The sequence below is a fragment of the Tenacibaculum sp. TB-56 genome, assembly GCF_059716275.2.
Map to the genome: position 1 here is coordinate 1,785,172 of NZ_CM201367.1, position 57,671 is coordinate 1,842,842.

Annotated in this window: 51 protein-coding genes, 3 tRNA genes and 2 pseudogenes (2 of these 56 only partly in view); 15 read left to right on the forward strand and 41 right to left on the reverse strand. The window is 32.4% G+C overall.

The genetic code is table 11. From position 1 onward, the window contains the following. From AC3VI6_RS08630 to AC3VI6_RS08685, 12 genes and pseudogenes are all read right to left on the reverse strand, one after another. Window positions 1-475, reverse strand: partial view of a polysaccharide biosynthesis/export family protein gene (locus AC3VI6_RS08630; RefSeq protein ID WP_497705882.1) — the 5' portion only. Its footprint begins 293 nt before the window's first position; the window shows 475 of its 768 coding nt (coding positions 1-475); it begins with the start codon at window positions 473-475; its stop codon lies off the left edge, out of view. A gap of 28 nt (window positions 476-503) precedes the next feature. Further along, window positions 504-2,408 (reverse strand): polysaccharide biosynthesis protein, encoded by a 1,905-nt coding sequence (locus AC3VI6_RS08635; RefSeq protein WP_497705883.1) that lies wholly within the window; start codon window positions 2,406-2,408, stop codon window positions 504-506. A gap of 59 nt (window positions 2,409-2,467) precedes the next feature. After that, window positions 2,468-2,983, reverse strand: coding sequence for a DUF2892 domain-containing protein (locus AC3VI6_RS08640; RefSeq protein WP_497705884.1), 516 nt, complete (start codon window positions 2,981-2,983; stop codon window positions 2,468-2,470). Window positions 2,984-3,044: 61 nt separating this feature from the next. Then, a complete protein-coding gene (locus AC3VI6_RS08645; protein ID WP_497705885.1) occupies window positions 3,045-6,191 on the reverse strand; it encodes a cytochrome c biogenesis protein in 3,147 nt (1,048 codons plus the stop codon). A gap of 105 nt (window positions 6,192-6,296) precedes the next feature. Next, a complete protein-coding gene (asd, locus tag AC3VI6_RS08650; protein WP_497705886.1) occupies window positions 6,297-7,175 on the reverse strand; it encodes an archaetidylserine decarboxylase in 879 nt (292 codons plus the stop codon). 5 nt (window positions 7,176-7,180) lie between these two features. Then, window positions 7,181-9,244: pseudogene (gene scpA, locus AC3VI6_RS08655) on the reverse strand (methylmalonyl-CoA mutase). Continuing rightward, window positions 9,237-10,583: a methylmalonyl-CoA mutase subunit beta gene (locus AC3VI6_RS08660; protein ID WP_497705887.1), complete on the reverse strand. Its 1,347-nt coding sequence runs from the start codon at window positions 10,581-10,583 to the stop codon at window positions 9,237-9,239. The pseudogene scpA and the gene AC3VI6_RS08660 overlap by 8 nt, the downstream one beginning before the upstream one ends. Beyond that, on the reverse strand, window positions 10,576-10,899 hold the full coding sequence (locus AC3VI6_RS08665; protein ID WP_408034882.1) for an FtsB family cell division protein: 324 nt from the start codon (window positions 10,897-10,899) through the stop codon (window positions 10,576-10,578). The genes AC3VI6_RS08660 and AC3VI6_RS08665 overlap by 8 nt, the downstream gene beginning before the upstream one ends. Before the next feature lies 1 nt (window position 10,900). Then, window positions 10,901-11,506 (reverse strand): uridine kinase, encoded by a 606-nt coding sequence (gene udk, locus AC3VI6_RS08670; RefSeq protein WP_274635074.1) that lies wholly within the window; start codon window positions 11,504-11,506, stop codon window positions 10,901-10,903. A 98-nt stretch (window positions 11,507-11,604) separates the two neighbouring features. Beyond that, window positions 11,605-11,678: transfer RNA gene (locus AC3VI6_RS08675), tRNA-Thr, on the reverse strand. A 196-nt stretch (window positions 11,679-11,874) separates the two neighbouring features. Then, window positions 11,875-13,230, reverse strand: coding sequence for a DUF4374 domain-containing protein (locus tag AC3VI6_RS08680; RefSeq protein ID WP_497705888.1), 1,356 nt, complete (start codon window positions 13,228-13,230; stop codon window positions 11,875-11,877). A 12-nt stretch (window positions 13,231-13,242) separates the two neighbouring features. After that, window positions 13,243-15,699: a TonB-dependent receptor gene (locus tag AC3VI6_RS08685; RefSeq protein WP_497705889.1), complete on the reverse strand. Its 2,457-nt coding sequence runs from the start codon at window positions 15,697-15,699 to the stop codon at window positions 13,243-13,245. A gap of 104 nt (window positions 15,700-15,803) precedes the next feature. Here AC3VI6_RS08685 and AC3VI6_RS08690 point away from each other — a divergent pair, with 104 nt between their 5' ends. Then, a complete protein-coding gene (locus AC3VI6_RS08690; RefSeq protein ID WP_497705890.1) occupies window positions 15,804-16,775 on the forward strand; it encodes a helix-turn-helix domain-containing protein in 972 nt (323 codons plus the stop codon). Window positions 16,776-16,811: 36 nt separating this feature from the next. Here the strand turns inward: AC3VI6_RS08690 and AC3VI6_RS08695 are convergent. Together AC3VI6_RS08695 and AC3VI6_RS08700 are read right to left on the reverse strand one after the other, a co-directional pair. Further along, a tRNA-Pro gene (locus AC3VI6_RS08695) sits at window positions 16,812-16,886 on the reverse strand. 147 nt (window positions 16,887-17,033) lie between these two features. Next, a complete protein-coding gene (locus tag AC3VI6_RS08700) occupies window positions 17,034-17,264 on the reverse strand; it encodes a hypothetical protein (protein ID WP_028892791.1) in 231 nt (76 codons plus the stop codon). 364 nt (window positions 17,265-17,628) lie between these two features. Between AC3VI6_RS08700 and AC3VI6_RS08705 the strand changes: the two genes are divergently transcribed. Then, complete coding sequence (locus AC3VI6_RS08705; protein WP_497705891.1) at window positions 17,629-18,237, forward strand: DUF1684 domain-containing protein; 609 nt, start codon at window positions 17,629-17,631, stop codon at window positions 18,235-18,237. A 29-nt stretch (window positions 18,238-18,266) separates the two neighbouring features. Here the strand turns inward: AC3VI6_RS08705 and AC3VI6_RS08710 are convergent, their stop codons facing one another. The 4 genes from AC3VI6_RS08710 to AC3VI6_RS08725 form a co-directional block, all read right to left on the reverse strand. Then, window positions 18,267-18,971, reverse strand: a complete 705-nt coding sequence (locus tag AC3VI6_RS08710; RefSeq protein ID WP_497705892.1) for a crotonase/enoyl-CoA hydratase family protein — start codon at window positions 18,969-18,971, stop codon at window positions 18,267-18,269. A 67-nt stretch (window positions 18,972-19,038) separates the two neighbouring features. Next, window positions 19,039-19,422 (reverse strand): fluoride efflux transporter CrcB, encoded by a 384-nt coding sequence (gene crcB / locus AC3VI6_RS08715; protein ID WP_497705893.1) that lies wholly within the window; start codon window positions 19,420-19,422, stop codon window positions 19,039-19,041. Between the two features lie 141 nt (window positions 19,423-19,563). Beyond that, window positions 19,564-20,535: a DoxX family protein gene (locus AC3VI6_RS08720; RefSeq protein ID WP_497705894.1), complete on the reverse strand. Its 972-nt coding sequence runs from the start codon at window positions 20,533-20,535 to the stop codon at window positions 19,564-19,566. A gap of 18 nt (window positions 20,536-20,553) precedes the next feature. Continuing rightward, entirely contained in the window at window positions 20,554-21,099 is a 546-nt protein-coding gene (locus AC3VI6_RS08725) for a DUF1599 domain-containing protein (RefSeq protein ID WP_274634548.1), read from the reverse strand. A gap of 80 nt (window positions 21,100-21,179) precedes the next feature. Between AC3VI6_RS08725 and folP the strand changes: the two genes are divergently transcribed. Together folP and cdaA are read left to right on the forward strand one after the other, a co-directional pair. Continuing rightward, window positions 21,180-21,998, forward strand: a complete 819-nt coding sequence (gene folP, locus AC3VI6_RS08730; protein WP_497705895.1) for a dihydropteroate synthase — start codon at window positions 21,180-21,182, stop codon at window positions 21,996-21,998. A gap of 60 nt (window positions 21,999-22,058) precedes the next feature. Beyond that, complete coding sequence (gene cdaA / locus AC3VI6_RS08735) at window positions 22,059-22,841, forward strand: diadenylate cyclase CdaA (protein WP_497705896.1); 783 nt, start codon at window positions 22,059-22,061, stop codon at window positions 22,839-22,841. Between the two features lie 55 nt (window positions 22,842-22,896). Here cdaA and AC3VI6_RS08740 read toward each other — a convergent pair whose 3' ends face one another. From AC3VI6_RS08740 to truA, 3 genes are all read right to left on the reverse strand, one after another. Continuing rightward, window positions 22,897-23,340: a hypothetical protein gene (locus AC3VI6_RS08740; protein WP_299000143.1), complete on the reverse strand. Its 444-nt coding sequence runs from the start codon at window positions 23,338-23,340 to the stop codon at window positions 22,897-22,899. A gap of 69 nt (window positions 23,341-23,409) precedes the next feature. Then, on the reverse strand, window positions 23,410-25,125 hold the full coding sequence (locus AC3VI6_RS08745; protein ID WP_497705897.1) for an ABC transporter ATP-binding protein: 1,716 nt from the start codon (window positions 25,123-25,125) through the stop codon (window positions 23,410-23,412). 50 nt (window positions 25,126-25,175) lie between these two features. Continuing rightward, a complete protein-coding gene (truA, locus tag AC3VI6_RS08750) occupies window positions 25,176-25,910 on the reverse strand; it encodes a tRNA pseudouridine(38-40) synthase TruA (RefSeq protein WP_497705898.1) in 735 nt (244 codons plus the stop codon). A gap of 285 nt (window positions 25,911-26,195) precedes the next feature. Here truA and AC3VI6_RS08755 point away from each other — a divergent pair, with 285 nt between their 5' ends. After that, complete coding sequence (locus AC3VI6_RS08755; protein WP_497705899.1) at window positions 26,196-26,693, forward strand: metallophosphoesterase family protein; 498 nt, start codon at window positions 26,196-26,198, stop codon at window positions 26,691-26,693. Here AC3VI6_RS08755 and AC3VI6_RS08760 read toward each other — a convergent pair. The 4 genes from AC3VI6_RS08760 to AC3VI6_RS08775 form a co-directional block, all read right to left on the reverse strand. Beyond that, on the reverse strand, window positions 26,676-28,598 hold the full coding sequence (locus AC3VI6_RS08760) for a sensor histidine kinase (RefSeq protein WP_497705900.1): 1,923 nt from the start codon (window positions 28,596-28,598) through the stop codon (window positions 26,676-26,678). The genes AC3VI6_RS08755 and AC3VI6_RS08760 overlap by 18 nt on opposite strands. A 16-nt stretch (window positions 28,599-28,614) precedes the next feature. Continuing rightward, on the reverse strand, window positions 28,615-29,289 hold the full coding sequence (locus AC3VI6_RS08765; RefSeq protein ID WP_497705901.1) for a hypothetical protein: 675 nt from the start codon (window positions 29,287-29,289) through the stop codon (window positions 28,615-28,617). Window positions 29,290-29,549: 260 nt separating this feature from the next. Beyond that, window positions 29,550-30,203, reverse strand: a complete 654-nt coding sequence (locus tag AC3VI6_RS08770; protein ID WP_497705902.1) for a response regulator — start codon at window positions 30,201-30,203, stop codon at window positions 29,550-29,552. 219 nt (window positions 30,204-30,422) lie between these two features. Continuing rightward, window positions 30,423-30,857, reverse strand: coding sequence for a DUF4293 domain-containing protein (locus tag AC3VI6_RS08775; RefSeq protein ID WP_497705903.1), 435 nt, complete (start codon window positions 30,855-30,857; stop codon window positions 30,423-30,425). Window positions 30,858-31,055: 198 nt separating this feature from the next. Between AC3VI6_RS08775 and rho the strand changes: the two genes are divergently transcribed. After that, window positions 31,056-32,666: a transcription termination factor Rho gene (gene rho / locus AC3VI6_RS08780; protein ID WP_497705904.1), complete on the forward strand. Its 1,611-nt coding sequence runs from the start codon at window positions 31,056-31,058 to the stop codon at window positions 32,664-32,666. Window positions 32,667-32,711: 45 nt separating this feature from the next. Here the strand turns inward: rho and AC3VI6_RS08785 are convergent, their stop codons facing one another. From AC3VI6_RS08785 to AC3VI6_RS08795, 3 genes are read right to left on the reverse strand one after another with little or no spacing between them, the layout of a single operon-like run. Next, on the reverse strand, window positions 32,712-33,260 hold the full coding sequence (locus AC3VI6_RS08785; protein WP_497705905.1) for a 5-formyltetrahydrofolate cyclo-ligase: 549 nt from the start codon (window positions 33,258-33,260) through the stop codon (window positions 32,712-32,714). Between the two features lie 5 nt (window positions 33,261-33,265). Continuing rightward, the gene (locus AC3VI6_RS08790) at window positions 33,266-33,631 is read right to left on the reverse strand and encodes an MmcQ/YjbR family DNA-binding protein (RefSeq protein ID WP_497705906.1); all 366 of its coding nucleotides are present in this window, start codon (window positions 33,629-33,631) and stop codon (window positions 33,266-33,268) included. After that, entirely contained in the window at window positions 33,631-34,242 is a 612-nt protein-coding gene (locus AC3VI6_RS08795) for a DUF4230 domain-containing protein (RefSeq protein ID WP_497705907.1), read from the reverse strand. Before AC3VI6_RS08795 ends, AC3VI6_RS08790 begins: the two co-directional genes overlap by 1 nt. Window positions 34,243-34,394: 152 nt before the next feature. On the opposite strand from AC3VI6_RS08795, the gene AC3VI6_RS08800 reads away from it, so the two are divergent. The 6 genes from AC3VI6_RS08800 (at window position 34,395) to AC3VI6_RS08825 (ending at window position 39,455) form a co-directional block, all read left to right on the forward strand. Beyond that, entirely contained in the window at window positions 34,395-35,492 is a 1,098-nt protein-coding gene (locus AC3VI6_RS08800) for a sensor histidine kinase (RefSeq protein ID WP_497705908.1), read from the forward strand. A gap of 5 nt (window positions 35,493-35,497) precedes the next feature. Then, window positions 35,498-36,823, forward strand: a complete 1,326-nt coding sequence (locus AC3VI6_RS08805) for a sigma-54-dependent transcriptional regulator (protein WP_435254376.1) — start codon at window positions 35,498-35,500, stop codon at window positions 36,821-36,823. 187 nt (window positions 36,824-37,010) lie between these two features. Beyond that, on the forward strand, window positions 37,011-37,181 hold the full coding sequence (locus AC3VI6_RS08810; protein ID WP_299000184.1) for a hypothetical protein: 171 nt from the start codon (window positions 37,011-37,013) through the stop codon (window positions 37,179-37,181). A gap of 141 nt (window positions 37,182-37,322) precedes the next feature. Further along, window positions 37,323-38,624: a Glu/Leu/Phe/Val family dehydrogenase gene (locus AC3VI6_RS08815; protein WP_497706583.1), complete on the forward strand. Its 1,302-nt coding sequence runs from the start codon at window positions 37,323-37,325 to the stop codon at window positions 38,622-38,624. A gap of 12 nt (window positions 38,625-38,636) precedes the next feature. Beyond that, window positions 38,637-39,059, forward strand: coding sequence for a GreA/GreB family elongation factor (locus AC3VI6_RS08820; protein WP_274634531.1), 423 nt, complete (start codon window positions 38,637-38,639; stop codon window positions 39,057-39,059). A 15-nt stretch (window positions 39,060-39,074) separates the two neighbouring features. Beyond that, window positions 39,075-39,455, forward strand: a complete 381-nt coding sequence (locus AC3VI6_RS08825; RefSeq protein ID WP_435254377.1) for a hypothetical protein — start codon at window positions 39,075-39,077, stop codon at window positions 39,453-39,455. Window positions 39,456-39,772: 317 nt separating this feature from the next. Here the strand turns inward: AC3VI6_RS08825 and AC3VI6_RS08830 are convergent. Continuing rightward, window positions 39,773-39,847 (reverse strand) — tRNA-Pro (locus AC3VI6_RS08830). 164 nt (window positions 39,848-40,011) lie between these two features. On the opposite strand from AC3VI6_RS08830, the pseudogene trxB reads away from it, so the two are divergent. Then, a pseudogene (gene trxB, locus AC3VI6_RS08835) lies at window positions 40,012-40,951 on the forward strand (thioredoxin-disulfide reductase). A gap of 174 nt (window positions 40,952-41,125) precedes the next feature. On the opposite strand, the gene AC3VI6_RS08840 reads toward trxB, so the two are convergent. The 3 genes from AC3VI6_RS08840 to AC3VI6_RS08850 form a co-directional block, all read right to left on the reverse strand. Next, window positions 41,126-41,347, reverse strand: a complete 222-nt coding sequence (locus AC3VI6_RS08840) for a heavy-metal-associated domain-containing protein (RefSeq protein ID WP_497705909.1) — start codon at window positions 41,345-41,347, stop codon at window positions 41,126-41,128. A gap of 119 nt (window positions 41,348-41,466) precedes the next feature. Then, on the reverse strand, window positions 41,467-43,884 hold the full coding sequence (locus AC3VI6_RS08845) for a heavy metal translocating P-type ATPase (protein ID WP_497705910.1): 2,418 nt from the start codon (window positions 43,882-43,884) through the stop codon (window positions 41,467-41,469). A gap of 86 nt (window positions 43,885-43,970) precedes the next feature. Then, window positions 43,971-44,534: a helix-turn-helix domain-containing protein gene (locus AC3VI6_RS08850; RefSeq protein WP_497705911.1), complete on the reverse strand. Its 564-nt coding sequence runs from the start codon at window positions 44,532-44,534 to the stop codon at window positions 43,971-43,973. A 275-nt stretch (window positions 44,535-44,809) separates the two neighbouring features. Between AC3VI6_RS08850 and AC3VI6_RS08855 the strand changes: the two genes are divergently transcribed. Beyond that, window positions 44,810-45,802 (forward strand): IS110 family RNA-guided transposase, encoded by a 993-nt coding sequence (locus tag AC3VI6_RS08855; RefSeq protein WP_497705409.1) that lies wholly within the window; start codon window positions 44,810-44,812, stop codon window positions 45,800-45,802. 163 nt (window positions 45,803-45,965) lie between these two features. On the opposite strand, the gene AC3VI6_RS08860 is transcribed toward AC3VI6_RS08855, so the two are convergent. Next, window positions 45,966-46,724 carry a hypothetical protein gene (locus AC3VI6_RS08860; RefSeq protein ID WP_497705912.1) on the reverse strand — a complete coding sequence of 253 codons (759 nt, stop codon included), beginning with the start codon at window positions 46,722-46,724 and terminating at the stop codon, window positions 45,966-45,968. 423 nt (window positions 46,725-47,147) lie between these two features. Here AC3VI6_RS08860 and AC3VI6_RS08865 point away from each other — a divergent pair, with 423 nt between their 5' ends. Beyond that, window positions 47,148-48,113, forward strand: a complete 966-nt coding sequence (locus tag AC3VI6_RS08865) for an IS110 family RNA-guided transposase (protein WP_497705913.1) — start codon at window positions 47,148-47,150, stop codon at window positions 48,111-48,113. 1,115 nt (window positions 48,114-49,228) lie between these two features. Here AC3VI6_RS08865 and AC3VI6_RS08870 read toward each other — a convergent pair. From AC3VI6_RS08870 to AC3VI6_RS08905, 8 genes are all read right to left on the reverse strand, one after another. Then, entirely contained in the window at window positions 49,229-49,870 is a 642-nt protein-coding gene (locus tag AC3VI6_RS08870) for a DUF6266 family protein (protein ID WP_253680652.1), read from the reverse strand. Window positions 49,871-49,958: 88 nt separating this feature from the next. Then, window positions 49,959-50,432 (reverse strand): DUF6943 family protein, encoded by a 474-nt coding sequence (locus tag AC3VI6_RS08875; protein WP_223077119.1) that lies wholly within the window; start codon window positions 50,430-50,432, stop codon window positions 49,959-49,961. A 231-nt stretch (window positions 50,433-50,663) separates the two neighbouring features. Then, complete coding sequence (locus tag AC3VI6_RS08880; protein WP_223077120.1) at window positions 50,664-50,960, reverse strand: helix-turn-helix domain-containing protein; 297 nt, start codon at window positions 50,958-50,960, stop codon at window positions 50,664-50,666. A 767-nt stretch (window positions 50,961-51,727) separates the two neighbouring features. Continuing rightward, window positions 51,728-53,674 carry a heavy metal translocating P-type ATPase gene (locus AC3VI6_RS08885; protein WP_497705914.1) on the reverse strand — a complete coding sequence of 649 codons (1,947 nt, stop codon included), beginning with the start codon at window positions 53,672-53,674 and terminating at the stop codon, window positions 51,728-51,730. Then, window positions 53,671-54,033, reverse strand: coding sequence for a DUF3703 domain-containing protein (locus AC3VI6_RS08890; protein WP_497705915.1), 363 nt, complete (start codon window positions 54,031-54,033; stop codon window positions 53,671-53,673). Before AC3VI6_RS08890 ends, AC3VI6_RS08885 begins: the two co-directional genes overlap by 4 nt. Window positions 54,034-54,089: 56 nt before the next feature. Continuing rightward, on the reverse strand, window positions 54,090-54,503 hold the full coding sequence (locus AC3VI6_RS08895) for a Fur family transcriptional regulator (protein WP_497705916.1): 414 nt from the start codon (window positions 54,501-54,503) through the stop codon (window positions 54,090-54,092). 2 nt (window positions 54,504-54,505) lie between these two features. Further along, entirely contained in the window at window positions 54,506-55,711 is a 1,206-nt protein-coding gene (locus AC3VI6_RS08900; RefSeq protein WP_318933323.1) for an efflux RND transporter periplasmic adaptor subunit, read from the reverse strand. A 4-nt stretch (window positions 55,712-55,715) separates the two neighbouring features. After that, window positions 55,716-57,671, reverse strand: the 3' end of a protein-coding gene (locus tag AC3VI6_RS08905) for a CusA/CzcA family heavy metal efflux RND transporter (RefSeq protein WP_497705917.1). The gene runs 2,379 nt beyond the window's last position; the window shows 1,956 of its 4,335 coding nt (coding positions 2,380-4,335); the start codon falls outside the window, past its right edge — the gene reads right to left on this strand; it ends in the stop codon at window positions 55,716-55,718.

Genomic DNA, 57,671 nt, shown 5'->3' on the forward strand with positions numbered 1-57,671 from the left:
TTGGTATGGTAAATCTCCCTGGCATTTTAACATCACCTAATACGGTAATTGAAAAGTTAGTGATTTTAATATTTATGGTAGGGTTTTTAACGTAATCAGGTGACAACTTGTTTTTTAACAATTCGATAGCTTCTGTTCTAGATAATCCAGCTAATTTCAATCTTCCTAGTACAGGGAAGTCTATGAATCCCTCATTATCAATAAGGTATGTTTGTTGTTGTGGTGTTCCAACAGCTCTGTCTGTAGTTGTAGCAAAGGTAACAGCAGGTAAATTAAAAGGTTTTACAGCTTCTAAATCTAAAGCAGAAATAGTGATTTGAAGCAAATCATCAGCTTTGAAAACAGTTTTATAAGTTGTGTTTGTTTTCGATTGATCAACTTGATCTTTTTGAAAATAAACTATCTCTTTTCTTGAAGCACAAGAAGTTATAGTTACTACAATAAAAGCTAAAACAATTTTTTTAATTCTTTGCATTGATTAAAATTTTTGCGAAAGTACTAATTTAATTTTTGGTATCGATGTCTAATTTTTCGTATATAGAATTGTTAGATATATATTCAGGAACTATTTCCTTAATCAACTGTACTGTATTATGATTGTTATGTGACTTATTTGATTGGCACAAGTCAGTAATTTTCTCAGCAATAGTAGCATGATCTATTTCTTGGTTTTTAGCAATCATAATTTTTTCATGATAGGTAGGAGTGGTGTTTTCACCATCAGCCAAGAGTTCTTCATACAGTTTTTCACCAGGACGAAGACCAGTTATTTTTATATCAATATCATCAGGGAATTGTAAGCCTGATAAATGAATCATTCTTTTAGCGATATCATATATTTTTACAGATTTACCCATGTCGAAAATGTAAATCTCTCCACCATTACCCATAGTTCCAGCTTCTAAAACCAATCGACACGCTTCAGGAATCGTCATAAAATATCGGGTAATGTCTTTATGAGTAACCGTTAAAGGTTCGCCATTTTCAATTTGACGTTTAAAAAGTGGAATTACAGATCCATTAGATCCTAAAACATTACCAAAACGAGTAGTTGTAAATTTTGTTGTATGATTTTTAGAATTGCTAAGACAGCTTATATACATTTCAGCGACGCGTTTTGTAGCTCCCATTACATTGGTCGGATTCACAGCTTTATCTGTTGATACCATTACAAAACGATCAATATTATGTTTTATTGATAAGTCAGCAATGTTTTTCGTTCCTCCAATATTAATTTTTACAGCTTCATACGGACTCATTTCCATTAAAGGGACATGTTTGTAGGCTGCCGCATGAAAGACTTTTTGAGGTTTGAATTCTTCAAAAACTTCATTCATTCTTATTTCATCTCTAACATCGGCTACAATACAAGTGAAGTTTTTACAACCTTTTTGAATAAGTTCTTGTTGAAGATCGTATAAAGGAGATTCAGCATGATCTACTAAAATCAAATGTTTGTGATTATAAACACTTAATTGGCGTGAAATTTCTGAACCTATTGATCCAGCAGCACCTGTGACTAAAATAATTTTATCGTTTACTTCTCTTTTAACAATTGGATTGTCGATAGAGATTGGTTTTCTATCTAATAAATCTTCAATTTTAACTTGTTTAATCTGATTGGCTTTCAAGTCGCCATCAATCCATTTAGATAAAGGAGGGACAATTTTTACCTGAACACCTAGTTCTAGTAATTTATCAGTTAAGTATAAAAGTTTTTCAGATTTTATATTTTGAATAGAAATAATAATTTCATCAATCTGCTTGTCTTGTATGAAGTTTTTATTGATTACTTTCTTGCTGTATATTTTTATTCTATCTAGCTTTTTGCCAATTTTCTTCGGATCATCATCAATAAAACCAATAACTTCATACTTATTCTTAGTGTCTCTGTTTAAAGCCCCATAAGTAATTAGTCCAGAGTCTCCAGCGCCATAAATCAAAACATTGGTGATTGATTTTAATTCTGTAGAAACAATTTCATAAAAAGCTTTAAAAATGAATCGGCTAATTACTAGTACAAGTACAGAAATCAAATAATGAATAATAAGTATTGATTTCGGAATCGTAAAATTTGGAACTACTTTTAAAAGGTTATTAATTAATACAAGGCTTGTAGTAATAATAAAAAGTAAGGTTACACCAATAAAAACATTAAAGGCATCTCTTGTTCCTGTATGACGGACAATTCCTTTGTAAGAACCAACAGTAAGAAAACTGATAAGAGCAATAAAAGCAATGAAAGGAATTTGATAGAATAGTTTTTCTACTTCAAAGTTTAAACTCGCATTAAAGCGAACTGTGTAGGCTAAAACAAAAGAGATACAAACTAAAAAGATATCTATAATTAAAACAACCCACCGAGAAGCATATCTGTCAAAAGCTTTTAAAAATAGACTCTTAATCATTGTGTATTTTTGTTAACAAATAAAGATACAAAATATAAAATGAGCAAGTAATTGAAGAATTAAATTTTCTTCATCTGTTGTTTCATCATTTGCATTTGCTCTTTAAGCATCCCGTGTTTATCTAATTTCTTGGCTTCTGCCATTAAATTTGTAGCTTCTCTTTTTCTACGTTTAGTCATTGCTATTCCTGCTAATTGTAATTTAGCCATGGCCAAATCATGGTCCATAGCTAAGCCTAACTTAACAGCCTTTTTTAAATATTTTTCGGCTTGTGTAATGTTAGTTTGAGATAGCATAATACCATGTAGGTAATTGTAATACCCTTCTTGTTTTTTGGTTAAAGCAGCAGAAGGGTTTTTAATGTATCCTAACCATTTTTGAGCTCCAGCAAAGTTTTGTTTACGTAGTTGTAAAAAAGCTAAAAGAATAAATTCGTTTTTAAAATAAAATAAAATAAATAATCCAGCAAGTAAAAGTATTGATATTCCATTCATGATGTGTCCTTGTGTAAACTCATACACAGACCATATAGTTACTAAAGCAGCTAGAACTAATTTTATATTTTTATTGAACATAATTGTCTTTTCTTTTTATCGGTTTGCAAAAATACATTTTTTTAACAGAAAAACTGTCAACTTATTTCCTGTAATACTTTTTGTTCTTTACCCAAGCAGCGATTCCTAAAAGAGCTACAAAAGCTACAGAATAATATACAGAGGTAGGAGTTATTACTTTGTCTCCACTTGCATAAGAGTGTAGTCCTGATAAGTAGAAGTTTACCCCAAAATAAGTCATCATAATAGCTGCAAAAGCGATAATAGACCATAGGTTGAAAGTAAATCTTCCTCTTAATCCAGGAATTAATCGCATGTGCAATACAAAAGCATATACCATAATTGAAATTAACGCCCATGTTTCTTTAGGATCCCAACCCCAGTAGCGTCCCCAACTTTCATTAGCCCACATACCACCTAAAAAGTTTCCAATAGTAAGCATAACCAAACCTACTGTTAAAGCCATTTCATTAATTACTGTTAACTCTTTTATATGTAAGTCCATTTTCTTTTTATTCTTTTCATTGGTGAAAATGATTAAGAATAAAGAGAAGATTCCTAAAATCATTCCCATGGCAAACGGACCGTAACTTGCAACGATTACAGATACATGTACATATAACCACCATGAGTTTAGTACAGGTTGTAAATTGGCAATTTCAGGATCTAACCAGTTTTGGTGAGCAAACATTAATATTACTGAAACTAAAAATGTCGTGGCAGCAATGGTTAATGAAGATTTTTTTCCTAGGATTAATCCAAATAACATGGTAGCTAGTCCAACAAAAATGATAGATTCATAAGCGTTACTCCACGGAGCATTACCACTAATGAGCCAACGTGCTGTTAATCCTAATACATGGAAAACAAAAAGGAAGATAACAATACCTATTAATACTTTTACAACCTTGTTAACCCATGGTTTGTTGTTAAAAATTTGTAAGAAAACAAATACAATTAAAAGTAAACTTACATATCCGTAGTACTTCGAAAGTTTTACGAAGATGTTTAGTTTATTATAAGCAATTTCTAAATCAATTTTATCTTTTGCAGGAATAACGTCCGCACCAAATTTTCGTTGAAATTTCTTAATTCCGTCTAAAACTTTGTTGGTTTCAGTATAGTCTCCAGATTTTTTTGAAGCTTGTAATAATTGTAAGTACACAGGCAACGACTGACGTACAAATACAGAGTCTGTTCCTTTAAAATTGGCTTGTAATGTTTCTGGTTGCGAAACCCATTTGTTGTTTTCATCGTTAGGAATAGGGTAAATACGTAACATTCCTCCTCCTAAGGCTTGCGATAATAACCAAACTCTACGTTCAATTTTTATGATGTCTTTCTCAAATTTATTTTGAATTTTTTTCTTCTCAGCTTCAACAACAAGCTTGCTTATTTTAGAAGAACCATCAGGATTGTAAAAATCAATAAAACGTGCATATTCAGCATCTTTGTCAACTCCTAAAAGTTCTCTAACTTGTGTGTTTCCTTCTTCCAAATAAACAAAAGGAACATTTAACCAAAGCATCGGACTTTCAGTAATTGAAAGTAAAATTTGGCTAGGATCCATGTCTTTAAATTTATCAACATGGGCTACTTTTCTAACCAATTCCGAAGCAAAAGTATGTGCAGGTTTCATACGTCCGCCAGCATCTTGAATTACTAAAGAGCTGAATAAATCGGCATGTTCATTATTTACTTTGTTAGCAATTAAAATAGAATCAATTTGCGCTTCAGTAATTTGATTAGGCTGGTGTTGTTTGTGTTGACTAAAGCCAGCTAAAGAAATGAATAAAGCAATTACTGATAATTTTGCTTTTTTATTACGGATTTTAACTAACGATTGTTTTAAATCGTGAAAACGAGTTCCTTTTACAAATAATGCAGCAGTCATACCAAAGAATAATAAGAAATAACCGATATAGGTAATCCAAGTTCCCCAAAAATCGTGGTTTACAGATAGGTGAGTTTGTTCGTGTTCCCCTTCAATTTTATAACTAGATTGGAAGAATTTATATCCTTTATAATCTAAAATATGGTTCATGTAAATTCTATAATCAAAAGTTTCTTCTGGAGCAATTACTGTAACTTCACTAGCATAAGCAGCAGCACTTTCTGATCCAGGATATTTTTCTAGTTGAAAATCATTTAGTTTTACACTGAAAGGAGTTTCTAATAATTTAGCACCATACCAAGCTCTGAAGTTTAAATCACCTACAGAAAATTCTTGTTGATTAGCAACGTTAAATTTACCTCCGTAAAATTCTACACGTTGAGTTTCTCCATTAGTAGTAATGTCAAAAACTACGGTATCGTATTTTTGATCATCTTTTTCTCCTCTTACGGTTTTAATTTCTCCTTTTTCAGGTGATTTCGGAACAACAAATTGTAGCCCGTTTACATTATGAAGTGTTAAGAATTGAAAGTGTTGTGCACTATCTTTAACTATTAAACCTTTTTTTTGGTCTGCCATTCGAAGCCAATCTCCATCATTTTTTGAAGTCATTTTTAAACTTCCATCTTCATAAAAGAAATTAATAGAGGCTGCATTTCTATCTTCCGCTTCAAAACCAACTAAGATATTATGAATATTTTCTATAGTTCCTTTTTTAACGTAGTGTTCATGCCTGCTTCCGTCAGAACTTTCAACTAAAAATAAGTGTTCTGTTCCGTTTTCATCAGGTACCATTTTGGTTTCAGACCATGGGATATAATCCACTAAATTAAAAGAAACCTCGTGGTTTTTCCCGCCTTTTTGAGGTTGGAAATTTTCTGTAAAACTAGCAGAATTACTTCCCCAAGCAGAAAGTAATAATTTATTAGCGGTCGTTTTTTGAAACTCGCTATTATCAATAATCACATTTAAATACGTATATTCTGAATAGAATTGATTTGTGGTTTCTCCTTCATCAATAACCATTAACCCTTCATAACTAATATATCTTGTAATACCTGCACCAATTAAAATTAAAAGGAAAGACACGTGAAATAATAATACTGACCATTTTTCTTTCTTATATAATCGGTATCTGAAAATGTTTCCAAAAAAGTTGATTACAAAAAACACCATTATTAGCTCAAACCACCAAGTATTATAGATTAATGCTTTTGAGGTTTGTGTTCCGTAGTCGTTTTCAATAAAAGTGGCAACTCCCATGGCAATGGCAAAAGCAAAAAATAAAACAGCCATTAAACGGGTAGAGTAGAGGGTATCTAAGATTTTTTTCATCAGTAAATCTGCTAAGTATAAAACGACGCAAATTTACGGATTAAAGAGTTAATCACCCTAAGAAATCAATCATTTTTGAAATGTAAAATGTTAAAGTTATGTGGGTTAATTTCCTATTTGTTCTCCCATCTTAACAAAGGTTTCCATTTTGTTTTTAGTATTTGTTAAAATATCTTCATCAATAGTAATTTTAGTACTGTCAACTAGTAAAACTATTGAAGAACCACCAAAAGCAAAGTAGCCCATTTCGTCTCCTTTTTTCACTTCGGAATTAGGAGTGAAAGTTTCAATAATGCTACCTACCATGGTTGCGCCTACAGGAGCGATGATAATATCTCCTTTGTCTTTAGTAGACAGAGTACAATATTCTCTCTTGTTCTCGCAAAAAACTTTGGTGAAGTTTGAAGCTAAAGCATAGGGAGATACTGAGAAATAATTGCCTTTAATTTTTGTCATTTCTGAAGGAACTCCGTCATATGGAAAATGATATCTATGATAATCATTTGGGGCTAATCTAAGTATGATTAAAGAATCGTCTTTATGTTTTGTGGCTAGTTCTTTGTTTCCTAAAAATTCTTCTAAAGTGAATTTTCTTCCTTTAACAAAGAACTCATGAATGTCTGAAATGTTTTTAAACGCTAACATTTTTCCGTCACCAGGAGAAACAAAACCTTCTTCAATAGGGCGAGCACTAGGTTTTAATTTTCTATAGAAAAAATCATTAAAAGAAATATAGTCTTCAGAAGATCTTTCGGCTTCGCTCATGTCAATTTGAAGCTCTCTAACAAAGCTGTTTATTTTGTTAATAGAGTTAGGTTTGTTCATGAGTTTACCATACCATGATGATAAAAATTTACGTTTAACCAATGGTAACAAAGCCATTTTGCCAAATGGGTTGTTGTATAATAATTTTAAATAGCCTTCACCAGGAGGGGTTTCGGTAATGATTTTACCTGATTTTCTATCAATGAATCTTATTTGCATAGCGATTACTCTTCAGTACTATCAATCAAAATAGTTAACATGTCTATAGCGGCTTGTGCTATTTTTGTTCCAGGGCCAAAAACACCTACAGCGCCAGCATCGAACAAATATTGGTAATCTTGTGCGGGAATAACTCCACCAACAATAACCATGATATCTTCACGTCCATATTTTTTAAGTTCAGCAATTACTTGAGGGACTAATGTTTTATGTCCAGCAGCTAACGATGAAATTCCTAAAATATGGACATCATTTTCTATAGCTTGTTTGGTGGCTTCCTGTGGTGTTTGGAATAAAGGTCCTATATCTACATCAAAACCTAAATCAGCATAACCTGTTGCTACTACTTTTGCACCTCGGTCGTGACCGTCTTGTCCTAATTTTGCAATCATAATACGCGGACGACGTCCTTCTAATTCAGCAAATTTATCGGCTAACTCGGTTGCTTTTTTAAATAATTCGTCATCTTTTATTTCTTTACTATACACGCCTGAAATTGTTTTATGTACTGCTTTATGACGACCGAAAATAGTTTCAAGAGCGTCAGAAATTTCACCTAAAGTGGCTCTGTTTCTTGCAGCTTTTACTGCTAAATCTAATAAATTTCCGTCACCTGATTTAGCACACTCGGTTAAGTCGTTTAGAGCTTTGTCTACTTCAGTCTGATTTCTTTTAGATTTTAAGTCGTTTAATCGGTTGATTTGTGATTGACGAACAGCTTCGTTATCTACTTCTAAAATATGTAAAGGATCTTCTTCTGCTAGTTGATACTTGTTAACGCCAACAATTACATCCTGACCGCTATCAATTTTTGCTTGTTTTTTGGCAGCAGCTTCTTCAATTCGCATTTTCGGAATTCCTTTTTCAATAGCTTTGGTCATTCCGCCTAATTCTTCAACTTCCTGAATTAATTTCCAAGCTTTGTTGGCAATTTCTTCGGTGAGTTTCTCTACATGATAACTACCTGCCCAAGGATCAACAGTTTTGGTAATATGTGTTTCTTCTTGTAAATAAATTTGTGTGTTACGAGCAATACGTGCCGAAAAGTCAGTAGGCAAAGCGATTGCTTCGTCTAAAGCATTAGTATGTAAACTCTGAGTTCCTCCAAAGGCAGCAGCCATTGCCTCGATGGTAGTTCTGGCTACATTATTAAAAGGATCTTGCTCTGTTAAACTCCATCCGCTAGTTTGACAGTGAGTTCTTAATGCTAGTGATTTTGAGTTTTTAGGATTGAATTGTTTTACCATTTTTGCCCATAACATTCTTCCTGCTCGCATTTTAGCGATTTCCATAAAATGGTTCATTCCAATAGCCCAGAAAAAAGATAAACGAGGAGCGAAAGTATCAATGTCCATTCCTGCTTCCAATCCTTTCTTAATGTATTCCAGTCCGTCAGCTAACGTGTAAGCTAATTCAATTTCGGCAGTAGCACCAGCTTCTTGCATGTGGTATCCTGAAATTGAAATAGAATTGAATTTTGGCATATTTTCAGAAGTGTATTCGAAAATATCTGCAATAATTTTCATTGAAGGCGTAGGTGGGTAAATATAGGTGTTACGCACCATAAACTCCTTTAAAATATCGTTTTGAATTGTTCCTGATAATAACTCAGGAGTGACACCTTGTTCTTCTGCAGCTACAATATAGAAAGCTAAAATAGGTAAAACAGCTCCGTTCATAGTCATAGAAACCGACATCTTATCTAATGGAATTTGATCAAATAAGACTTTCATATCTTCAATTGAATCAATAGCAACACCTGCTTTTCCAACATCACCTTGAACGCGTTCATGATCAGAATCGTACCCTCGGTGTGTAGCTAAATCGAAAGCAACTGATAATCCTTTTTGACCAGCAGCTAAATTTCTTCGGTAAAAAGCATTACTTTCTTCAGCGGTAGAAAAACCTGCATACTGACGAATGGTTCAGGGTCTACGAACATACATGGTAGAGTAAGGACCGCGTAAGTTAGGAGCAATACCTGCAACAAAATCTTCGTGTTTAAAAGAGTTGTTTTCTTGTTCTTGATTTTTAGGTAGTTGTATGTTTGATATGTCTTTTCTACTCATCTTGTAAACGTTCTTGTTCTAGCTTTTCAGCTAGTCGTTTTTGAATAATTGGCTGAATCAAAGTTTTTTCTTTTCGTGCTTCTAAGAATGGAGAAACCTCTAAATCTTGTTTCATTTTATCATTCTCATTCTGAATTTTGTTAGTGCCTAATAAGACTAATTTTCCAGAGTTGAATAATTCTTGCTCTTTATCAGCAGATTCTTTGATTTTTCTTTGAATAACGCCTTCTTTCAATTGTTTTAAAAAGCCACCACCTTGTTCTATTTGTTTAAAAATTTCTAGTGCTTTTTGTGCTAGTTGTTGCGTGATGGTTTCAATATAATAAGCTCCATCAGCAATATTTTGGGCTTCCGCTAATTCGCTTTCTTGTTGGAGAATCAATAATTGATTTCTTGAAATGCGTTCACCAAACTCATTCGGTTGGTGGAATATTTTATCATATGAGCTATTTGAAACAGTATTTGCGCCTCCTAAAATGGCACTCATGCATTCAGAAGTTGTACGAAGCATGTTCACATTATAGTCGTATATAGTTTTGTTACGTTTGCTAGGTTCTGCAAAAATATGAGCGGTTGTATCAGCATTATATTCTTTCAATAAAGAATCCCATAAAACCCTAAAAGCTCTTAGTTTGGCAATTTCAAAAAAGTAATTACTTCCTACAGAAAAATTAAAGTGAATATTGTTTGCAATTGAACCTCCAAAATGATTCAAGTATTCGTTTGCGTGTGCAAGTGCATATGCTAATTGTTGAACTATGGTTGCTCCTGCATTTTGATAAATGGAAGCATTAACACAAATAGCATTTTGAGTAGCTTTTGCTATTTCTTCTAATTGTGTATGATCGCTTTTAAGATTAGAATACCAGTTTCCTGAGCTAGCTAAGTTTCCTATAATATCTATATTGAAGTAGCACTTGTCCGAGTTTGTGAAATCAGCTAGTTTTTTTACAAATTCTGATGATAAAAAATTAAAAGTAAAGTAAAGTAAAGTTTTTTGAGTGTCAATTCCTTTTAATAAGGTTTTGTAGTCAAACTCTTTTTTTGCGTTGAATTCAATAGCGCTAGCTCCTCTTTGAATTGAGTCGATAGCAAATGCATTCGCTTCTTCTTCGTTTTCAATGTTAATAGATTGACAAATAGCAAAACCTTTATGGGGAGTGTTAACCTCAATGTTGGTTCTGTCTTCTTTAGTATAAAAAGGTTTTACGGTAATACCTTCTTCAGTTTTCCATAAAAGTGTATCGTTATAATCGGCACCTTTAAGGTCTACTTGTATTTGTTGTTTCCATTCAGCGGGGCTAACACCGTTAAATTCGTCAAATAAATAATTACTCATCACTTTTTATGGTATCAAATTCAATAATATAAATATCTTCTCCTTCTTTCTTCATTAAGTATTTTTCTCTTGCGTAACGTTCTAATTGAAGAGAGTCTTGAAGTTGTTGTATCGTTTGTTTGTCTTTTTTAATTTTCTTTTCGTGATACTCAATCCAACTGTTTAGTTCTTTAATTTCTGTATTGAACTCTCTATGTGTAAGGTATGAATTTTCATCAAAAAAAAGCATCCAAACTACAAACACAGTAAGTATAATCACATAAATATTAGTAGCGATTTTAAAGGATGGTTTATTTTTAATTGATTTAAAATTCATGTTATAAACGGTCGTTAATTACGGTTCTTACAATATCGATAGCTACAGTATTATATCTGTCATTAGGTATAATAATATCAGCGTAATTTTTTGTAGGTTCAATAAATTGTTGATGCATTGGTTTTAAGGTGGTTTGGTAACGGTTTAAAACTTCATCAACATCTCTACCGCGCTCTTTAATATCTCTTCGAACACGTCTTATTAGGCGTTCGTCAGCATCAGCATGTACAAAAACTTTAATGTCACACAAGTTACGAAGATCTTCACTATTAAAAATTAAAATTCCTTCAATAATAATAACCTTTCTAGGGTGGGTTTTTATAGTGTCTTTGGTTCTGTTGTGAGCTACAAACGAATATACAGGTTGTTCAATGATGTCTCCATTTTTTAACTCAGTTAAATGTTGAACCATTAAATCGAAATCAATAGCTCTTGGATGATCGAAGTTTATTTTGGTGCGTTCTTCGTAAGTAAGATTGTCTGTTTGTTTGTAGTAAGAATCTTGAGAGATAACACATACTTCATCCGCAGGAAGTTCGTTGATAATTTGATTTACCACAGTGGTTTTTCCACTTCCTGTTCCTCCTGCAATACCAATAACAAATATGTTTTTCATTAAGTCTTTGTAAAAATAGAGTTATGACAAATTTAGTAAAATAAGCGCATAAAAAAAGCGCTAACTTTTGTTAGCGCTTTTGGCTCTTGAGCCGATGGAGGGACTCGAACCCACGACCTGCTGATTACAAATCAGCTGCTCTAGCCAGCTGAGCTACATCGGCGTTTTCCTTTAAAGCGTGGCAAATATATAACGTTTTTCGATACTGCAAAAACTTTTTTTGTTTTTTGAATAACTTTTTTTTGAAGTGCTTTTTAAGTGTTTGAAAAACAGAGTTTTTTTGTTTGATTTTTTTCAAAAAAAAGTTCCATGTTGAGTTGTCAACATGGAACTAGAGGTTATTTGTGTTCGGTTACTCTTTACCAAGCACCAATAAAGTGGCTTCCTTCAGCGTTGATTAACTCAGCTCCTTTGGTTACTGCGCCTGTTTCAGTGTTTACGATATAAATATTTCCGTTTTCACCTACTGGGGCTTGTGTTAGGTATATTTCGTTTCCTTCAACAGCAAAGCCTTGATATTGGAATAGGTAGAAGTCAGGATCGTAAGGAATGGCATCTATCTTGGTAGCTGTTTTTGCATTCAAATCTACAAGAGCAAAAAATCCTTGAGCACCAGCTACACCTTCTGTAGAACCAGCATGACGATAGGCTACGATTGCTTTTCCATTATCAGTAGGTCTCCAAGCAAGAATATAAGCATCTTGTATGCCTAAAGCTTCATCTAAGTTTAAAACGTAAGAATTATCATACTCGTTATTTGCATTAATTTTTAAGATGTGTGAACCGTTAGGGTCTCCTTGGTTAGCTTGATAAACGTCACCATTATATAAAAAGGCATTGATACTACGGTAACCGTTTGTGTTTCCTAGTCCTACTGTAGATGAAACTACTTTTGGATTTAACAAAGAAGGATAGTCTAATACAATAGTTTTAGAACCTAAAATCTCAAAATTGCTTTCTCTTTCTATAGTTTCAGGGTTTACTTTACGAATTTGTGTACCGATATATAATTTGTTTCCAGCAGCGTTTAAAACAGGCATATCAACTCTACCAATATAATAACCTTTAGCTTCTTCTTCCGCAGTTAAAGCTAAACTGTGTTCTTGAAAATTTTTAATGGCAGAATTTTCTAAATCTAAAGTTACTATTCCCATAGTTGCTTCAGTGCGTAAGTATGTGTCGTCGGTAACAGCTTCAGTGCCTTTATCGTCAACTTTATGTTCGGTAGCTATGTAAACAGCAGCACCAGTTTTATCTCCATCGAATAATTTAATCCATCTCGGAGCAGTACCTACGTAAGGAGCAATGCTGATTTCAGAACCTGTTTGTGTGAAATTTTGCCCACCTTTTACAGAATATTTAGTGTAGTTACCACCAGTATCTCCTGCATAACTAATGTTAAATATAGTATTACCATCTTCCGAAGCTTGTAATCTGGCAGTCCTGTTTGATGGTACAATGAAACCGTTATTGAAAGGCTCGATAGTTTTTGTAGGATCTTTAGCATCTTTAGAGCTAATAGCGTAAATTAATGTTCCTCCATTACCGTCGCCTGGGTTGGTTCCCATTCTGGCACCTGCTATGGTAATCCACCTACTGTCTGAGTCTTTGTCTTCACTAGGGGTTATGTTCGTGTCATCACTACAACTTACCATTATTGATAAAGAACTTACGGCTAGCGCCAATGTTCTAAAAGGGAAAAAATGTTTTTTCATATCTAATTGTTTTTAAAATTTATGTATTGTGTAATTAAGTTTTAAGAAAAATGAGCGACCAGGTTTTTGTACTGATCTATTGTCGTAAGCAGCTTCATTAAAAATATTTTTAGCATCGAAGCTTACTACAATATTGTTTTTAGGAAATGTGTAACTAAGTCCTAAGTCTTGTATAAATTGCTTTGGAATTTGAAAATGCTCAAGTCCGCTGTTGTTATTTCCAGGAGGATTTTGGTACAAGAATTTATCTGTAAAATAAGCGTTGTAAAATAGGTTTAAGCGTGAGTTTTTCTGAATAAAATTTTGAACAGAATAGCGCATTGCAGCGTTCATGGTAAATAACGGAGTGTTAGGTACATCTACCGTCATGCCTTCTCTGTTTTTTGTTTTTAGCCTTAAACGTGAAACGTTAAAATTAAATCCGAAGTTTTCATTGTAGCTATAATTTACTTGAGCTTCTATTCCTCTAGATGTTGTTCGTTCGTTAAAATTTGCATATTGCACAACTTCATCACTTTCTTTAAGGCCATCTGAGTTTGGTGGAAGTCCAATTAAATCTTTAATGTTTCGTGTAAATAGATTGGTAGAAACGGTTAATCCGTGTTTTTTTAGGTTGAATTTTCCTAGTCGGAAACCTAGATTATAATTATTACTGATTTCTGGTTGAACTTTTAGGTTTGGAATTACATTGTCTCCAGCATCTCCAAAAACTTCAGATTCATTTGGTAATCGAATAGCTTTCTCAGCAGAAGTTAATAAGGTAATATTTGGAAGAAGTGCATAAGAGAAAGCAAATCCGTATCCGTTATAATTCTTTTGACTGTTGTAAATTTCATTCACTACGCTTTTAGTTCCGTCAATATTGTCTTGAAAAACAGGTTTCGTGTTTGTTACTTTTTGTTCGTAATGTTTTCCGAAGGTGTTAATCTTTAATTTGTTTTCAAAAGCGTTCAATTCGTAGCTTAACGAGTAGATGTTTTTATATAAATCGCTTGTTTGTTTAAAAGTGTTTTCTAAAAGCGATTTTAACTCGTCACTATCTTCTCTGTCAAGTCCGCTGTAAAAATGATTTAGTTGTATTTTGTGGTTTTTATTGATTTTATAAGAAACTCCAGTTCTTATTGAGGCAACATTTCTTTTGATGTTGAGAAGTGTCGGGCCACCTTCTTGCTGAGATTTCCAAGGGTATTTATGGTCAACAATACTTACTGTTCCGTCTGGATTGAATTGTTCTCTCTGTAGTTTTACACCTTTCCAAGTATAGGCTTGACTCACCGTGTCGTTTACAACTCTATTTCTTGTGCCGTAAAGTCCAGTTATGTTAACATCTAATCCTTTAAAAAATAAATCCTTTTTTTGGTAAGTAAGGTTGGCAAGTTGAGCGTCAGATTTCATAAACCTACCGTTGTAGGGTAATATGGTCATGAAAGCACCATGTTGTATTTCTTTGTAATCATCTGAACCCGTAAATCCTATTAAAAATTGATCCGCCCATTTCACGTTGGTAAAACCAGCTTGTACCATTCCTCCAGTAGATCTATAAGCATCGTTAAATCTTTTAGCCGTAATCGGGGTTTGGCTTCCGTTTACTTCAATATGTTTTACTTGCCCTCCCCAAACTTTATAGTCATTATCAGAATAATTAAGAAAACTAGAAGCTTTTATGGTGAATCCTGATTCTTTAACACGATACAAACCATTAAAATTCATTTGAAAAGTGTTAAAAGAACCATACGAAACAGAAGCATTAAAGTTATTTTCGCTTCCTTTATGAAGGGTGATGTTGATAACGCCTCCTAAAGCATCGTCAGCTAAATGCCCAGGCACAACACCTTTGTAAACTTCGATATTTTTAATCATTGAAGGCGGAATGCTATTTAAGTTAAAAGACGAACCATACATTGAAATAGGAATTCCATCAATAAAAATACGAATAGCATTACCAGATAATCCGTTCAAACTATATTGAGCACGAGAACCTAAACCTCCATCTTGACGAATTTTTACACCAACAGTAGTGTTTAAAAGTTCGTTGGTTTGTATGCTTCTTAGGCTAGCTTCTTTGGTTTCAATAACATTAACAGCAAAACCTTTGGTTTCTTTTTTAGCTTTTTTAGATTTTCCTTGAACGCTAACATGGTCTAGTAATTCTAAGTTTTCATTTAAAGAAAAATTTACCTCTAGTTTAGTGTTGTTTGGTTTGGTAGAAGATTTTATTTCTTTTGATTTTGATTGAAACCCCATGTATGAAGCTGTAACTATGTTCTTTTCTAAAAGAATACCTTCTAAGCTAAATGTACCATCTTCGTTGGTGATGGTTGCTTGAGTATTGTTGTTAACAATAACCGTGGCTCCGTAAAGAGGTGTACCAAAACTATCAACAACTTTTCCGTGAATAACACTTTTATTGCTTTGAGAAAAAACCGTAAACGTAACAAGTAACGATAATAGAAGTAGTTTAAATTTCACTTATTTAGATTTAATTAAAATAATGTTTTACTTTTGCAAAAGTATTTTATTTAAAATGATTCTTAATAACGTAAAAAGGAATTATTATAACGAAAAAGGAATGAATGGAATTTCGGTTTAAAAGTTCTAACGGAAACACTAAGGAAGTGATAAAAATAGATAGAGAAGATTTTGAAACCTTATCTTTAAAAGAAGAGTTGTACTCGGAAAACAATGAGGTTTTAAAAGGAATTCACTTAAATAATGTATTTGTTATAAGTCAAGACTGCACTGCGAATAATCAAGAGGTTTGTACTTTAGAAGTAGCTCAAAATCAGCCTTTTTTTTTGCTTCAAATTGTTCTTAATGGAAATGTAATTCTTTCATTAAACGACGATCAGGATTCAGAAATAAGATTACAAAGTAATATGTACAATTTGTTGTATGTACCTGCTTTAACATATTCATGTACATGTTTAAAAAGTAAAAGAAATGTTTTAAATATCTATTTTACAGAATCTTTTTTGAAAGATAAAATGGGAACTGCTTATCTTGAAAGTTTAAAAAACTATGAAGAAGCAAAAGAGAAAAATCTTTTTTGTGCTGTTTTAGGTCAAAACATGATTTTAAATAACAAGTTAAGAGATGTTGTTAATGAGTTTATTAATTGTTCCTTCAAAGGTGTGGCGCGCAAATCGTACTTGGAAGTTAAGTTGACTGAAATAGTATTGCTAGCACTTCAGTCATCAAATTTAAAAAGTGCAATTAATAAGGTTAGAGAAGAGGATAAAGAAGTGCTAGTTAAAATAGAAAACTATATTCAAAACAATCTACATAAAGATTTAACAATTGAAAAACTCTCTGTTTTGGCTGGTTTTAACACTTCTAAATTCAAAAGTGCTTTTAAGCAATTTTATGGGGTAACTGTTTTTAAATATATAACCTCGTTAAGGTTAGAAAAAGCTAAAGAGTTAATTGTAAATAACAATTATACGGTTGCGCAAGCTTCCTACGAAGTTGGTTATAAAAATCCACAGCATTTTACCGTAGCATTTAAAAAGAAGTTAGGCTATTTGCCAAGTCAATTACTTGATTAGTTTTTTTTAGTCTGAAAAATATATAAATGATAAAAGTCGGGATGAGTGGATTCGAACCACCGATCTCTGGTTCCCCAGACCAGCACTTTAACCGGACTAAGCTACATCCCGATAAGTACAAATATATTTAAAAAGAAAAGTTCTAAGTAAATTTACTTAGAACTTTATCAAGAATAAATATTATAATGAGAGCTGTAGTTAATCAAACTACTATTCTTATGTATATTATTTTTAACGTGCTTAAAAATTATTTATTGTTTAGGCAGTTAAAGGTTTACCTTTTAAACGTTTTTCAATACGTTGTTTAACAGCTGTTAAACGTTTCATGATGTCCATTAACGTAGTGTCTTTTGTTTTTTTGTATACCTCGTTAATCTCTAAAATTAGAGCTTTTGCTTCTCTAGCGGCTAAAATTCGATCGCTAGTAGTTACAAATTTGAATTTTCTGTTTTCAAACTCTTCTGCCTTATTGATTAATTCTGATTTCATAAAATCTACCAATTTTAATTTAAAATTTTCTTTTAGGTTTTGTCTGGTAATTGATTTGGTTAAAAAAATTAACCCCTAAAATAACTGGGGCGACAAATTTAGAGGAAACTTTATGTTTACTATAGGTAAAATCATCAATTTACCTTATGTACTAATAAGTTTTTTTTATTATCGGTGAAAAATCCCCTACATCAACTATAGACATATATCTATAAATATAAATGTAGTGATTTTATATTGTTATGTCAAGTTATTAGCAGAAAATTAACAGTTTTTGATATATCATTTAATGATTCTTTAAGGAATCGCCTTGTTTTACTAAGAATATAGTATTTTTGTTGAATACCGAAAAATAAAGGGAAATATGAAAAAAACAGTGATATTGTTACTTGTCGTTGGGTTTTTGTCTTGTAAAACCGAAAGGAAAAGAACGGTTTTGGGAGAATCTGATTTTCAGATAGAAATGAATACCAAATTTAAAGATGCGTCAAAATCGCCTTTAACAAAAAAGGGATTAAAGGAATTTAAAGGGTTAGATTTCTTTCCTATTGATGAAAAATACACTGTAAATGCAAAAATAGCATTACTGCCAGATGCCCCTGTTTTAAATTTTCCAACAACAACAGATAGGGTAGTGTTGTATAGAAAATATGGAATTTTGTCTTTTTCTATTGAAGGAAAAGATTTTGAGTTAGCTATTTATCAAGATGTAAATCCTGATCCTGAATATATTAATCATTTGTTTTTGCCATTTTTAGATAACACGAATGGTAAAACGTCTTATGAAGGTGGACGTTATATAGATGTGTACACTACAGATATACAACCAAACGGAACAGTTACAATTGATTTTAACAAAGCATACAATCCGTATTGTGCGTATAGCGATCGTTATTCGTGCCCTATTCCTCCTCAAGAAAATTCTTTAGACACAGAAATAAAAGCTGGAGTAATGGCTTATAAAAAACCTTAAGAAAAAAATCCTGCAAGAGCAGGATTTTTTTATTTTGAAGGAGGAGTTAATCCTTCTTTACTGTCTTGTTCAATAGCTTTGGCTAATGAATCTAAATAAGGTTTTCTAACCTTTAATTTTGTTTCGGTGTGTGCTTTTTTGTTTAGTTTGGTAAACATTTCAGCTATTTTAAAAGCTGTAGGTAATAGGTGTTCTTGCGGAACAACTTTATCTAAAAAGCCAGCAGTAATAGCTTCTTTCGGATTGTATATTTCTGAACAACTTACGCTTCTCTCAAAATAAATAGGAGCAAGACGAGCTTTTGCAATCTCAATACCTGCATTATGCATGGTCATACCAATCATAACTTCGTTTAGTCCAATTTTAAAATCTCCTTCAATACCTAATCTGTAATCTGCAGATAGCAATAAAAATGCGCCTTTAGCAACAGCATGCCCTGAACAAGCAGCAATTATAGGATAAGGAAAAGATAACATTCTGTGCGATAATTGCGATCCTTTGGTAACTAGTTCTAAAGCAGATTCGGCAGATTGAGTCATACTCTTTAAATCATAACCAGCAGAGAAAATTCCTACTTGACCAGTTAAGATTACTGGTTTTTCTTCTTTTTCAGCGTTATCAAAAGCGGTATTTAAGGCGTCAATTACTTCGTGAGAAATTGCGTTGGCTTTTCCGTTGGTAATTGTAATTAGTACATGATTGTCTGCTGAGGTATATTGTATAAGTTTGTTCATTTGTTATATGAATTTTATTTTATTATTGAGAGGGTCTCTTTAGATTGTCCTTTACAGTTTAAATGTTCTACGGATTATTCCAAAGGTAGTCTACTAAGAAAATTCCTGCAAAAACCGCTAAAAAACCAATAATAAAACTAGCGATAGTGTATAGGGCAAAACTGGTAAAATCACCTGCTTTTAAAAAGACATGGTTTTCGTAAGCAAAGGTTGAAAAAGTGGTGAAACCACCACAAAAACCAGTAGCTAATAACAACGTGTGGTTTTGAGTTAATGCTTGGTTCTTGGCGGCTAAACCTAAAATAATTCCGATAAGCAAGCTACCTAAAATATTAGCAGTAAATGTTCCGTATGGAATTCCTGTTTGTGAGCTGTTTAACGCTTTTCCGATAATGTATCGCAATACACTACCTATTCCGCCGCCGATAAAGACTAATAAAAATTGTTTCACAAAAATATTTCTAGATTAAAGCTTGATTTTAACTTGTTAGAGAAATTTTTAAAATATCTCTAATCAGCTTTCTGTATGTGCTAAAATAAGAAAACCTCACAAATTTGTGAGGTTTTACTTATATATAAATTGTATAATTGTTTATAGTTCTACGTCGTCAGCATCTGTCCAGTTCCACTTTCCAGCAATTATTCCATTTTTAACGGTTACAATTCCTGGATTGGCTCTGATAACAGTTTTTAAAGCGGTTTCATCGCAGAATCCGAACGTGTACGGTAGTCTATATTTTTGTTGGGTAGCTGCTAAATCTTCAATATAAGAAGCAGTTAATACATAAATTTCATAGCCTTGTTCGCTAGCTTGTTTTGCTACTTCAGAAACTTTTGAAATTCCTTCTTCTTCAGTTTTATCAAAATTATACATAACAACCAACATGGCTTTTTCTTTAGCTAGCATTTCTTCTAGTTTGTCGCCTTTGTCAGTTTCAATCATAAAATCATGAATAGGAGGAATGTCGTCACTTCCTTCTTGGTATTTCATTCCTTCAGCAATATCAGTTCCTATTGAATAAGCTCTAAAGTCGATGATTGGTAAGTGTTGTAATACGTAATAGGTTACTAAAAGTGATACAAAAATTGACGTAAAAGTTGTTACAGAAGCAATTTTGCTAGAAATAAAAGGCTTAATGTATTGAACTCCTAAAATTAGGATTACAATAAATACCATAAACACCACATTTTTATAAAATGTTTCTTTTGGTGTAAGCTTTAAAGCGTCTCCAAAACAACCGCAATCGGTAACTTTGTTGTAAGTGTACGAGTACCAAGTTAAAAATAAGAAGATAAGGTTAATACCAAATAAACTCCATACAGTAAATTTTGCTTTGTATCCAACTAAAAGCATAATACCTAAAACCAATTCAGTAACAATTAAAAGAATAGAAAAAGGTAAAGCAAATGGTATTAAGAACTCTAAGTTTAGTACACTAGCACTAAAATATTCTTCAAATTTGTATTGAGAACCAATAGGGTCTACCAATTTTACAAATCCAGAATAGATGAATAGTAATCCTACTAGTACTCTTGAAATATGAGTTAACAATTTTAAAATCATATTAGGGGTTGTTTTAGGTTAATTTTCTAATTCAGAAAGGTGAATCATGGCAAAAATAGCATAATTAATCATATCTTGATAATTAGCGTCAATTCCTTCAGAAACTAAAGTTTTACCTTGATTGTCTTCAATTTGTTTTACACGAAGTAGTTTTTGTAGAATTAAATCGGTTAACGATGAAACTCTCATATCTCTCCACGCTTCACCATAGTCATGGTTTTTATTTTCCATTAACTCTTTGGTGATTTTTATGTGTTTGTTGTATAATTCAGTGGCTTGTTCAGTAGTTAAATCAGGTTGTTCAACAACTCCTAACTCTATTTGAATTAATGCCATTACTGAATAATTGATAATACCAATAAACTCTGATTTTTCTCCTTCATCAACTTTTCGCTCAGTATTTTCTTGTAATTGACGAATGCGTTGTGCTTTAATAAATATTTGATCGGTTAGTGATGGGAGTCTCAAGATTCTCCAAGCACTACCATAATCGCTCATTTTCTTGGTAAATAAATTTTTACATTCTTCAACTACAGCATCATACTGTTTTGAGGTGTCTTGCATCTTTCTTATTTAAAAGTATTCGACCAAAAATAGTAAATATTACAAGCTTTTCATTTATTTTTACTTGGAAATTTAGTGTAATGACGATTAATTGTAAAGGAACCTTACTAGATCTTACCACACCTAGGGTTATGGGGATTTTAAATGTAACCCCTGATTCTTTTTTTGATGGAGGAAAATATAAAAACGAACATGATTTTTTAGCTCAAACAGAAAAGATGTTGAATGAAGGAGCTACTTTTATTGATGTTGGGGCGTATTCTTCAAGACCAGGGGCGAAGCATATTTCTGAAGAAGAAGAGCTGCAAAGAATGCTTCCTGTGGTTGAGTTGTTGGTGAAAAATTTTCCTGAAATTCTTATTTCAATTGATTCTTTTAGGAGTAGAGTGGTAGAGGAGTCTATCAACGCTGGCGCAGCCATCATCAATGATATTTCTGGTGGAAAGATGGATACTAATATGTTTGAAACGGTAGCAAAATTGCAAGTGCCATATATTATGATGCACATGCAAGGAACTCCGCAGAACATGCAACAAAATCCGCAGTATGAAAATGTGGTTACTGAAGTACTATCTTTTTTTGCAGAGCAGCTTTTTAAATTACATCAACTAAAAGTAAATGATGTGATTATTGATGTTGGTTTTGGTTTTGGAAAAACAGTTGACCAAAATTACGAGTTACTTAAAAACTTATCATTGTTTAAAAGCTTAGATGCTCCTATTTTAACAGGAGTTTCAAGAAAATCAATGTTGTATAAGTTATTGGGTACTTCGGCTCAAGAAGCCTTAAATGCAACTACGGTAGCTAACACTATTGCTTTGTTAAACGGAACGCATATTTTACGAGTACATGATGTAAAAGAAGCGGTTGAAGCGGTAACGATTGTAAATCAGTTGTAATAAAATGCTTACATTTACTTGTTTAGATTATTTTAAACATAAAAAACTTCAAGAAAATTAATGAACCTAGATTTTATCGACTTTTCGTTTTTGGATGTACTGGATATCTTTTTAGTAGCAGTTTTATTATTTTACATCTATAAACTGTTAAAAGGTACGGTAGCAATAAATATTGTCATAGGTATTGCCTTTATTTTTTTAATCTGGAAAGTTACGCAAGCGCTTAATATGGAAATGCTAAGCGGTATTTTGGGGTATTTGCTTTCAGGAGGAGTTATCGCGTTAATTATTGTGTTTCAACAAGAAATCAGGAAGTTTTTATTAATGATAGGAACTACCAATTTCTCTGCTAAAAGAGGATTTTTAAATCAGCTCAAGTTCTTGAAGTCTGAAATTCATTCAGAAATAGATATAGATACGATTTTAAAGGCTTGTACTAACCTGTCTAGAACCCAAACAGGAGCATTATTAGTAATAGAAAAAACAAATAATCTTGATTTTTTAGTGAATACTGGAGATAAAATGAATGCTTTGGTTAATGAAGCTATTATTGAAAGTATTTTTTACAAAAACAGTCCGTTACATGACGGAGCAACAATTATAAGAGATAATTATATTGTAGCTACCCGCGTAATTTTACCAGTTTCTGACAGTACAAAAATTCCAGCACGTTTTGGTTTACGACATCGTGCTGCTATTGGTGTTACCGAAAAAACAGATGCGATTTGTTTATTGGTTTCTGAAGAAACAGGAGAGATTTCATATATAAAAGACGGAGAGTTTGTTTTGTATAAATCGCTCGAAGAACTTCATAAAAAATTAGAAAAAGATGTAATGGCATAAATAAAAAGACTCGCAATTTGCGAGCCTTTTTTTATTGTATTCCGTGTCAAAAAAATTATTGAGCAGGAGCCATTTTAGATTGAATAGCAGCCATTACGTTGTTAAACTTCTTAGTAGCTTCTTCGTCTAAATTAGCAGCGATTTCTTTAGCTTTAGCAGCTAATTCAACACCTTTTTTCGCTAAATCAGAGTTCTTAATAACGTCTCCTTTTGCTTCGATATAATCTTTAGCATACTCAGTATACGATTGTAAAAATTCTCCTACTTTAGGATCTTCAAATTCTGGAATTGTAATTCCTTCGATAGCAGATTTTACCTCGTTTACAGCTTCTTTAGTTTCTTCTACTGCTTTAGTAGCAGCGTCAGTAGCTTCTTCAGTAGCGTTTTCTACAGCTTCAACAGCATCAGTAGCAGCGTCTTTAGCTTCTTCTTTAGTGTTTTTACAAGAGGTAGCTAATAAAGCACCAACTACAAATACTGATAAAATTACTTTTTTCATCGTTTATTGATTTTTTAGTTTTAGATTGAATAACAAATGTACTATTTTGATTGATGTAAACAAATTTATTTATAGCACAGTCTCACTATTAAACTGTTTTTCGTACAAATTCTTATAATAACCCTCATGTTTTTTTAACAATTCTGTATGATTACCTTTTTCAACAATACGACCTTTGTCCATAACTATAATAATATCAGCCTTTTTAATGGTTGCTAAACGGTGTGCAATTACTATTGAAGTTCTGTTTTTTGTAATCTCATCTGTGGCATATTGAATCATTTGTTCTGAATGAGCATCTACAGAAGAGGTAGCTTCATCTAAAATTAAGATACTTGGATTACTAACATAAGCACGTAAAAAAGCAATTAGTTGACGTTGACCAGATGAAAGCATGCCTCCACGTTCTTTTACATTGTAATGGTAATTGTTAGGCAGGCTCATGATAAAGTCATGAATTCTTATTTGTTTGGCAGCTTTTTGTACTTGTTCTAACGAAATATTTTCGTTTCGTAGCGTAATATTATTTAAAATAGTATCTGAAAACAAAAATACATCTTGTAATACTACAGCTACTTTTTGTCGTAAAGAAGAGATCTCATAATCTTGAACAGGAATGTTATCAATAGCAATCAAGCCACTATCAATTTCATAAAATCGACTGATAAGGTTTATGATGGTTGATTTTCCTGCACCTGTAGCACCAACAATAGCTACGGTTTGCCCTTTTTCTACATTAAAACTTATTCCCTTTAAAATTTCTTCTCCTTTTATATAGCTAAAATGTACATCCTTAAAACTGATGTTTCCTTCAATGTCTTCTGCTATAATAGTTCCGTTTTTATCTATTGAACTGTTAGTGTCAATTATGTTGAAAACACGCTCACCAGCAACAATTCCCATTTGTAATTGATTGAATTTGTCTGCTATTTGTCGTAATGGTCTAAAAAGCATTTGAGCCATTTTTATAAAACCGATAATAGCACCTAAACTAACAGCACTATCTTCAATCACTTGTAATCCACCATACCAAACAATTAATCCGATAGCTATTGAAGAAAGTATTTCTGCAATAGGGAAGAAGATAGAGTAGTACCAAACCGTTTTTATATGTGCTTTTTTGTGTTTGTTGTTAATGTCAATAAAGTTTTTATACTCAATTCGTTCTCTATTAAAAAGCTGAACGATTTTCATTCCTGTAACTCTTTCTTGTACAAAACTGTTAAGGTTTGCTACTTGATTACGTACATCTTGGAAAGTAGATTTTATAGCTATTTGAAATAGTTTTGTAGCATAAATTAGTACAGGTAAGGTAGCAAGCGAAATTAAAGCAAGTTGCCAGTTTTTATAAAACATTACAGCTATAACAATAAGCATTAATAAAATATCGCTTACTATCATAAAAACTCCTTGAGTAAAAAAGTTTGAAATGGTTTCTATATCTGAAACTACACGAGTTACGAGTTTACCAACTGATGAGTTATCAAAATAACTCATTTTAAATTCTAGAATTTTTCTAAACGTTTTAGCTCTTATATCTCTGATAATATGTTGACCTACCCAGTTTGCATTATAAATAAAACTAAATTGAAATAATACCTGAACTAATAAAACAACTACCATAGCTATCGTAAAATACAATAGTCTTGTAGCGTCTTTAGTAGTGGTGAAATCATCGATTGCAGTCATTAAAATTACAGGGGTAAGGACTGCAAATCCTGCTAATAAAATTGTAGAAGCCGCAGCAACGATAAAACGTAGGCGGTACTTTTTTGCAAAACTCATTAGTCTTGAAAAAATTTTAATATCGAATGCTTTTCCTGTTGCTTTACTCACTATATATAGTCGTATGTTACTGCTGTTAAAAATAAACCTTTTGCCGGAACTGAAACTCCAGCGTTACTTCTGTTTTTACTTTCAATAATTTTTTTAAAATCATCAATCGTAATTTTTTCAAGACCAACATCAATTAGTGTACCTGCTATGGCGCGAACCATGTTTCTTAAAAAACGATTGGCACTAATATGAAAAGTAAGTTCATTCCCTTTCATAACCCATTCAGCGTTGGTTACTGTACAATTAAATGTGTTAACGTCTGTTTTTACTTTCGAAAAACACTCAAAATCTTCATATTCATATAAAATAGTGGCAGCTTTATTCATCAACTCAATATTTAATTGTTGATGATGCAATTGCCAGCTAGTTTCTAATAAAAACGGATTTCTACCTAACCATATTTTATATTCATAACTTCTACTATTAGCATCAAAACGAGCATGAGCATCGTTATGAACCAATGTCGTGTTAAATATTACCACATCATCGGGTAAAATAGCATTGAGTTTGTAGGTGAAATTATCACTTAAAGGTAATTCAACATCAAAATGAGCAAACATTTGCGAAGCATGCACACCTGCATCTGTTCTTCCAGCACCAACAATATTAACTTCTTGTCGTAAAATTGTACTGATAGCTTTGTTTATTACCTCTTGAACCGAAATTGCGTGTGGTTGTACTTGCCAACCATGATAATTTTTCCCGTTGTAAGCTAATTCAATAAAATACCTCAAAAAATATAAATTTTAAACAGCTAAATTATGAAATTCTAAAATGAAATGTTGTAAAGAGTAACTTAAATAATACGTTTTGAGTTTTATTAACATATGTAAACAGATTGTTAAGGGGTATATGTTATTTTTGCTGCCTTAGAAAAAGTACAAAACAAAGAAGTCCCCCTTCAGTTTCATATTGAAATAATAGTGAATTCCCCTTTCATTAATTACCCCTTATTTTAAAGAATCCATAATGTTTAATTATGGATTTTTTTTAGTTTATAATTCATTAGTTTTGTCTTGATGAAGAAAATTTTGCTCCTTTCAGATACACATAGTTTTATTGATGAACAAATTTTAAAGTTTGTAAAGCAAGCGGATGAAGTTTGGCATGCAGGTGACATTGGTGATTTGTACGTTACAGATAAGATAAAAAATGTTAAAACACTAAGGGCAGTTTATGGAAATATTGATGATAATAAAGCCAGGGCTGAGTTTCCACTAGATAATAGGTTTTTAATAGAAGGAGTATCAGTTTGGATTACTCATATTGGAGGTTATCCTAATAAATATAATCAACGAGTTAGAGAAGAACTAAATAGAAATCCTCCTAAATTATTTATTTGTGGGCATTCGCATATTTTGAAAGTTCAGTATGATAAGAAATTGAACTTACTTCACTTAAACCCTGGAGCTGCAGGGAAACATGGTTTTCATAAGGTTAGAACTATGCTACGTTTTGAAATAGATAAAGGAGAAATAAAAAATATGGAAATAATTGAACTAGCTAACAGAAGTTAATTTAAAGTTTTTCTGTTGTTTTAAAATAGGGACAGAAATATAAATAGAAGTACCAATATTCTCTTTTGAATTAATAGTGAATTTTCCATTCATTATGTGAATTCTTGCCTCTATTTGATTTAAGCCAATGCCATCTGAAAAAGAAGAAGACGAGGTAGAAAAACCTACCCCATCATCTTTAACGAGAACGGTTAGTTGATCCTCTTCCTCTTTCAGTATTATTTCGGCATGTTGAGCTTTACTATGTTTTAAAATGTTATTAATAAGCTCTTGAATAACATTAAATATTTTTATTTCAAACTCTTGATTATATCGATTGATGTTTTGAGCTGAAACTTCAAACTTTAGTTCGCTATTAGAATATTTCTTAGTAACATCTTTAATAGCGTATTCCAATCCGAACTTTAATAAGATAGATGATACTAGGTTATGAGATAAGTCTCTTACTTTTTGAGAGGCCTCAGAAATAATAGCTTGAGTCTTATCTATTTCTTGAGGAGTATCTCCATCAAGTTGTTTTTTAGTTGCTGTTAAATGCATATTGGCAGAAGAAAGTAAAGCACTAACATTATCATGAAGTATTTCTGCTATGAGTTTACGTTCGGTTTCCTTTCCGTCTATCGTAGCGTTAAGAATTTTAACTTGTGCTTCTGATTTTACTTTCTCAAGGTTTTGTTGTTGTATAAGCTTACTTTCAGATAATTTAAGACTTAGATTTTTTTGACGAAGCTTATAGTTGTAAATGATTACTCCTGAAACAAATAACACTAAAATACTTAGAGCTCCAAAAAGTAAAGAGGTCTTAGCTTCTTGAGCTTCTTCTAATTTTCGCTGTTCTTTAACTAAATTAACCTTTTGTTTTTCTAAATTTTCTTTATGATTTGCTTCAATTTTCTTTACTATCTCATTGATGTTTTTTTCTCGCAAAATATCTTCTATTTCAAAAGAAATTTCTTGATAGTCATAAGCTTTGTAATCTTTGAGGTTTCTCATGGCCCAAGCTAAATTGTAATAAAGACTAGCCTTGGCTTTAGTAGCGCTTTGAGATTCGTCATTTTTTATAGATTCAATTCCTTCTAAGTATGTTTTTTTAGCTTTTTCAAATTCTTTAGTTTGTAAATATACATTACCAAGATTAGTTTTTGCATTGGCTAGTAGTACTTTGTTTTTTTTCGTTTCATAAATTTCAACAGCTTTTTGAGCAAAAAATTTAGATTCGGAATATAATGAATCAATTTGGTAAAGAGCAGATAAGTTTAAATTTGAAGTAGCTTTGTAGTTAAGAATATCCTCGTTTAAGGAAGGGGTCTTATTTAATTCAGAAAAATAAAATAAAGCACTATCTTTATATTTTTGAGCTTCTTTCCAATGATTTTTTTTATTTACATAATTATCAATATTACCTTCTTCAAGTATTTTTAGGTAATTTTCATCTCTGTTTTTTTTAGACTTTAATTCTTTGTACATTTTTAAATACAAAGAACCTATTTGTAAATAAAGTTTTGCAAGGTTGTTTGAAGAGTTTATGTTTAGACTTGAATCATAATCAACTTTTTTTGAAGTAAGGTGTTTTAACGCTGCTTTAAAATACCTTAGTGAGAGCTCAGTATTAGATGTTTTATTATAAATTCCTCCTATTAATTCAGCACTTTTTGAGGTATACAACTCATTATTGTATTTTTTACTTGTGGTGAATAAAATTAATGCATCTTTTAGGGCTTCAGGGTATTTACCTTCGTTATACTTTTTCTTTGCTATTAAGTATGAATTTTTAAGAGACAAAGAATCATCTATTATTTGTAGTTTATTGTGATTAGTTTTATAAATGGTCTGATAAAAATTATTAGACTTATTATTATCAGCTTTGATAAGTCCAAATTGAAATAAAAAAAATAAAAAAATCAAATAAAAATTACACATTTTACAAATTTGTGTCTGTTACAATAATTATTTTAGGTTTGTCTATATCAATAGTAGATTCTTCAGTTCTACTAACATATTTATGATTTACAAAGTTTAATTTAATCATGTTTTCTGAAGCGATTGCTAGTTGTCTTGAAAATTCTTTTTGTTGCATATCACCTATTGATAAGTGTACTTCATAAGTGTTGATGTCTTCGTTATAAACAAAATCTGTAGCTACATTATCGTTTACAGTAAAGTTTAACATATATGTTCCGTCTTCATTTGAAGTAATGCTATATGAATTTAAAAATTCGGTAACTCCTTTTGCAAAAGTAATGTTTTCATCTTCAATATGTATTTTTGTGGTCTTCCCTCGGTCTGTCTCTAAAAAACCAATTTTCAGTTGATCGTTTTCAATAGAGAAATCGTTAGAGTGTTTTGTAGCAGTTTTTTGATTAGTTTCCACCAATATAATCTCTTTAGAATTATCTACATTGGTAACTGTGGTTACATCTGTGTTATTGGTTGTGTTAAAATCAATAGAGTAGGCACCTGTAGCATCTCTTTTAAGAGTATACGATTGTAATAAGTTTTCAGAAGTGCCTTCAATCACCTCTGTTTCGTTTGATGAACAAGATGCAAATAAAAAACTTAAACTTAAGGCAAGGAAATAAGGAGTGATTTTTTTCATGACTAAATTTATAAATTACACTATTTTATATTAATTTTTATAAAATAGCGATGTACTTAGGATAGATATTAAGAGACGGGGGACTAATACCTCTTAGGGGGATAAAGAAAACAAAATGAAGGGGTTTTCTATACTATGTTTAATAACGCGTACATCGCTACTTTTTTTTGTGTAGTTGTTAAACGATGTATGATAATGTATAGACTCGGGGGGCTTCTTAATCTGGGGGACTAAAGAAAATTGAAGGGTTGATAATATCTTTACACTATTTTGTTTCTCACAGCATACATCGCTAAACCTACTACGTTTTTTACTTTTAATTTTTTATATAAATTACTTCTATATGTTTCTACTGTTTTTAAGCTAACATTTAATTTATCGGCAATCTCATAAGAACTTTTTTCTTCCGCAATTAATTTTAATACAGCAATTTCCCGCTCGGTTAAATCTCCATGTAAAAATTGAGGTTCACTAGTTTCTTTAACGTCAGATGTATAAAGGTCTAATAGTTTTTCTTTAATGTCTTCGCTAATGTACTGTATGCCGTTGTGTACAACTTTAATGGCATCAATAATTTGTTCATTAGCGCTACTTTTGTCTACAAAACCGTTAGCTCCTAATGCAATCATTTCTTGCACAAGTTTAGGGTCACTTAAACTAGAAAGTATAATAGTTTTAATTTGTGTATTACGTTTTCTAAACGTTTTTAAAACTTCTATACCATCCATTTCAGGCATGTTAATGTCTAAAACTAATACATCGGCTGTATTGTTTGAGGACCAATTAATAACTTGCCTTCCTGTTAAAGAGTATCCTTCAACTTCAATGTCATCTTCAGTATTTAATAAAGCAATGACACCGTCAATTAATATCTTGTGGTCATCTGCTATGTGAACTTTAATCTTGTAATTCATGGTCGTTTACAGTTACAAATCTATAGTATAAAACAAGTGTGTGCAATACACAGTATCCCTAATTGTTACATTTAGAAATTAGGGATAACCCTGAGTTTTTTTTAACGTTTCTTTAACATTTGTGTTTAGAAGTCAAGTAAATACAGGGTTTTTCAAAAATAAAAAACCGAGATGTAAATCTCGGTTTTTTTTCGCACTAAATATACTAAGATGTTAGGCTTATCGTAATCTATCAACAGATTTTACAAGATCTTCATCCTTCTTAATGGCCTTATTTGCTAAAAATAAAAGCAAAATAACAATGATAGGAAAGAACATCCCAATACCTTTCTCAGAAACCGAAGCTTCTCCAGATAATGTTTGTGATAAATAAATCAATATTCCTAATAAAAAAAGGTTTATCAATATGTTTAAGCGGTTTAGTACAAATTGTAATTGACGATTTTTAAATAGAAAAATAGCTACAATTGATACTAATGCTGAGATAAAAAAAGATACAGGAACCAACTTTTCTAAAAAAGAATTACTAGAAAATAAGTCTATAACATGAATAGCGGGACTTGTTTGAGTCGCCCAAAGATTTACTAAAAAAGTCAATCCTCCAGAGATAATTCCTGCAACTAAAAGATATATAGATTGTATTCTTTGTATCATAATTTTTTATCGGGAAGCAAATGTAATACTTCTTTTTTTAAAAAGAAATATTAGAAGTTAAAATATTTGTATATATTTGCCTTGTATGTAACCGCACAAAATTATTATATAGCCCCTATATAATTAGCAATCAAAACGAAACTTAATAAAAAAACAATTCTTTCACAAAGAATTTTAAGTAACTTAATTATTCAACGAATGTTCGATATTTCGGAATTAAAGACTAAAAAATTAGCTGATTTACAAGTTATAGCCAAAACTATAGGGCTGACTAAATTTAGTCAGTTAAAAAAGTTAGATTTAGTATACAAAATTATAGATGCGCAAGCAGAAGCAAGTGTTAATGAAGCTAAACCGAAGGCAGAAAAGCCAAAAAGGAAAAGAATAGCTAAAGCAGAAACCCCAGCAAACACTTCACAACAGCAAGAACAAGACAGTAAACCCGTAACTAAACCAGAAGCTAAAGAAGCAGTAGGAAAAGCGGAAACTGTTCAAAATGTTGCCAATAAATCTGAAGAGAAAAAGCAAAATCAGCAAGCGACTGAAGATAAAAAACAGCAACAGCCTCAAAACAAACAGCAAAATAAAAACCAAAATAGAGGTAATAAAAATAACAAGAATCAGAACCAAAATCAAAATACTTCAAAACAACACCATAAAAGTGGAAACAAGTATCGTGACCCTGATTTTGAGTTTGATGGAATTATTGAAAGTGAAGGTGTTTTAGAAATGATGCCTGACGGATATGGTTTCTTACGTTCTTCAGACTATAACTATTTATCATCACCAGATGATATTTATGTGTCACAATCTCAAATTAAATTATTCGGTTTAAAAACAGGAGATACGGTTCGCGGTAATGTACGTCCTCCAAAAGAAGGAGAAAAATACTTTCCTTTAATTAGAGTATCAAAAATCAACGGATTAAACCCGAATATTGTTAGAGATAGAGTTTCTTTTGAGCATTTAACGCCACTTTTTGCTGATGAAAAGTTCAATTTAGCAGAAAAAGGAAGTTCATTTTCTACAAGAATTATCGATTTGTTCTCTCCAATAGGAAAAGGACAACGTGGTATGATTGTAGCACAACCTAAAACGGGTAAAACAATGTTATTAAAGGATGTTGCAAATGCAATTGCAGCAAATCATCCAGAGGTATACCAAATTGTTTTATTAATTGATGAGCGTCCTGAAGAGGTTACCGATATGCAACGTAGTGTTCGTGGAGAAGTAGTTGCGTCTACGTTTGACGAGCCAGCTGAAAAGCATGTACGTGTAGCAAATATCGTGTTAGAAAAAGCAAAACGTTTGGTTGAATGCGGTCACGATGTTGTGATTTTATTAGATTCGATAACTCGTTTAGCAAGAGCGTATAACACGGTAGCACCAGCATCTGGTAAGATTTTATCAGGAGGTATCGATGCAAATGCTTTACACAAACCAAAGCGTTTCTTCGGAGCGGCACGTAATATTGAAAATGGTGGTTCATTAACCATTATTGCTACAGCGCTTACCGAAACTGGTTCTAAAATGGATGAGGTAATCTTTGAAGAGTTCAAAGGAACGGGTAACATGGAATTACAATTAGAGCGTAATATTGCTAACCGTAGAATTTACCCTGCAATTGACTTAATCAAGTCGAGCACACGTCGTGATGATTTATTATTAGACGATAAAACAGTACAACGTATGTGGGTATTACGTAAATACTTAGCTGATATGAACCCAATTGAGGCAATGGAGTTTATTCAAGATAGAATTAAGAGATCGTTAAACAACGAAGAGTTCTTGATTTCTATGAATGGATAATCATTCGTATATAAAATAAAAAAATCCCGCACTTGGCGGGATTCTTTATTTTGGATATATCACAAAATCTAACGGAATGTCAAACTCGTGCGTGTCTTCTATTTTTTTGATAGGAGGGAAGAAGTTAAGTCCGATGGTTTGAGTATCTTCTCTACATTCTGATAAAAATCGGTCATAAAAGCCTTTTCCGTAGCCAACTCGGTAGTGTTCTTCGTCAGAAATAAGCATAGGAACGAAAACCAAATCGATATTTTTTACAGCAACTTCTTCTGCATTAACAGGTTCTGGTACCCCAAATTTGTTCAGTTCTAATTGAGTGTCTTCATCAAAATAAAAATGAGAAAGCGTATCGTCTTCAAAATTACAGCGACTTACAATAATTCTTTTTCCTTTTTCTCTAAAGAAATTGATAATTGGTAAAGTATCAATCTCATTGAATTTCCGCATAGATAAAAACAAATGAATAGTATTAATTGTGTCAGTTTGTAAATCAAAAACCTGCTGATAAATACTTTTTTGTAATTGTTCTTTTTCGGCTTCGGTTAGAGTGTTTCTCTTCTGTTTATATAATTTTCTAAGTTCAGATTTTAGCATATTTATTACATCGATTTTAATTCTTCTTGCAATTTTTTAGTTAATCCTTTTACGACAAGATCATAAGAATGATCAATCAGTTCAAAAGCGAAAGCATCAGAAACATCATTATTTAAAGTAACCGTATTCCAATGTACTTTACTCATGTGAAATCCTGGATTAATACTTTCATATTCTGCACGCAATTCTTGGGCACGTTCAGGATCACATTTTAAGTTGATTTTTGTATCGCCTTGTTCCCAGCTATCTAAACCAACCAAAGCATACATTTTTCCCATCACTTTAAAAACCAAGGTAACTTCATCAAAAGGGAAGTGTTCTGTCACTCCTTTTTTATTGATACAGTAATTGCGTAATTCTTCAATATTCATTATTCAATATACTTTTGAGTGGTTTCAGAAATTTCTAAAGCAGAATAATCTAGTTTCCATCCAATGGTTTCGACCAAGTTTTGCATCAAAGTAACAGCTTCTAAAGCTTCTTTATTTGCGGTTTGCATTAAGTTACTTTCAGGAATTTTTTGAAGAATATGTTCTCTTGCTTCTTTGTTTACTTCGGTTAAATCTTCGGAACTAAACTTGTTAAGTAATCCATTTTGAATATCGTAAAAACGTAAATTAGGTTCTATTGAAAACACTTCAGGTTCTGGAAATTCAGAAAGAATTAATACTTTTTTCTTCGTATCTGTATGCATTTTAATTTTTCTAAAATCAAAACCGATATGTACCTTGGCATTAATTAAAATAATGGCTTTTTTCTTACTAGAAACTAATCCTAAAAATTTCTCTTTGGTGTTTTCGTGATGATAAATCTCAGCAAATTCTCCTTCAACAGTAATTAGTTTAGATACTTTTTTAATCTTATCTAACAGTACCACCGATTGTTTTTCAGTTAAATTTTTTCTTTTAACTGTTGTAAACTTATTAAAAATGTAATAGGATATAATAGCACCTCCTGCTAATCCTAAAAAAAGTAATTCCATAAACACGAATTTACGTAAAATAGGTAAAGCATAAAAGAGAATATATGCTGTAGGAGTTTTTTAGGAGGAAAGTGAGCAAAGGAGAGTTATTTTGTATTTTTATGCTGTTATTATTTCAGTTATCTTCACTGTAACAAAATCGTATTAAATTGATGAAAGTATCAAGCAACACCGAAGCAGAATTACAAGAACGTATTAAAGAGCTAACATGCCTTTACAAGGTGACTTCTTTAATAATAAATGCAGATCTTGAGCAGATAGATGTTACTTTAAAAGCAATTGCCTATAGTTTAAAAAAGGCGCTTCAATTTCCTAAAAACACCGAAGTAGTTATTGAAATAGAAGGAAATATAATAGAAAATAAATCGATAAAGAATAGTGTTTGTATAATTTCGAGTGCTATCCCTGTGTTTAATTTACAAAAAGGTAAAATTGAAGCACATATAGAGGGAGTAGAACTAAAAGAAAATTTATATTTAAAAGAAGAACAAGAGTTGTTTGATACTGTAGCCATAAAAATTGGTGGACTTTTAGAGCGAATAGAAATAAAGAAGAATGAACTGTCGATGAGGCGTAAGATGGAACACGCAGATCGATTGTCTATTTTGGGAGAATTAACTGCAGGTATAGCTCATGAATTGAATACTCCGTTAGCTAATATTTTAGGTTTTTCAGAATTATTAAAGGCAGATTTAAAAGAAAATAACAAGGCACTTCAAGATGTAGAAAAAATTATTCAAAGTGCTATTTTTTCAAGAGAGGTGGTTAAAAAGTTAATGTACTTTGCTTGCGAAATGCCTAATGAAATGAAGCAAGTAAACATTGTTCCTAGTATAAAAAGCGCTATAGATTTATTAGACGCAACATTTAGAAAACACGAGGTAAAGTATATTGTAAAAGTTGAAGATGAAGAGTTGTTGTTGAGGGCTGATACCGTGCAGCTAACACAAATAATTTTCAATCTTACGATTAATGCAATTTATTTTTCTCCTAAAAACGGATTAGTTATAATCGAAACTTTTCAAACGGATAATGAAGTAGTTCTTAGAATTTCTGATGAAGGAAAAGGGCTTACGCCAGAAGCTCTCGAAAAAGTATTTCAGCCTTTCTTTACCACTAAACCGACAGGAGAAGGTACTGGTTTAGGGCTAAGTGTTGTGCACGGAATTGTATCGAGTCATAAAGGAACGATAACAGCTAAAAATGGTAGCGAAAAAGGTGCTATCTTTGAAGTAAGGTTACCAAAATAGAAGAAATGCAACTAAAAAAAGAAAATATACTGATAGTAGATGATGATGTTCATATTTTAGAATTGTTGCACAGGCATTTACAATCCTGGAACTACCATACCTATAAAGCGGTTTCTGTAAAAGAAGCAGTAGCAATTTTAAGAGATACATCAATAGATTTATTGATTACCGATTTAAAAATGCCTGAGGTTGATGGTTTTGAACTTGTAAAGTTTGTTTCTGAACATTATCCGAAATTGCCTAAACTTATTGTAACAGGGTATCCTTCTGTACAAGACTCTCTTGAAGCGATTAAATCTGGAGTAGTAGCTTATTTAACTAAGCCTTTTACGAAAAGTGAGTTAAAAGAAGCGATGGATGATGCCTTGAAAAAGTCAAGAATTACACAAGATTCTACTACTCAAAAAAAAGAACATAAAGAATTTTATGGAGACATGATAGGGGCTTCTGAAAAAATTAATGAAATATTTCAGATAATCGATCGTGTTAAAAATAACAAAGCAACAGTTTCTATCAAAGGAGAAAGTGGAACAGGAAAAGAATTGGTAGCAAGGGCAATACATTATGAAGGAAAGTTTTCAAAAGAACCCTACATAGCTGTAAACTGCGGAGCCATTCCAGAAAACTTGTTAGAGTCTGAATTGTTCGGATATGTAAAAGGTGCTTTTACGGGAGCAGATAAAAATAGAGAAGGATTTTTTCAGGCTGCGAATGGAGGAACTATTTTTTTAGATGAAATAGGAAATGCCTCGTTAAATGTACAAGCTAAATTGTTAAGAGCACTTCAAGAAAAAGAAGTAGTAAAAGTAGGAGCGCAAAAAGCAGAAAAAGTTGATGTTAGAATTATTGCAGCTACAAATAATAACTTGAAAGAAATGATTCAAGAAGGTTCTTTCAGGGAAGACTTGTTTTACAGACTAACAGTAGTTGAAATTGAAGTACCACCATTAAGAGAACGAAAAGAAGATATTTCAATGTTGGCTGAAAAGTTTCTTTTTAAATACGGTGTTGAGTATAAAGACAGGTTTGTAAAGATGAATCCGAAAGCTTTAGCTATTTTAATGCGTTACGATTGGCCAGGAAATATTAGAGAATTAGAAAATATTATACAACGTGCTGTAATTATGTGTGATAGGGTAGTAGAGGTAGAGCATTTACCAGATTCATTAAAGTATAATGTAGACTTTTCAGAAGAAGGATTAATCTCTTTAAAAGAGATGGAAAAACGCCACATACAAAATGTTTTAAACGCAACTAATAATAATAAAACCCAAGCTGCTAAAATTCTTCAAATAGATCGTAAAACCTTACGAGAAAAACTTAAAGAATAAGAAGTCAATTCCTTGGGACTTTTTTACTCGCCTGAGGAAAAATTACCCACTATAAATTTTACTGTAAATTTTATTGAATAACTCAAGTCCTTGTAAACAAAGGGTTTTTTGCTTTTTTGTGTTTTTTGGCACATTTAACGGCACATCATTTGCCTTTAATGAAACAGAAATAAAACGAAACAATTTTATGAATGCAAACCCTTTCAATATTTGTCCGTCGTGTGCGTATATAGACACATGTGTATTGACCAAATCAAAAGAAAAAGTTTGGTCATGTAGTGAATATAATGAGGTAAAATGCAATGAAGAGATTCAGAAAGAAGTAATCGCTGAAAAAGAAGAGGTAGAATTTGTGTAAAAAACAAAAGAATTAAGTTAAAGACTAAATAACAGTTTTTTTACATTAGCAGCCTTAAAACAGACTTACTAAATTTATGAATGTATGAAGAATACAAAAAGTGAAATTTCAGATAGAGAATCGAACTCAAACACAAAAGAGATGACATTAACAAAAGAGTTAAAAGTACCAGCGAAGCCTAAGAATGCTAGAGGTATGGTTGATAATGTACTAGAGCAATTCAATAGTGCATCAGACCAAATAGGGTTACACCCAAATATCCGTAAAATATTAAGTATTACTAATAACGAAGTCATTGTTAACTTTCCTGTAAAAATGGATAACGGAGACGTTGAAATTTTTCAAGGATACCGTGTACAACACAACAATGCATTAGGACCTTATAAAGGAGGTTTACGTTACCACCCAACTGTAGATATCGATGCAGCTAGAGCTTTAGCTATGTGGATGACTTGGAAAACTTCATTAGCAGGTTTACCATACGGTGGAGGTAAAGGAGGTATTCAATTAGATCCTTCTAAATATTCTAAAGATGAATTAGAACGTATTACTAGACGTTTTACGTATGCTTTAGGAGATAACATTGGACCAGAACACGATATTCCTGCTCCAGATGTTAATACAAACGCGCAAACAATGGCGTGGATGGCTGATACGTATATGAGCACTAAAGCTCCTGCTGCGCGCTCAATGAACCAACACGTAGTTACAGGAAAACCAATTGGTAGTGGTGGTTTAGAAGGAAGAGATAGAGCTACTGGTTACGGTGTTTTCTTAACTATCAAATTTTGGATAGAAGAAAATAACGAAACTTTAGAAGGAAAAACGTTCATCGTTCAAGGATTTGGAAACGTAGGATATTGGGCAGCATATTTCTTAGAGCAAGAAGGAGCTAAAATGATAGGAGTTCAAGATGCTTATGGAAGTATTAAGAATGTTAACGGAATTAAGGTAGAAGATCTTTTCAACTATACAAAAGCGAATAACGGAAGTTTAGTTGGTTACCCAGAGTCTGAGGCTATGGAAAAAGAAGATTTCTTTGCGCTTGATTGTGATATCTGTATCCCAGCAGCTTTAGGAAACCAAATAACCGAAAAGAATGCTCACTTAGTAAAAGCTAAATTAATAGCTGAAGGAGCAAATGGTCCAACAAATGTCGAAGGAGAGAAAATTTTGTTAGAAAATGGAGTAACAATTATTCCAGACATTTTATGTAATTCAGGAGGGGTTATTACAAGTTATTTTGAATGGCTTCAAAACCGTAACGGTGAGTTATGGGATATGGAAGAAGTAATTCAAAGGCTAGATAAAAAGTTAAAAGAGTCATATACAAAAGTTTCTGATTACGCTAAGTTAGAAGGAATTGATATGCGTAAAGCTGCATATTGTATAGCTATTCAACGAATAGAAAGAGCTTATGTTCAACGTGGAATTTTCCCATAAAGAGTATCATAAATGAAGCACGGAAGTTTAATTTTAGAAAAAAAAGAGTACGTATATATTAAAAGTTTGCTGAATGTTTCGGAGCATTCTGAAGGTCATCAAGTTCAAAAATCATTAATAAAGTTTGCTGAAGAATTAAAAACAGCAATCATTTTAGATGAAGAAGAAATGTTAGATGATGTAGTACGCTTAAACACTACGGTTACTGTAGCTTCTGGTAATGTTTGGGAAAAAACAATACAGATTGTAAAGCCAACAGAAAAAGACCTGAAAAATGATAAGGTTTCTATATTAACTCCAATAGGAATAGCCCTTTTTGGATATGCATTAAACGATGTTGTTCATTGGGAATTTCCAGGAGGAAATAAAGAAGTTAAAATTTTAAAGGTTACTCAAGAAGTAGTAGGAAGCGAAAACCTCAATTCCTTAATTTAAAATACTATAAAAGTTATGACACTTAATAATAGCGATATAGATGTAGTACACAAGTACAATCATGTAGAACTAAAAGGGTGGGTAGATCAATTACAGTATATAGATAAAGAGATTGATAACCTTTTAAATTTATATGCAAACGCTTTAGGAGAAAAAAGTATTCCAACAGGAATACAAGAGCTTTTCTCTCAAAGAAAAAAATTAAACAAAGCGCTTTACGAAAAAGTGCTACCATATTCAATTACCTATACCAATGTTGCAGAATGTGATGACATTCAATGTGATATGGCGTATTTAGGAGAGTATGATAGATTACGTGAAAGTTATAAAGATAATTTAGAGGCTTACCAACAACTAAAAGATAAGTTGTTTGAAGAGGCTCTAAGAAAAGAATAACATACTTGTGAAAGCAAGTTTGTTAGATTAGTAGATTTAGTTGATAAACCTTGGGATTCTCATCCCAAGGTTTCTGTTTTTTAACAGACTTATTTTATTGATAAATACAGTAAGTTTAACTTTTTAATTATAGTTCATGCATACTAAGTAGATGAAAATGCACTAAAAACAAGCTAACTGTTTTTGGTACAGTGGTTCTTTAGAAGTATTTTATAAAATAGGAAGTTTATGCTTTTGAAGGAAATTAATAGTGATTGAGTAAAACAATATTAAAATAAAAAACCCTGTTAATCTTTCGATTAACAGGGTTTTGTTTGTCGGGGTGGCAGGATTCGAACCTGCGACCTCCTGCTCCCAAAGCAGGCGCGATGACCGGGCTACGCTACACCCCGTGTTAATTGGGACTGCAAATGTAGAAAAAAAAAGTAAACTACAAATAAAAAAATGATTTTTTTGTCAAATAATCTGACCTTATAAAACGATAGTTAAAATATATTTAAAAGAAGATAATAGAAGTAAAAAAAAATTACATTTGTAACTTCAAAATTTTAAGATAATGGCAGAAAAAATTAAATGTTTGATTATTGGATCTGGTCACTGCAGGATATACAGCGGCAATTTATGCAGCAAGAGCAGATATGAAACCAGTTATGTACACAGGAATGCAAATGGGAGGGCAGTTAACAACAACTACTGAAGTTGATAATTTTCCAGGATATCCAAAAGGAACTGATGGTACAGCAATGATGGAAGATTTAAAAAGTCAAGCAGAGCGTTTCGGAACTGATGTTCGTTTTGGAATGGTTACTAAAGTTGAATTTTCTGAAGAAGAAGGAGGAGTTCACAAAGTAATCGTAGACGACACAACAGAGATAGAAGCGCAAACCGTAATTATCTCTACAGGAGCTACTGCTAAATATTTAGGATTAGAAAGTGAACAACGTTTAATAGGTGGTGGAGTTTCAGCTTGTGCTACTTGTGACGGATTCTTTTATAAAGGACAAGAAGTTGTGGTTGTAGGAGCAGGAGATACCGCTGCTGAAGAGGCAACGTATTTAGCGAACATTTGTAGTAAAGTAACTATGTTAGTTCGTAAAGATTATATGCGTGCTTCTAAGGCAATGCAACACCGTGTGAATAAAACAGAAAATATTACAGTAATGTACAATACTGAAATAGATGAAGTTTTAGGAGAGAATGTTGTTGAAGGTGTTCGTGCTGTAAACAATGAAACAGGAGAGAAAACAGAAATTCCTGTAACAGGAGTGTTTGTTGCTATCGGACACAAACCTAACACTGAATTGTTTAAAGGAGTGTTAGAAATGGATGAAACAGGTTATTTAATCACCAAAGGAAAGTCTACAAAAACTAATTTACCAGGAGTTTTTGCAGCAGGTGATGTACAAGATAAAGAATATCGTCAAGCAGTAACAGCAGCTGGTACAGGATGTATGGCAGCGTTAGATGCAGAACGTTATTTAGGTGCTTTAGAATAATACTTTAAAGAATAAAACAAAAAAGAGCTCTTAAAATTTAAGAGCTCTTTTTTTATGGATGAAAATCATATTCATTTTTAATGTGATCTATTTTTCAACAGATAGTTTTATGGTTTTAGAAACTTTAAATTCTCCTTTGGGCGCTATTTTGTAAATAAACTATATTCTTGTTTTTTATACTAAAGGCTCAGCTTTAAAACCTTTACTTTTTACAATAGTAATTACTTCATCCGCAGTAATTCCTTTAGAGCTTACGGTAAGAATTTTATCCTCTAAATTAGTATCTACATTCCAATGGCAAATACCTTCAGCACTGTCTAAATCAGCTTGTACTTTTGATACACACCTTCCGCAGTTAAGGTTTGTTTTGAATTTTAACTCTTTATTATTTTCCATGAGATTAAAAATTTATTTGTTATTGAATACTGCAAATTTCAGCACAACACCGTTGTTTGTTGTTGTACAATTTTAAGATTGATTTGTGAGATTTACAGATTTAATCACTAAGTTAGATTTTACTTTTTCCATTTTAAACGTAAGCTATTGGTAACTACACTAACACTACTCATAGCCATAGCTGCACCAGCAATCATGGGGTTTAGTAAAAAGCCATTAAATGGGTATAAAATACCCGCAGCAATAGGAATACCAATAAGGTTATAAATAAATGCCCAAAACAGGTTTTGTTTAATGGTAGCTACCGTTTGTTTTGAAAGCTTTATAGCTTGTGGTATTTTACTTAGGTCAGATGATATAATGGTCATTTTAGCAACATCCATTGCAATATCACTACCTTTTCCCATGGCAATACTTACATCGGCAGTAGCTAGGGCAGTACTGTCGTTAATACCATCACCCACCATAGCAACGGTTTTTCCTTGTTGCTGTAACTCTTTTACAAAATCAGCTTTGTGTTGTGGTAATACTTCAGCTTTGTAATGTTGAATACCTGTTTCTTTAGCAATAGATTTCGCGGTAGCTTCGTTGTCACCCGTAAGCATGTATAAATCAATATCCATAGCCTGTAACTCTTTAATAGCTTGTACAGAGGTTTCTTTTATTTTGTCTGAAATAGCAAGTACAGAAAGTGCTTCTTTACTATTAGCAAACCAAATAACAGTTTTAGCCTGTTTACTCCATTCGTCTGCTTGTTTTAAAAGTTCTTCCGCTATGGTAACCTTATTTTCAGCCAATAACTTTTTATTACCAACAAAAAAGGTTTCTCCGTTATAATCAGCCTTAGCACCCTTGCCCGTAATACTGTCGAAATTTGTTAGTGGGGTAGTGGCAGTATCTCCTAAAAACTTTACAACAGCTTCTGCTAATGGATGTTCAGATTTTTTCTCGATACTTAAAAGTATGTTCTTAGCGGTGTCATCATTACGTAGCCAAGATATACCTGTAACTTCAGGTTTTCCCTCGGTAATAGTTCCTGTTTTATCTAAAATAATAGCGTTTACTTTTTTAGCCGATTCAAGGCTTTCAGCATCTTTAATTAAAATACCATTTTCGGCACCTTTACCCACACCCACCATAATAGCGGTAGGAGTAGCAAGTCCTAAAGCACAAGGGCATGCAATAACCAATACGGTGATAGCAGCTAACAACCCCTGAACCAATCCGTTATCACCCCCTAAAATAAACCATATAATAAATGTAATAACAGCAATACTCATTACCACAGGAACGAAAATACCTGCAATTTTGTCAACCAATTTCTGTACAGGAGCTTTACTACCTTGTGCATCTTGTACCATTTTAATAATTTGAGCCAACATGGTTTCTTTTCCAACCTTAATGGCTTTGAATAGGAAACTTCCTTTTTGATTGATGGTTCCTGCAAATACTTTTTCATTTTCTTCTTTTAGTACCGGAACAGGTTCGCCACTTAACATGCTTTCATCTACATACGAGCTTCCAGAGGTAACCATACCGTCTACCGCAATTTTTTCTCCTGGTTTGACAAGAATAGTATCATTTACGTTCACTTCTTCAATAGCAGTTTGCTTTTCCGTTCCGTCAGGTTGTATCACAACCACCGTTTTAGGTTGTAAGCCCATCAATTTTTTAATGGCAGATGAGGTGTTTCCTTTGGCTTTTTCTTCTAATAGTTTTCCTAACAGAATAAATGCGATAATAACCGCAGCTGCCTCAAAATATACATGTGCTTCTAATCCTCTAGATTCCCAAAACTTAGGAAATAACATATTGAATACACTAAATATATACGCTATACCTGTACTTAAAGCGACCAAAGTGTCCATATTTGCAGAACGATGTTTGGCTTGCTTCCATGCATTGATAAAAAAGTCTTTTCCAAACCATAATAATACGGGGGTAGAGAAGGCCCACATAATAGGGTTAGCGTAAGGCATATTCATAAAAAACATACCAATAACAACTACAGGCAACGAAAGTAATACCGACCATGTAGTTTTGGTTTTTAGTTGCTTGAACTTCTTTTCATGAATAGCTTCGAGGGTTTCTTGTTGTTTGGTTTCGTCTTCAATTAACAAATCATAACCCGCACCTTGTACTGCTTTTTGCAATTTTGTAGCATTAGTCATGTTTGGAAGATATTCTACCGTTAAATTTCCACTAGCAAAATTTACTGAGGCATTTACGACACCTGGTTCGTTGCTAACAATACTTTCGGCACTTCCTGCACATGAGGCACAAGTCATACCCAATACTGGAAATACTTTTTTAACAGTGGTTACACCGTAGCCCAAATCTTTTATAGCGGTAACGGCGTTTGCAAGAACTTCTTCGTTAGCAACCGTAATAGCAGCTCTTTGGTTGTTTAGTTCTACTTTATGGGTTTCAATCCCCTCAACCTGTGCTAATCCTTTTTCAACGATTAAAGCACAGTGTTCACTTTCCACACCTTCTAGAGGTAGGTAAATGATATCTTTATTGTTATTTGTTGCCATTTTTTTACTGTATTAATTGTACAATACAAAGTTGGCATTAAGTTAGAGAAAATTTATTGTGGAATTTTGGAATTGATTTATAAGATTTACACCTCGTCTAATGGTTTTCTTCTGTCTTTACGGATTTTTTTAAAGTGACTAGGCGTTAATCCTGTAACTTTTTTAAACTGATTGCTTAAATATGCCACGCTTGAATAGTGTAAACGGAAAGCAATTTCACTTAATGATAATTCATCGTAAACAAGTAATTCTTTTACCTTTTCTATTTTTTGAGCAATAAAATACTTTTCAATAGTAGTACCTTCTACTTCAGAAAAAAGGTTGGATAAGTAATTATAATCGTGATGTAGTTCGTTGCTTAATAGTTCAGATAGATTGATTTTTGTTTCACTATCTTGATGGTGTACCAAATTGATGATTAAGTTTTTTATCTTTTCAATAATGCGACTTTTTTTATCATCAATAATTTCGAAGCCTAAATCAAGTAAAATCTTATCTAGATGTTCTTTTTCATGTGAAGTAAGTTCTTTTTCGAGTATAACCTCACCCAATTTAATGCTTTTAACACCAACACCTAATTTGTCTAATTCATTTTGAATGACTAGGATACAGCGATTGCAAACCATGTTTTTGATAAAAAGAGTCATCATATTTTTCCTACTCTATAAATTTTGTTTTTCAATCAGTTAAATTTTCAGCGGTTAGTTTGGGCATTGCACACAACGGTCTCCTTTACTTTGATATTATTAAATTTAACAAGAGTAGAGAGGAGAACTCGAACGGTCTTTAGGTAATACCTATTACACGTAATAGTCCTCTCTACTTCTTGCACGACGTTTAGTTGAACTACTTGGAATACCTAGCCACTATGGCTCATTAAAGGAAATAGTTGCAAAACGTCATTAATCATTAATTTTTTAAATATATGAAAAAAGTAAGAGATGTAATTGGGATTGATGTATCAAAAAAGACCATTGATGCCACCTTATACAACAGTAGGCAACATGCGGTATTTTCAAATGATGAAGAGGGATATGAAGAGCTTATCCGATGGAGTAAACGCCATTTAGAAACATCAGAGTATTTTTTCTGTTTTGAAAATACAGGGAATTATTCCTTAAAGCTATCGGTTTTTTTGTCGTCACTATCACTTATTTATGTAGAAGAAAGCCCTATACGAATTAAACGTAGTACAGGTCTTGCTAGAGAGAAGACAGATAAACTAGATTCCTACATGATTGCCCGATTTGGATGGATATACCGAGAAGAATTAGAACCCAGTAATGTAAAGCCAAAAGAGTTTCAAGAGATTGGTAGGCTTTTAGCTTTGCGAGATCAAATGGTAAGAGACCGTAGTGGTTTAAAATCTACTTTAAAAGAGCAAAAGCATTTGCTTTCAAGTCCTTCAACAGACCCTTGTTGTAAGATATTAGAACGCTCAATAAAGTACATTGACAAGCAAGTATTATCTATAGAGAAACGTATGAAAGAATTATTAAAGACAGATGATAAGTTACAGCACAACTATGAGTTGTTAAGGACTGTAAAAGGAGTAGGTCTGATATTAAGTTGTCAATTACTTTATCATACATCCAATTTTATGAAATTTAATAACTGGCGTTCATTTTCAAGTTATTGTGGAATCGCCCCATTTGAATATAGCTCAGGAAGCTCTATTAGGCGACGAAAACAAAGCCACTATATAGGCGATAGAAAAATGAAGACATTATTAAGTATGGTTGCTGTTTCAGCGATACAGTCTGATCAGGAGTTAAAGAATTATTATCACAGAAAGTTAGAGGAAGGCAAACATAAAATGATTGTATTAAACAACGTTAGAAATAAAATTTTAGCACGCAGTTTTGCAGTAATTAAAAGAGGTACTCCCTTTGTAAATATAGCAGCAGTAAATTTCTAAAAAAAACTTGTTTTTTACCTTGGAATACGTATAACCGTCAGTTACGGGTTAATATGCGTTAATTTTCGGTTTGGCACAGACTTTAGCAATTCCGAGTGGATTCGGACGTAGTCGAATCCGCCGTAATTGCGGTTATACATCTTAAGTTAGCACAAGTATTTTTTTATAATTCGTATTTCCATTCCTTTTTTTCTTTATCAAATTCAATTGTTAAATGTCGAATATAAGGAACAGAAATGTTCGTTTTTCTATGCTTTTTCATTTCCCATTTTTGGATTTTTTTTACTAACTCAATTGCATCTTTTTCAAATTCACTTAGTGGTTTTCTTAACTTTATTTTAAATTCAGTTGGAAGATTAAATATTGAATCAGTTTTAATTTGATAACCATAATGTGTAGTTACAGAATTCAGTTTACCATTTTTATCAATATATAATTTTAACCACGTAAAAGGTTTTTTATAATCTTTAATTTTTCCAGTTTTTAATATAGAATCAATATTAGAAATTGGTTTTGTATAATTGAAACCGTGTTCAGATAGATAAATGTAATTTTCCAATTCAAAAGAATTTCCATTGTCTAATATTTTTTGTTCATTCTTTCCTATTTGTCTGTAATCAATATTTTTAGAATTAGAGCAAATATTTGGGAAACGGAATTTTCCTTTATATCTGCTTGTATATACCAGCCAAACTTCTCCTTTTTCTGGATAAGGATCACAGTCTGAACCTATTCCTATATACTTTCCTTCTGAATTAAACCTTCCTTTTGAAAATACTTCAAATTCTAATTTTTTAGGTAAATCTCCGTTCTTATAATGTTTTGAAATATCAAAGGTAATTTTATAAGTTAAACTGTCTTTAGCGTAAACTTTTGAAACTATTTTTCCTTCAAAAACATATTCTGATGAATAAAATTCCATAATTGGATTAGTTTCACTACAATCACAAGCAAAAATAAAAGTCGAAACCAGAATTGTAAATATTGTCAGGATTTGTTTTTTCATATTTGTGCTAACGTTAGCGTATAAATTTCAGTTGCGGAAAATCGGTACGATTTTCCGATTGAGACTGAAAGATAGAAAATTGCAATGAATTTCCGTAGGAAATTCAGTCGCAATTGAATTTATACATCTTAAGTTAGCAATTGTTTAACTTTAGTAATAAAAACCAGAAAGAAAAAAGCGTAGAGTAAGGTTATGATATACGTTGAAACCTAGATTTCGTCAACATTGATAATCCCTACGCTTTACTACTTTAAATTCGTTCAGTTCTGTGAGACCAAGATCTCGATTTCAAGTTGTTGAATTGATAGTAGTTATTTTTCTTTCCAATCCTTTTTTCTTATGAGTAAAAATAAACAATTTTTAGGAATCGATGTAAGTAAAGATGTTTTAGATGTGTATGATTATCAAGGTAATTGGTATCAGTTTAAAAATGATTCATCAGGCTTTAAAGAGCTGTTGTTAATCACAAGTGATTTAACTCATTGTATAATGGAAGCCACAGGGTATTATCATGTACGATTAGCTTATTTTTTAACAGAAAAAGGAGTTTTGGTATCAGTAGAAAATCCGTTGAAGATAAAACGTTTTATTCAAATGAATTTATCAAAAGTAAAGACGGATAAGAGTGATGCAAAGCAGCTATATAATTATGGTGTAAGTCAAGCCCCTTCTATATGGAAAGGAGAAAGCAAGGAACAACAAGAATGTTTACAAATAGTACGTTTGTTGAGTGTTTATACGAAACAATCTACTCAATTAAAGAATAAGCTTCATGGCGAATCAGTATTAGGAACTCCATCAAAATTGGTAGTTAGTTCCTTAAAAAGGCAACTAAAAAATATACAAAAAGAGATGGTTAAATTAGAAGATTTGTTGCTAGAGAATGTAAAAAAGAGCTATCAAGAAGAATTGACTTTATTAAAGTCAATTCCAGGAATAGGGGGTAAAACAGCATTAATGTTATTAGTTTTTACCGATGGATTTAAGCGCTTTACTTCGGCAAAGGAGCTGTGCAGTTACGCAGGTATAACTCCTGTTATTAGAGAGTCAGGCAGTAGTATAAAAGGAAGACCTCGAATAAGTAAAATGGGTAATCCAAAGCTTAGAAATTTATTGTTTATGTGTAGTTTTAATGCTTGTAAATACAACAAAACATGTAGAGAACTTTATGACCGAATTGTAGCTAAGGGTAAGAGTAAAAAACTTGCTTTAATAGCGGTGTGTAATAAGCTACTAAAACAAGCTTTTGCAATAGTAAAAAGTGGTTTGCCTTATGATGCAAATTATAAAAGTACTTTGGTTTAAAAAAGTATAAAATTTACTTGTTTTTTACCTCAGTTCTTTGTTGTACAACGTTTTTTAATTCATTTACTAATTCTGTTGAGTTTTCAGAACTAAAATATATTTTTCATTGTCAGTTACAATTTTCATCATTTCCTATCTGTTTTTAACGAAACTTTGAAATTGTCCATTGCACTTTCAATAAACCAAAAACATCTTTGTTACCAATAGTCATTGTAGGATTCGAATATTCTAATTTTCAATTTCTTTTATTTTCGAAAACGGAATTGCAATCTGTCAATTTTCTTTTTAGAATAATCTTTTCTTTTCCAATTATTATTTTATTCAGTGAATTCTCATAGAAGCAAAATATTGTTCCAATTATCTATGAACATAAAACAGCTTCTCCAATTAAACCATAACTGTTGTTTGTGATTTTAAAGTCAGAGCAATTAAGAAGAATAGAATAAATGACACTAACTGTAATTATCTTAACCATTAAAGAATTTTTACTTCTGAAAATTTTCATTTCAAAAGTCTATTCGTTTAACGAAAATATCATTGGTTTTCTTTAGATAACTTTTTCTTTATGATATTCAGAATATGAGGTTTATTAGTCTTGTAAATATAATAATCATAAATAAGCCATACACTTACAAAAACTCCAATCAAATATTTAAAATCTGAATCTCCTAATGTAAAATATTGATACAAAGTTATAGGAAGACATACTATACCAATAATAAATAAAATTGTCTGTGTCGTGTTTTTTTTCATCTTTTTAACTTTTATATTCAATTCATTAGTAGTCAATGTGGTGGATTTGTTACAGTTTTGATTGAAGTTATGAATTTCCAAATGTTGTACAACGGTTTTGGCTATGATTTCGTTACGGAATGGCACGTGAGTGTCATTCCGACGTTGACCGAAAGATAGCAAAAATGAATGGAATTTCCTACCGGAATTTAAGAAACCCTTATTTATAAGGGGTTTCAATTAAAAAGGCAACAATAAGGCAACAAATATTTGATTATAAGAACTAATCAAAGGAAAGAAATAATAGATAAAATTAGGAACTTATTAAACGATAAAAATAAAACCGTTCGTGTAGAACGGTTTTATTATTTAAACATCAACCGTTAATTAGCTGTTCCAGAGCCTAAATAAACGCTGTTTGACACGATACTACCATCTGCTGTAGTAAATGCCATAAAAAGCTCAACAGTATCTCCTGCGTATGTACTTGGAATTGTAATGATTTGTGATCCTACAGTTCTATCAGCACCATCAAGAATATACATTGATTCTTTTTTACTTGGATTGTAAACTAAAACCATTGCTTTATCAGTTGCATTTGCATTACCTTCAGCAGAGTTATCATCCCAAGTAAATTCTACTTGTCCCGCAGTTGCTAAATCTGTTGCAGGGTTCAATGCTCCTGATAAGTTACCTCTACTTAATAAAGCTAAAGCATAATCTACAGTAAAGTTTGGTGCAGCTCCTGTAATAGCATTATTCAATACATAAGACATTGCTGCATTAAACTCTGTTTTTTGCACCGCATAAGATTTATACCCTTTCTTGATAAAACCTAAATTCGGTTGAAGATACTCCAAAGTAACAGTAAACTTGTTTCTTTGGTTAACTTGTCCTTCTGTTCGTGGATTTGCCACATTTGAAGGCTTAATTCTCAAATAGTCAATACCTTTCCAAGAAGCACCGACTACGTTTCCTACTTTTCCTGATACACCGCCCAGGATTCCTTGTGAAATAACACCCATTGTATATAAAAATTAAAATTACTACTTGTTCGGAGTTGGTACGGACTTGGTATAGCCTTTCACCAACACAAGTAATATATGGCAAATACTATGCTAATAGATTGATTTGGTTTTTGTTGCCCTTTGTTGCCCGATTTTGCTTTTTAGAAAATAGATTTTGTATATATGACACTTTTAAATCTGCCATTTTTGAAATGACTTTTTGTAATTCTGCTTCTTTTTGGCTAATAGCTGACACAATACTAATATGCTTCTGCAACTCTTTAGATTCATTTAGTAATGAAGTGTAGCTATATTTAAGCGTGTTTCTGCAATCATTTATTGAAATAAACGGAATTACACTACCTTTTAAATAATACGCATAGAAACCGCCTATTTGTAGCATCATTGATAAATGATAAAGGGTGTGTTTTTCTTCTTCGGTTGGTACAGTTACCACAAAGCAATTAGGACAGGGATTTATTAAAGGCTTTCCGCTGTTTTGCCCTTTGTTCAGGATAAAAAAATGAGGTTGCGAATAGGTTCTTCCGATTTGGTGTGTTTTCAGTTCAAAAGTTGACATAGCTATCCAATTTAAAATTGCTTCGCTACGCTTCGCACCATTAATTTTTTAAAAGAAAAACAATAAAAAAAGAAAGCCGTATGTTTTTGTGGCGTGGATAAGGCTGTCAAGGTTTTTGGAAAAAATACTACCCTCTTTTTTAAATAATATTGGGGTGGAGATTTTTTTCAAAACCCGTAGGGCGTGACCTTTATAGCCTTGCGCGTTGGCTGTGGTAGCCACATATATTTGCTACCTTTTTTTATGTATTTTTTGTTGTTCTAAAACATCTAATATGTCTTCTTTTTTATAAAAAATTCTGTTGCCCATACGAATTGGATTTAAAATGCCGTGTTTATTCCAGGAATGTATTGTTACTAAACTTATCTTTAAATAATCGGATACTTCTTGTCTTGTTAGGATTTCATCATTTTGTTTTTTAGATAATTCTTTAAGGTAGTTTTCAATTTTAAACATTAGTTTATCTGCTACCGCATCTGCTAATTCATCTATTGTAACCTCTGTGATTTGGATTGTTTTTGTAATCATCTTGTTTTCTTTTTAGTTAATTGATTTCCACTTTTTGGGGCATAAACTCTTAAAAAAATAGGTTATTACCAATTTGAGCGTTGGATGAAGCGTTTGTATGGGTAGCGTTTTAAATAGTTGTTTGATAAAACAGCATTTAAACAAGCTACTTATACAGGACTTTTAGGCAATAGCTTTTTGTTTTTTTGAGGTACGAGAAAAAGCAATATGCTATGGCGTATTACTACATTTTATGAACCTATTTTTTTAAAACCGCTGACTTGGGTGGTGGGGAAAAGTGGTCTTTTATATTTGTTAACGAAATGAAACAAACAAAGACTTGAGGTAAGGAATACTTGGACTTAACGATGGTTTTGTGCAGCTTGAATAAGGTAACGAATATGCATCATTTTAAGCTAAATTTTCATATGGCTATTGTTTCAGTTTAGTTCGGATTTTTATTAAAAGTTCGGGTGTGAGCGTGGGAAAAGCGGCTATTTTACATAATGGCGTTATAACTACAGCTTTGGTGATGCGGTGGGTGTAGCGGCTGCTATTATAACTACCCGTTATGTAAACATAGCTTGGGGTAGTTTTTGGTGTGAGGGATGGCAACAGCTCTTTGCTTTTTTATTGTACTACTTTTAAAATATAATAGCAAATAAAATAAGCAATGTGCTGTGTGAGGGTTGGCAACCAAAAACTACAAGTGCGGTGGATAGCGGAACAAAACAAAAGACAGAGGATTTTGAGGTACGAAAAAACTGGGTTTTGGGTTGTGGGGACAATTACCAACTCATTCGTTGTAATCTAACTGCATTTAAAATTGCTAATAATGCTACTCCTACATCTGCAAAAACTGCTTCCCACATTGTAGCTAAACCACCTGCTCCTAAAATTAAGACAATGACTTTAACACCAAAAGCTAAAATGATATTTTGCCAAACGATTTTTCGTGTGGAACGACTTATTTTAATGGCTCTAACTACTTTTGAAGGTTGGTCGGTTTGAATGATAACGTCTGCTGTTTCAATAGCTACATCACTACCCAAACCACCCATTGCAATTCCAACGTTACTTGCTGCTAAAACAGGCGCATCGTTTATACCATCCCCTATAAATGCTACTTTATTTTCAGGATTCTTTTTTAATATTTCAACTTCGTTTAACTTATCTTCTGGAAGTAAATCACCTTTTGCATTTTCGATGTTCAACTCTTTAGCGACTTGTTGAGTAATGGAATCTTTGTCACCAGAAAGCATCATAATATTTTTAATGCCTACTTTGTGTAATGCTGTAATTGTTTCTTTGGCATCTTCTTTTAATTCGTCTGCTATTACCACATAACCAGCAAACTTGTTATCTATTGCAACTAATACAATAGATTCTACAATATTTTCCGTTTCCGCTGGGACTTCTATATTATTAGCAATCATTAATGCTTTATTACCTACTAAAACTGTTTTACTATTTACAATTCCTTTTAATCCTTTACCTGCAATTTCAGAAACGTCTTGAGCTTCAAAATCTTCTCCTTCTGATTTATACTCTAAAATTGCTTTAGCAATTGGATGCGTGGATTGTTCTTCCATCGCCATTAAATATTGCATAAATTCGGTTTCTTTCCAATCAATTGCTTTTACTTCTTTGATTTTAAAAACACCTTTAGTTACGGTTCCTGTTTTGTCCATTACCAAAGTATTTATCTTGGTCATTGCATCTAAAAATGAAGCACCTTTAAATAAGATTCCATTTTTTGAAGCTGCTCCCAATCCACCGAAATATCCTAATGGAATTGAAATCACTAACGCACAAGGACAAGATATTACCAAGAAAATTAATGCTCTGTATAACCAATCTCTAAACACATAATCATCTACAAAAAAGTAAGGTATAAAAGTAACACCAATAGCTAAAAACACTACAATTGGTGTGTAGATACGAGCAAACTGTCTGATGAATAATTCTGTTTTAGATTTACGTGCTGTTGCATTTTGAACCAAGTCTAATATTCTCGCAATAGAACTGTCTTCAAACTTATTGGTTACCTCAACTTCAATAACGCTTTCCAAATTAATACTACCCGCGTAAACCTTTGCTTCTTTTTGAATGGAATCTGGTTTGCTTTCTCCTGTTAACGCAGCTGTATTTAAAGATGCTTTTTCGGATAATAAAATGCCATCCAATGGAATTTTTTCACCTACACGAATTTGAATTTTCTCTCCAATATTGACAACTTCAGGCGAAACACTTTTATAATCTCCCTCACGAAATACATTGGCTTCTTTAGGTCTAACATCTAATAATGCTTTTATATTTCCTTTTGCACGATTTACAGCAGCACTTTGAAATAATTCGCCTACTGCATAAAATAGCATTACTGCAACACCTTCGGGATATTCACCAATAACAAATGCACCAATGGTTGCTATAGACATTAAAAAGAACTCTGTAAAAACATCACCTTTTTTAATACTAATCCAACCCTCTTTTACAACAGGAAACCCTACAGGAAGATATGCAATACCATACCAAGCAATACGAATCCAATCCTTAAAGAATGAAACATCAAAATAATCTAAACCTATACCAATGATAAGCATTGAAAAACTTATTATTGCAGGCACGTAGGTTTTGAATGCACTTCCATTACCGTGATTATGACCATCATTATGCGTGTGTTGCACTTCTGAATTTGGTTTTAAATCTCTTAAATTGACTTTCTTTTTTTTCATTTAATATCTAATAATTTTTCAATGTCATTGGGAATAGGCATTCGTTTTAATGGTGGCACGTTTGCTCCACCAGTATTACCAAGTGGAACGTGATTTATAAATGATTTCCAGCCACCCACAAGCAACCTAATTATTTGACCTATTACTTCTTTCGTATCTTTTTGTCTAAATCCAAACTTTAGCATAAGCCAATGTGAATAGGTATGTTCTATAGGATAAGATTGTCCTATTATATGACTACGTTCTAAATGATACCAAGCATTACCAAACTGCTTATTTTCTAAACAGAATCTGTATTGTTTTAATTCTTGGTTATACGCCTGTTTTAGATGTTTAGGTATTTTAGTATTAAACTTCATATCCTCTAATTTTGGATAAATGTACTTTAATAGTAAGTGCAATGGAAGTGCAATAATTAGACACTACACTTATCGCAAATACCTTTTACCACCAAATTTACATTCTCTGACACAAAACCATTTGGCACTTTTATTTGAGGTATTTTATGTTCTGTTAAGCAAATGGTTTCATTGCAATTATTACAATGAAAATGTAAATGCAAATCGTTTTTAATATCACAATTACATCCCTCTTCGCATAACGCATATTTTGTTATCCCTGTGCCATCGTCTATTTGGTGCACGATGCCTTTTTCTTCAAAAGTCTTTACGGTTCTGTACAAGGTTGTCCTGTCTGCTTTTTCAAAAGCATTTTCAATATCACTTAACGTTACAGCAATTTCTTTTTCTGCAAGAAATTTATAAATAATCAACCGCATTGCCGTAACGCGAATATCTTTTGACTCTAATAATTGTTCTATTCTTTCCATAATTAATGAGTGTGTTCTGCTTCTCCTTTTTTCATTTCTGCTATAAGGTAATATGCATTATTGTATGCAAACTTGGTATTAACGGGTATTTCTTCAGAAAAAGTAACAGCCATCCAATCACCATCTTTAGTACCTAGCACAACTTCGATAGGTTTAAAGCTCCAATCGTCATTTTCTTTTTCTACTGAAAACACATAATATCTTTCGCCTTCTTTTATAATTGCACTTTCTGGTAAAGCTTTTGTTTGGGTATTATCTACTTGAATTTTACCTTGAATATACATACCAGGAATTAAGTTACCTTTTTTGTTTTCTATTTCTGCGTGAACGTGGACTGCTTTTGGGTTGTCTTCAAAGGTTTTGCTTACCGAGTAAATCTCGGCCGTAAGTTCTGCATCTGGTATGGATTGAACACTAAAAGTTACTTTCTGCCCTTGTTTTACTTTATGTACATCTTTTTCAAACACCATTAAATCTGCGTGCACGTGATGTGTGTTTACAATCTCGAACAATTCAGTTTGTGGTTCTACATATTGTCCTGTCTTAACCTCGACTTTTTGCACAAAACCTTCAATGGGGCTTCGTAGCGGAATTTGTTGAGCGATACTCCCATTACGAACTGATGCTGTATTGATATTCAAAATTTTCAGTTGAGCTGCCAAACCATTTACTAATGCCGTTGAACCTTTGTATTCTGCTTCTGCCTTTTGGAAATTAGCACCAGATCCTACTCCTGCATCGTATAATTTTTTTTGGCGTTCGTAATTTTTATTTAAAAGTTCGCTATTGCTATAAGCGTTTAGGTAATCGGTCTGTAAGGCTATAATATTTGGATGTGACAAATAAGCCACTACCTTACCTTTTTCAACTTTATCGCCTTCAATTACTTTTATAGATGTTACGTTTGCACCTACTACAGAAGTAATTGCAGCTTTGCTTTGGGGTGGCACTTCCAATGTGCCGTTTGCCTCTACATAACCACTCATATTGCGTAAGCTCAACGTATCTATTTTCATTTTTAAGGCTTCAAACTGTTGTTGATTAAGTGTTACTTCGCCTTCTTCGTGGTGGTCTTCATTTTCACTGGTTTGTTCTGTTTTATCGTGAGAATGTCCATCATTTTCTGAATGGTTTTCTTTATTGCCACAAGACACCATAAAAAGTGTTGCGAAAATAACGGCGATATATTTATATGATATTGTTTTCATTTTATTATTGGTTAAAATATTGTAATTGAAACGTACTTTCTAAATAATTGATTAAAGCGTTTTGAGCTTCCAGTTCTGACTGTACAGCTTCTTTTACCAATTGTATAAAGGTGGTATAATCTATTTCTCCTTCCTTATACGCCAACAACGCTCCTGATTTCTGGTCTTTGGTTAACGGTAACACTTGTGTTTCGTAAAATTCCCAAGACAGTTTCCATTTTAAATAATTTTCTTTTGCTTGTGCATATTGTGATTGTAATTCTTGTTTTTTGAATAACAAATTACTTTCTGCAATAGCATTGTCAATTTTTGCCGATTTAATTCGGGCTTTGTTTGAACCTGACAGGAATGGAATGGAAATTCCTGCTTGATAGGTATAAAAACCTGAATTACCATTAACTTTTTGTAAACCACCTTGAAGGTTCAATTTCGGTAAATTATCGGCTTTTGCCGCCCTTAATTCTGCTTCGGCGACATTAAGTTGATTTTCTGAAACAGTAACCATTGGATGTTCATTTATTGATAAGTTATTAGTTTCAATCGCTGCAATGTTTTCCCATTCATCTGATACGGTATAAATTTCGTCTTCAAACAACCAAAGATTTAACTGTTGGATGGCTATGAGGTAATCCCTGTATGCCTGTGCTTTTTTATTCTGAATTTGAAACACTTGGTTTTTAGCTGCTGAATACTCCAATTTAGAAATGGCTTCCACTTCAAAGTTCAGCTTAACTGCTTGTTCAAAATTACCATAGATGGAATCAAGCTCTTTGTACAACTGAAAGTTTCTCATAGACTGATAACATTTTGCCCACGCTTTTTTCACTTCCAGTTCTACCTCCAATTCAGATAATTGCAATGCTTTTTGAAACAACTCAATGCGTTGTTGTTGCAGTTTTCGTTTTGCTCCGATTCCAAACACATCCATATTTGATTGTTCAACACCGACCATTGTGTAGATTCCTGTTCCATCTTTCACTTCTTCACCTCCTGTAAAGATTTGAGTAGAACCAAAATCATATGCTGTGGATTTTAGGTTTTCTTGTTTGGTAACTTCCAATTGTTTTTGCTTCAATAATGGATAATTACTTTTTGCGAGTTTAACAGCTTCCTGTAATGAAATTTCGGGAATTGTATCATTCAACTCTTGCGCATTACTTTGTGGTGAAAAGCCAAATAGTAATAATACAACTGCTGTTGCTGTTACTAACTTTTTATTTGGCTTAAACGTAAAAGATTTATTTTCTACCCAATGGTATAAAATAGGTAACACAAATAGTGTTAGCAAAGTTGAAGTTAATAATCCACCAATAACTACAGTTGCCAATGGACGTTGTACTTCTGCACCTGCTGATGATGAAATCGCCATTGGTAGAAAGCCTAACACATCTGTAAAAGCAGTTAGCATAATAGGTCTGATTCTTCGTTTAGTGCCTTCAACAATTCTGTCTTTTAGGTTGGTTACTCCTTCGTCTTTTAATTCGTTAAGTCCACTTATCATTACCAATCCATTTAAAACTGCAACGCCAAACAACACAATAAAACCAACACCTGCTGAAATACTAAATGGCATATCACGCAACCATAAGGCTACAACACCACCAATGGTTGCCATTGGAATGGCTATGTAAATCATTAAGGTTTGAGGTAGTGATTTTAATGCAAAGTATATTAGAATAAATATGAGTAACAATGCAATAGGCACAACGGTTTGTAATCGGTTGCTGGCACGTTCTAAATTTTCAAATGCACCACCATAGCGAATAAAATAACCCGATGGTAGTTCCAATTGTGCATCTAATTTTGATTTTATTTCAGTTACTAAAGATTTTACATCACGACCTCTGACATTGATACCTACATAGGTTCTTCTGTTGGTATTGTCTCTACTTATTTGCATTGGTCCTGCTTTGTAGCTTACATCTGCAATTTCACGCAAAGGAATTTGAGCACCTGAAGG

Bases quoted from the DNA above. Each gene is read 5' to 3' on its own strand.
- AC3VI6_RS08790 (WP_497705906.1), bottom strand. From the start codon at position 33,631: ATGAATATTGAAGAATTACGCAATTACTGTATCAATAAAAAAGGAGTG.
- AC3VI6_RS08870 (WP_253680652.1), bottom strand. From the start codon at position 49,870: ATGGGTGTTATTTCACAAGGAATCCTGGGCGGTGTATCAGGAAAAGTA.
- AC3VI6_RS08885 (WP_497705914.1), bottom strand. From the start codon at position 53,674: ATGAAAAAAAAGAAAGTCAATTTAAGAGATTTAAAACCAAATTCAGAA.
- AC3VI6_RS08645 (WP_497705885.1), bottom strand. From the start codon at position 6,191: ATGAAAAAAATCTTAGATACCCTCTACTCTACCCGTTTAATGGCTGTT.
- folP (WP_497705895.1), top strand. From the start codon at position 21,180: ATGACGATTAATTGTAAAGGAACCTTACTAGATCTTACCACACCTAGG.
- AC3VI6_RS08775 (WP_497705903.1), bottom strand. From the start codon at position 30,857: ATGATACAAAGAATACAATCTATATATCTTTTAGTTGCAGGAATTATC.
- AC3VI6_RS08875 (WP_223077119.1), bottom strand. From the start codon at position 50,432: ATGTCAACTTTTGAACTGAAAACACACCAAATCGGAAGAACCTATTCG.
- AC3VI6_RS08825 (WP_435254377.1), top strand. From the start codon at position 39,075: ATGACACTTAATAATAGCGATATAGATGTAGTACACAAGTACAATCAT.
- AC3VI6_RS08895 (WP_497705916.1), bottom strand. From the start codon at position 54,503: ATGGAAAGAATAGAACAATTATTAGAGTCAAAAGATATTCGCGTTACG.
- AC3VI6_RS08700 (WP_028892791.1), bottom strand. From the start codon at position 17,264: ATGAAATCAGAATTAATCAATAAGGCAGAAGAGTTTGAAAACAGAAAA.
- AC3VI6_RS08820 (WP_274634531.1), top strand. From the start codon at position 38,637: ATGAAGCACGGAAGTTTAATTTTAGAAAAAAAAGAGTACGTATATATT.
- AC3VI6_RS08705 (WP_497705891.1), top strand. From the start codon at position 17,629: ATGAAAAAAACAGTGATATTGTTACTTGTCGTTGGGTTTTTGTCTTGT.
- AC3VI6_RS08845 (WP_497705910.1), bottom strand. From the start codon at position 43,884: ATGGCAACAAATAACAATAAAGATATCATTTACCTACCTCTAGAAGGT.
- AC3VI6_RS08635 (WP_497705883.1), bottom strand. From the start codon at position 2,408: ATGATTAAGAGTCTATTTTTAAAAGCTTTTGACAGATATGCTTCTCGG.
- AC3VI6_RS08805 (WP_435254376.1), top strand. From the start codon at position 35,498: ATGCAACTAAAAAAAGAAAATATACTGATAGTAGATGATGATGTTCAT.
- AC3VI6_RS08850 (WP_497705911.1), bottom strand. From the start codon at position 44,534: ATGATGACTCTTTTTATCAAAAACATGGTTTGCAATCGCTGTATCCTA.
- AC3VI6_RS08755 (WP_497705899.1), top strand. From the start codon at position 26,196: ATGAAGAAAATTTTGCTCCTTTCAGATACACATAGTTTTATTGATGAA.
- asd (WP_497705886.1), bottom strand. From the start codon at position 7,175: ATGCAAATAAGATTCATTGATAGAAAATCAGGTAAAATCATTACCGAA.
- AC3VI6_RS08765 (WP_497705901.1), bottom strand. From the start codon at position 29,289: ATGAAAAAAATCACTCCTTATTTCCTTGCCTTAAGTTTAAGTTTTTTA.
- AC3VI6_RS08855 (WP_497705409.1), top strand. From the start codon at position 44,810: ATGAAAAAAGTAAGAGATGTAATTGGGATTGATGTATCAAAAAAGACC.
- AC3VI6_RS08800 (WP_497705908.1), top strand. From the start codon at position 34,395: ATGAAAGTATCAAGCAACACCGAAGCAGAATTACAAGAACGTATTAAA.
- AC3VI6_RS08810 (WP_299000184.1), top strand. From the start codon at position 37,011: ATGAATGCAAACCCTTTCAATATTTGTCCGTCGTGTGCGTATATAGAC.
- AC3VI6_RS08665 (WP_408034882.1), bottom strand. From the start codon at position 10,899: ATGAATTTTAAATCAATTAAAAATAAACCATCCTTTAAAATCGCTACT.
- AC3VI6_RS08740 (WP_299000143.1), bottom strand. From the start codon at position 23,340: ATGAAAAAAGTAATTTTATCAGTATTTGTAGTTGGTGCTTTATTAGCT.
- AC3VI6_RS08640 (WP_497705884.1), bottom strand. From the start codon at position 2,983: ATGTTCAATAAAAATATAAAATTAGTTCTAGCTGCTTTAGTAACTATA.
- cdaA (WP_497705896.1), top strand. From the start codon at position 22,059: ATGAACCTAGATTTTATCGACTTTTCGTTTTTGGATGTACTGGATATC.
- AC3VI6_RS08745 (WP_497705897.1), bottom strand. From the start codon at position 25,125: ATGAGTTTTGCAAAAAAGTACCGCCTACGTTTTATCGTTGCTGCGGCT.
- AC3VI6_RS08785 (WP_497705905.1), bottom strand. From the start codon at position 33,260: ATGCTAAAATCTGAACTTAGAAAATTATATAAACAGAAGAGAAACACT.
- AC3VI6_RS08720 (WP_497705894.1), bottom strand. From the start codon at position 20,535: ATGATTTTAAAATTGTTAACTCATATTTCAAGAGTACTAGTAGGATTA.
- AC3VI6_RS08880 (WP_223077120.1), bottom strand. From the start codon at position 50,960: ATGATTACAAAAACAATCCAAATCACAGAGGTTACAATAGATGAATTA.
- AC3VI6_RS08690 (WP_497705890.1), top strand. From the start codon at position 15,804: ATGGAATTTCGGTTTAAAAGTTCTAACGGAAACACTAAGGAAGTGATA.
- AC3VI6_RS08890 (WP_497705915.1), bottom strand. From the start codon at position 54,033: ATGAAGTTTAATACTAAAATACCTAAACATCTAAAACAGGCGTATAAC.
- AC3VI6_RS08860 (WP_497705912.1), bottom strand. From the start codon at position 46,724: ATGGAATTTTATTCATCAGAATATGTTTTTGAAGGAAAAATAGTTTCA.
- AC3VI6_RS08710 (WP_497705892.1), bottom strand. From the start codon at position 18,971: ATGAACAAACTTATACAATATACCTCAGCAGACAATCATGTACTAATT.
- rho (WP_497705904.1), top strand. From the start codon at position 31,056: ATGTTCGATATTTCGGAATTAAAGACTAAAAAATTAGCTGATTTACAA.
- AC3VI6_RS08680 (WP_497705888.1), bottom strand. From the start codon at position 13,230: ATGAAAAAACATTTTTTCCCTTTTAGAACATTGGCGCTAGCCGTAAGT.
- AC3VI6_RS08900 (WP_318933323.1), bottom strand. From the start codon at position 55,711: ATGAAAACAATATCATATAAATATATCGCCGTTATTTTCGCAACACTT.
- AC3VI6_RS08725 (WP_274634548.1), bottom strand. From the start codon at position 21,099: ATGCAAGACACCTCAAAACAGTATGATGCTGTAGTTGAAGAATGTAAA.
- AC3VI6_RS08840 (WP_497705909.1), bottom strand. From the start codon at position 41,347: ATGGAAAATAATAAAGAGTTAAAATTCAAAACAAACCTTAACTGCGGA.
- AC3VI6_RS08770 (WP_497705902.1), bottom strand. From the start codon at position 30,203: ATGAATTACAAGATTAAAGTTCACATAGCAGATGACCACAAGATATTA.
- AC3VI6_RS08795 (WP_497705907.1), bottom strand. From the start codon at position 34,242: ATGGAATTACTTTTTTTAGGATTAGCAGGAGGTGCTATTATATCCTAT.
- AC3VI6_RS08815 (WP_497706583.1), top strand. From the start codon at position 37,323: ATGACATTAACAAAAGAGTTAAAAGTACCAGCGAAGCCTAAGAATGCT.
- AC3VI6_RS08660 (WP_497705887.1), bottom strand. From the start codon at position 10,583: ATGAGTAATTATTTATTTGACGAATTTAACGGTGTTAGCCCCGCTGAA.
- AC3VI6_RS08865 (WP_497705913.1), top strand. From the start codon at position 47,148: ATGAGTAAAAATAAACAATTTTTAGGAATCGATGTAAGTAAAGATGTT.